Below are 52,758 nucleotides of genomic sequence, written 5' to 3'. Positions count from 1 at the left end.
GTACGACTGACGTGACCGGTTCGATCGAACTGCCAGCGGACAAAGAAATGGTTATGCCAGGCGATAACGTGTCGATCACCGTCAAGCTGATCAACCCGATCGCGATGGAAGAAGGTCTGCGCTTCGCAATCCGCGAAGGTGGCCGTACCGTTGGTGCAGGTGTTGTAGCGAAGATCATCGCTTAAGGAATACTGGTCGTACCACCAGGGGCGTCTCTGGTGGTATAATCGATATCCTTTGTAGTTTTACGTAGGGACGTAGCTCAATTGGCAGAGCGTCGGTCTCCAAAACCGAAGGTTGGGGGTTCGATGCCCTCCGTCCCTGCCACCGTTTTCAGGTGCAGGGCACCGAAAGTAAATATAAATGTCAAATCAATCCGTGCAGACCGTCAGCACGTCGAATGACAAGATTAAGGTTGCTCTGGCAATAGCCGTGGCAATCGCAGGTGTGGTCGGGTTTTATTACCTGTCAGACAAACCAGCTCTCGTACGCGCAGGCGCACTTGTAGCTGGTTTGGCTTTTGCCGTTCTGCTCTTGTGGACCTCGACGACTGGCCGTGAATTCCTGAATTTCGCCAAAGAAGCCGTACGCGAAACGAAAAAGGTCGTCTGGCCTACTCGTCGCGAAGCTACCCAGATCACGGGCATCGTGTTTGCCTTCGTGCTGGTGATGGCGCTGTTCCTGTGGGGCACGGATAAGACACTTGAGTTCCTGTTGTACGACGTCATTCTGGGTATACGAAAATAATGAGCGAAAATGTGCAAGATGAAGCGGCGGGCGTCCCCGTGCCGGGTGATGCCCAGCCGCAAGATGCTGGCGCAGCGCCTATCAGCGTCCCAGTCAGCAACAAGCGCTGGTACGTTGTGCACGCATATTCCGGCATGGAAAAAAGCGTCCAGCGTGCACTGACGGAACGCGTCGAACGCGCCGGCATGCAGGACCAGTTCGGCCAGATCCTGGTGCCGACCGAAGAAGTTGTCGAAGTCAAGAACGGTCAAAAGTCCGTCACCGAGCGTCGTTTCTTCCCAGGCTACGTCCTGGTTGAGATGGAAATGACCGACGAAACCTGGCACCTGGTGAAAAACACCAACAAGGTGACCGGCTTCATCGGCGGCAAATCGAACAAGCCGACCCCGATTCCAGCGCGCGAGATCGACAAGATCATGCAGCAGATGCAAGAGGGTGTCGAGAAGCCACGGCCGAAAGTGCTGTACGAAGTGGGCGAGCAAGTCCGCATCAAGGATGGCCCGTTCACCGATTTCAACGGCAATGTCGAAGAAGTCAATTACGAGAAATCCAAAGTACGCGTGTCGGTCACCATCTTCGGCCGCGCTACTCCGGTGGAACTTGAGTTCGGCCAGGTCGAAAAAGTATAAGCAGCACCGTTCGCCAGAACGGGCGACGGTGTAAAAACCCGACAAATCTGGCAAAGAGGAGCCCCGCCCTGCAAATGCGCATGGTGGGGCGCTACTACTCATATCCAAGATAGGAGCCATCATGGCAAAGAAAATCATTGGTTTTATCAAGCTGCAAGTACCAGCTGGTAAAGCAAACCCATCCCCACCGATCGGTCCAGCTCTGGGTCAACGCGGTCTGAACATCATGGAATTCTGCAAAGCGTTCAACGCGCAGACCCAAGGTATGGAACCAGGCATGCCTATCCCAGTCGTGATCACCGCGTTCGCTGACAAGTCCTTCACCTTCGTGATGAAGACGCCTCCAGCAACCTTCCTGATCAAGAAGCACTCGGGCGTTGTCAAAGGTTCGCCGAAGCCACATACCGACAAAGTCGGTAAGCTGACCCGCGCTCAAGCTGAAGAAATCGCTAAATTGAAAACCCCTGATCTGACCGCTGCCGACCTGGATGCTGCTGTACGCACCATCGCTGGTTCCGCACGTTCGATGGGCATCACGGTGGAAGGTCTGTAATCATGGCAAAACTGTCCAAACGCGCTAAAGCTATCAAAGCCAAAGTTGATAGCACCAAGTCCTACGCATTCGACAACGCAGTCGCTCTGATCAAAGAACTGGCTACCGCCAAGTTCAATGAATCGATCGACGTGTCGGTACAACTGGGCGTGGATCCTAAGAAGTCGGATCAGGTCGTTCGCGGTTCCGTCGTGCTGCCAGCTGGCACCGGCAAGACCGTTCGCGTTGCTGTGTTCGCTTCGGGCGAAAAAGCTGAGCAGGCTAAAGCCGCCGGCGCTGACGTCGTTGGTATGGAAGACCTGGCCGAGCGCGTCAAAGCCGGCGACATGCCTTTCGATATCGTCATCGCTTCGCCAGACACCATGCGTATCGTTGGTACCCTGGGTCAGATCCTGGGCCCACGTGGCCTGATGCCTAACCCGAAAGTCGGCACCGTAACCCCTGACGTCGCTACCGCCGTGAAAAACGCGAAAGCCGGTCAAGTTCAGTACCGTACCGACAAAGCCGGTATCATCCACGCGACCATCGGCCGCAAATCGTTCGCTGATGCAGATCTGAAGAGCAACCTGGTTGCCCTGATCGACGCACTGAACAAAGCTAAGCCAGCTACCAGCAAGGGTGTATACCTGCGCAAGGTATCGCTGTCGTCGACCATGGGCGCTGGCGTCCGTGTTGACCAGGCTACCCTGGCTGCCTAAGTTTTAAAAGTTTAAGTCCCCGCGCTGAAAAGCGCAGGGCAGTTCTTTGGGCTGGTCGTTTCTTCGGGAACGGCCAGGCAATCAAAGACCGTTGGGCCGGATGCATCAGGCAGGCAACTGGTTAATTGAATTTTTCACCCAACGCAGATGGTGTACCCGATCAAGTTTCGTAGTCCATTGGACTCCTAAACCTCGGACGCCGTTGTTCGAACCGATGGCAGGCAGTTTGCCCGTCATCATTTAAGGAGGTTGACCGTGGGTCTCAATCTGAATGACAAAAAGGCCGTCGTCGCCGAAGTTTCCGCAAAAGTAGCAACTGCGCAAACTATCGTCGTGGCCGAATATCGTGGCATCCAGGTTGCTCACTTGACGCAACTTCGTGCCAAAGCGCGCGCTCAAGGCGTGTACCTGCGAGTGTTGAAAAACACCCTCGCTCGTCGCTCCGTCGAAGGCACGCAGTTCGCCAGCCTGGCAGACAGCATGACCGGTCCGTTGATCTACTCGATCTCGGACGATGCCGTTGCAGCAGCTAAAGTCATCGCTGACTTCGCTAAAACCAACGACAAACTGGTCATCACTGCAGGTAACTACGCAGGCAAGCAGCTGGATAAAGCAGCTGTTGCAGCGTTGGCGAGCATTCCTAGCCGTGAAGTTCTCATCTCGCAGTTGTTGGGCGTTATGCTGGCTCCGGTGTCGGGCTTTGCACGTGGTCTGGCTGCTCTGGCAGCGAAAAAATCCGAAGGTGCTCCAGCTGTTGCCGAAGTGGCCGCAGAAGAAGCCCCAGCAGCAGCCTAATAGCTGCTGCGTTCCGGCCTGAGGGCCGGGCGGATCTTTTCTCAAGTACCAATCTGATGTATTAACGAATCAAAAAATTATTGGAGTTTCAAATGGCAATTAGCAAAGACGACATCCTGAACGCAGTTAGCGAAATGTCCGTAATGGACCTGAACGACCTGGTTAAAGCATTCGAAGAAAAATTCGGCGTTTCGGCCGCTGCAATGGCTGCTCCAGCAGCTGGCGGCGCTGCTGCTGCGGTTGCTGAAGAGCAAACCGAATTCAACGTTGTTCTGACCGAAGTCGGCGCGAACAAAGTTGGCGTAATTAAAGCAGTTCGCGAAATCACCGGTCTGGGCCTGAAAGAAGCCAAAGACGTGGTTGATGGCGCTCCTAAGACCGTTAAAGAAGCCCTGTCGAAAGCTGACGCTGAAGCCGCTAAGAAGAAGCTGGAAGAAGCTGGCGCCAAGGCCGACCTGAAGTAATCAAGTTGTACGGCGGCTAGTTAGCGCCACGAGCCAAAGCTGCGGATTTCCCTTGTTAAAGGGGGAAATCCGGCTTTGGCTCCTTTGTCGTCCTCGTCGTATTTGTAGCGTTTGTCCGACGCCGCAGTTTTATCGAATCAGCTGGAAATGGTAGAAGTTTCAGGTTTCGTCTGTGTGACATGCAGCCGATCTTGTTGCTGAAGTGGCTCACATTGCACTGGCAAAACCTGAATTTTTTATCCTTTCTGTCACTCACGGAGTGTCCATGCACTACTCATTTACTGAGAAGAAACGCATTCGCAAATCATTCGCGAAGCGCGCCAACGTTCACCACGTTCCGTTCCTGCTGGCTACCCAGCTCGAGTCCTACCATAGTTTCTTGCAAGAAGACGTAGCACCGTCGACGCGCAAGAACGACGGCCTGCAGTCGGCCTTTACCTCGATATTCCCTATCGTTTCGCACAATGGCTTTGCGCGTCTCGAATTCCTGTCGTATGTCCTGGGCGACCCCGCCTTTGACGTCAAGGAATGCCAACTGCGCGGACTGACCTTCGCGTCGCCGCTGCGCGCCAAGGTGCGTCTGGTGATCCTGGACAAGGAATCGCCGACCAAGCCGGTCGTCAAAGAGATGAAGGAACAGGAAGTCTACATGGGCGAACTGCCCCTGATGACCACCACCGGTTCGTTCGTCATCAATGGTACCGAGCGCGTTATCGTTTCGCAGCTGCATCGCTCCCCTGGCGTGTTCTTCGAGCACGACCGCGGCAAGACCCACTCGTCCGGCAAACTGCTGTTCTCCGCGCGTATCATTCCTTACCGCGGTTCGTGGCTGGACTTCGAGTTCGACCCGAAAGACATCCTGTTCTTCCGCGTCGACCGCCGCCGCAAGATGCCAGTGACGATCCTGCTGAAAGCTATCGGCATGTCGCACGAGCAGATCCTGGCGAACTTCTTCGTGTTCGACAATTTCAACCTGCGCTCCGAAGGCGCGGAAATGGAATTCGTCGCCGAACGCCTGCGTGGCGAAGTCGCGCGTTTCGACATCGTCAACAAGGAAGGCAAGACGCTGGTCCTGAAGGACAAGCGTATCAACGCCAAGCATGTGCGCGATATCGAATCGAACGGCATCAAGCACATCTCGGTACCGGAAGACTACCTGCTGGGCCGCGTGCTGGCCAAGAACATCGTCGATCCTGAGACCGGCGAAGTCGTCGCGTCCGCCAACGATGAGCTGACCGAAGACGTGTTGGGCCGCCTGCGCGAAGCCAACATCTCCGAAATCCAGACCTTGTACACCAACGACCTGGATCAGGGCGCGTACATTTCGCAAACCCTGCGCATCGACGACACCGCCGACCAGATGGCCGCCCGTGTCGCGATCTACCGCATGATGCGTCCTGGCGAACCGCCAACCGAAGACTCGGTGGAAGCGCTGTTCAACGGCCTGTTCTACAGCGCCGACCGTTACGACCTGTCCGCCGTGGGCCGCATGAAGTTCAACCGCCGCATCGGCCGCGATGAACTGACCGGCGCCATGACGCTGTCGAACGAAGACGTGCTGGCCGTGATCAAGATCCTGGTGGAACTGCGCAATGGCCGCGGCGAAGTCGACGATATCGATCACCTGGGTAACCGTCGCGTACGCTGCGTCGGCGAACTGGCCGAGAACCAGTTCCGCGCCGGCCTGGTGCGCGTTGAGCGCGCCGTCAAGGAACGCCTCGGCCAAGCCGAAGCGGACAACCTGATGCCGCACGACCTGATCAACTCGAAGCCGATCTCGGCAGCAATCCGCGAGTTCTTCGGTTCGTCCCAGCTGTCGCAGTTTATGGACCAGACCAACCCGCTGTCGGAAATCACGCACAAACGTCGTGTCTCCGCTCTGGGACCTGGCGGTCTGACCCGCGAACGCGCAGGCTTCGAAGTCCGCGACGTACACCCGACCCACTACGGCCGCGTGTGCCCGATCGAAACGCCTGAGGGCCCGAACATCGGTCTGATCAACTCGCTGGCGCTGTACGCCCGCCTGAATGAATACGGCTTCCTGGAAACCCCATACCGCAAGGTAGAGGGCTCCAAGATCACCGACCAGATCGACTACCTGTCCGCCATCGAAGAAGGCCGCTACATCATCGCCCAGGCGAATGCGACCATCGACAAGAGCGGCATGCTGAGCGACGAGCTGGTCTCGGCCCGTGAAGCCGGCGAAACCATCCTGGTATCCCCAGAGCGCATCCAGTACATGGACGTGGCGCCGGGCCAGATCGTTTCCGTCGCAGCGTCGCTGATTCCGTTCCTCGAACACGATGATGCGAACCGCGCATTGATGGGTGCCAACATGCAGCGTCAGGCAGTTCCTTGCCTGCGCCCAGAAAAAGCACTGGTCGGTACCGGTATCGAACGCACCGTGGCAGTCGACTCGGGTACTACCGTGCAAGCTCTGCGCGGCGGTATCGTCGACTACATCGATGCGGGCCGTGTCGTGATTCGCGTGAACGATGACGAAGCAACCGCCGGCGAAGTCGGTGTCGACATCTACAACCTGATCAAGTACACCCGTTCGAACCAGAACACCAACATCAACCAGCGTCCTATCGTCAAGGTAGGCGACCGTGTGGCCAAGCGCGACGTGATCGCCGACGGCGCATCGACCGACCTGGGTGAATTGGCTCTGGGCCAGAACATGACCGTGGCCTTCATGCCATGGAATGGTCTGAACTTCGAAGATTCGATCCTGATCTCGGAAAACGTCGTCAAAGACGACCGCTACACCTCGATTCACATCGAAGAGCTGTCCGTCGTTGCACGCGATACCAAGCTGGGCGCGGAAGAAATCACCCGCGACATCTCGAACCTGGCTGAGAACCAGCTGGCTCGTCTGGATGAGTCCGGTATCGTCTACATCGGCGCGGAAGTGCAAGCAGGCGACACCCTGGTCGGCAAGGTAACGCCTAAAGGCGAAACCCAGCTGACTCCGGAAGAGAAGCTGCTGCGCGCGATCTTCGGCGAAAAAGCATCGGACGTCAAAGACACCTCGCTGCGCGTGCCATCGGGCATGATCGGCACCGTGATCGACGTCCAGGTCTTCACCCGTGAAGGCATCGTTCGCGACAAGCGCGCGCAACAGATCATCGACGATGAACTGAAGCGTTTCCGCCTGGACCTGAACGACCAGATGCGTATCGTTGAAGGCGATGCCTTCCAGCGTCTGGAAAAAATGCTGATCGGCCAAGTCGTCAACGGCGGTCCGAAGAAGCTGGCCAAAGGCGCCAAGATCACCAAGGAATACCTGGCGGATCTGGACAAGTACCACTGGTTCGACATCCGTCCATCGGAAGACGCATCGGCTACCGCGCTGGAAGCGATCAAGGAATCGATCAACGAGAAGCGCCACCAGTTCGATCTGGCCTTCGAAGAGAAGCGCAAGAAGCTGACCCAGGGCGATGAACTGCAACCTGGCGTGCAGAAGATGGTCAAAGTGTATCTGGCCGTTAAACGCCGCCTGCAGTCGGGCGACAAGATGGCGGGTCGCCACGGTAACAAGGGTGTGGTTTCCCGTATCGTGCCGGTGGAAGACATGCCATACATGGCCGACGGTACGCCGGCCGACGTGGTGCTGAACCCGCTGGGTGTTCCTTCCCGTATGAACGTGGGTCAGATTCTTGAGACCCACCTGGGTTGGGCAGCCAAGGGCCTGGGTATCCGTATCGGCGAAATGCTGGCCGTGCACACCAAAGCCGAAGAGATGCGCAAGTATCTGACCGTGATCTACAACGAAAACGGCCGTCCGGAAGACCTGGACCAGTTCGACGACGAAGAGATCATGAAGCTGGCGAACAACCTGAAGAAGGGTGTTCCGTTCGCTACTCCGGTGTTCGACGGCGCGCACGAATCGGAAATCCGCCGCATGCTGGACCTGGCTTACCCGGACGACATCGCTCACAAGCTGGGCATGACGCCGTCGAAGAATCAGGTCACGATGTACGACGGCCGCACCGGCGAAGCGTTCGAGCGCAAGGTCACCGTTGGCGTGATGCACATGCTGAAGCTGCACCACTTGGTCGACGACAAGATGCACGCGCGTTCGACCGGTCCGTACTCGCTGGTTACGCAGCAGCCACTGGGCGGTAAAGCCCAGTTCGGCGGCCAGCGCTTCGGTGAGATGGAGGTGTGGGCACTGGAAGCATACGGCGCATCGTATGTGCTGCAAGAGATGTTGACCGTTAAGTCGGATGACGTGAACGGCCGTACCAAAGTGTACGAAAACCTGGTCAAAGGTGACCACGTGATCGACGCCGGTATGCCTGAATCGTTCAACGTGCTGGTGAAAGAGATCCGTTCCCTGGGTATCGATATCGACCTGGAACGCAACTAACACTCGCACGGGCCCCGCCGGTCGTTGCCGGCGGGGCAGTTTAAAGAATTCATCACTACCTGGAGTGATACATGAAAGCACTGCTCGATCTATTCAAGCAAGTACAGACGAACGAGACTTTTGACGCGATCAAAATCGGTCTCGCTTCGCCTGAAAAAATCCGTTCGTGGTCCTACGGCGAAGTTAAAAAGCCGGAAACCATCAACTATCGTACCTTCAAGCCTGAGCGCGATGGTCTGTTCTGCGCCAAGATCTTTGGCCCGATCAAGGACTACGAATGCCTGTGCGGTAAGTACAAGCGCCTGAAACACCGCGGCGTGATCTGCGAAAAGTGCGGCGTCGAAGTCACGCTGGCCAAGGTGCGCCGTGAGCGCATGGGCCACATCGAGCTGGCTTCGCCTACCGCCCACATCTGGTTCCTGAAGTCGCTGCCATCCCGTCTGGGTATGGTGCTGGACATGACCCTGCGGGACATCGAACGCGTGCTGTACTTCGAAGCATACGTGGTGACCGATCCAGGCATGACCCCGCTGAAAAAATGCCAGATCATGTCGGAAGACGACTACGCCGCCAAGTACGAAGAGTACGGCGACGACTTCACCGCCTTCATGGGCGCTGAAGGTATCCGCGAACTGCTGCGCTCGATCGACATCCACCGCGATGCCGAGACCCTGCGCGTGGAACTGAAGGAATCGAAGTCCGAAGCCAAGATCAAGAAATACGCCAAGCGCCTGAAAGTGCTGGAAGCGTTCCAGCGTTCGGGCATCAAGCCTGAGTGGATGATCATGGAAGTGCTGCCGGTGCTGCCGCCGGAACTGCGTCCGCTGGTACCGCTGGACGGTGGCCGCTTCGCGACCTCGGATCTGAACGATCTGTATCGCCGCGTCATCAACCGTAACAACCGTCTGAAACGCCTGATGGAGCTGCGCGCTCCAGAGATCATCACGCGCAACGAAAAGCGCATGCTGCAAGAAGCAGTCGATTCGCTGCTGGACAACGGCCGTCGCGGCAAAGCGATGACCGGCGCCAACAAGCGTCCGCTGAAATCGCTGGCTGAGATGATCAAGGGTAAGGGCGGCCGCTTCCGTCAGAACTTGCTGGGTAAGCGCGTCGACTACTCGGGCCGTTCGGTCATCGTGGTGGGTCCGCAGCTGAAACTGCACCAGTGCGGTCTGCCGAAGCTGATGGCTCTGGAACTGTTCAAGCCGTTCATCTTCAACAAGCTGGAACTGATGGGCTTGGCTACCACGATCAAGGCCGCTAAAAAGCTGGTCGAGATCCAGGAACCGGTCGTCTGGGACATCCTGGAAGACGTGATCCGCGAACACCCGATCATGCTGAACCGTGCGCCTACGCTGCACCGTCTGGGTATCCAGGCTTTCGAGCCGGTCCTGATTGAAGGCAAGGCCATCCAACTGCACCCACTCGTCTGCGCGGCATTCAACGCCGACTTCGACGGTGACCAGATGGCAGTTCACGTTCCGCTGTCGATCGAAGCACAGATGGAAGCCCGCACGCTGATGCTGGCTTCGAACAACATCCTGTTCCCATCGAACGGCGAACCGTCGATCGTTCCTTCGCAGGATATCGTGCTGGGTCTGTACTACGCGACCCGCGAAGCGATCAACGCCAAGAACGAAGGTATGCTGTTCCAGGACGTGTCGGAAGTCATCCGTGCCTACGACAACAAGGAAGTGGAACTGACCACCCGTATCACCGTGCGTATCGTCGAGAATCCTAAGGATCCAGTGACGGGCGAATTCGTCCGCACAGTGACCCGTTACGAGACCACGATCGGCCGCGCGATCCTGTCGGAAATCCTGCCGAAAGGCCTGCCATTCTCCGTGCTGAACCGCGCGCTGAAGAAGAAAGAGATTTCCAAGCTGATCAACACGTCCTTCCGTAAGTGCGGCCTGCGCGCGACGGTGGTGTTTGCTGACCAACTGATGCAGTCGGGCTTCCGCCTGGCGACCCGCGCCGGTATTTCGATCTGCGTGGACGACATGCTGGTACCGCCTCAAAAAGTGACCCTGATTTCGGCTGCAGAATCCGAAGTCAAACAGATCGAGCAGCAGTACGCTTCGGGTCTGGTCACCGCCGGCGAACGTTACAACAAGGTAGTCGACATCTGGGGCAAGACCTCGGATGAAGTCGGCAAGGCCATGATGGACCAACTGAAAGTGGAAGACGTCATCAAGCGTGACGGCACCAAGTCCACCCAGGAATCCTTCAACGCGATTTACATGATGGCCGACTCGGGCGCCCGCGGTTCCGCAGCGCAGATTCGCCAGCTGGCAGGTATGCGTGGTCTGATGGCGAAACCGGACGGTTCGATTATCGAAACGCCGATTACCGCGAACTTCCGCGAAGGCCTGAACGTGTTGCAGTACTTCATCTCGACCCACGGCGCTCGTAAAGGTCTGGCGGATACGGCACTGAAGACCGCGAACTCGGGTTACCTGACCCGTCGTCTGGTCGACGTGACCCAGGATCTGGTTGTGATCGAAGATGATTGCGGCACGACCAACGGCACGCTGATGAAGGCGATGGTCGAAGGTGGTGAAGTGATCGAAGCGCTGCGCGACCGTATCCTCGGCCGCGTGGTGGTCAACGACGTCATCAACCCAGAGACCCAGGCTACGCTGTACGAAGCCGGCACGCTGATGGACGAAGACATGGTCGAAGAGATCGAGCGTCTGTCGATCGACGAAGTCAAGGTTCGCACTCCGCTGACTTGCGACACGCGCTTCGGCCTGTGCGCCAAGTGCTACGGTCGCGATCTGGGCCGCGGCATGCTGGTCAACGCCGGCGAAGCCGTCGGTGTGGTCGCAGCGCAGTCGATCGGTGAACCAGGTACCCAGCTGACCATGCGTACCTTCCACATCGGTGGTGCGGCGTCGCGTGCGGCAGTGGCATCGTCGGTGGAAGCGAAGTCGAACGGTACCATCCGCTTCACCTCGACCATGCGTTACGTCACCAATGGCAAGGGCGCGCAAATCGTCATTTCCCGTTCGGGCGAAGTGCTGATTACCGACGACCACGGCCGTGAGCGTGAGCGTCACAAGGTGCCGTACGGCGCGACCCTGATCGTCAAAGACGGTCTGGTGATCAAGGCCGGTACGGCCCTGGCAACCTGGGATCCGCTGACCCGTCCGATCATTACCGAGTACGCCGGTGTGGTGCGTTTCGAGAACGTCGAAGAAGGCGTGACCGTTGCCCGTCAGGTGGACGAAGTGACCGGTCTGTCGACCCTGGTGGTAATCGATGCCAAGCGTCGCGGTTCGCTGACCAAGACCCTGCGTCCACAGGTCAAGCTGCTGAACGAAGAAGGCCACGAAGTCAAGATCGCCGGCACCGAACACGCCGTGGCGATCGGCTTCCAGGTTGGCGCGCTGATCATGGTGAAAGACGGCCAGGCAGTGACCGTTGGTGAAGTGCTGGCACGTATCCCGACCGAATCGCAGAAGACTCGCGATATTACCGGTGGTCTGCCGCGCGTTGCCGAGCTGTTCGAAGCACGTTCGCCTAAAGACGCAGGTATGCTGGCGGAAGTGACCGGTACTGTTGCCTTCGGTAAAGAAACCAAGGGTAAGCAGCGTCTGGAAATCACGGACATGGACGGCAACAAGCACGAGTTCCTGATCACCAAGGACAAGCAAGTGCTGGTACACGACGGCCAGGTAGTGAACAAAGGCGAGATGATTGTCGACGGCCCGGCCGATCCACAAGACATTCTGCGTCTGCTGGGTATCGAAGCGCTGGCGCGTTACATCGTTGACGAAGTGCAGGACGTGTACCGTCTGCAGGGCGTGAAGATTAACGACAAGCACATTGAAGTGATTGTGCGTCAGATGCTGCGTCGCGTTCAGATCGTTAATGCCGGCGACACCAACTACATCGTTGGCGAGCAGGTTGAGCGTTCGGAACTGCTGGATGAAAACGACAAAGTAAATGCAGAGAATAAGATCCCTGCAACTTACGAAAACGTTCTGCTGGGTATTACCAAGGCATCGCTGTCGACCGATTCGTTTATCTCGGCCGCATCGTTCCAGGAAACTACCCGCGTTCTGACCGAAGCCGCAATCATGGGCAAGCGCGATGGTCTGCGCGGTCTGAAAGAAAACGTCATCGTTGGTCGTCTGATTCCAGGCGGCACCGGTCTGGCATTCCACCGCGCTCGCAAAGAGAAAGAAGCTTGGGAAGTGGAAGAGCGTCAAGCTCTGCTGCTGGCCGAGAAAGCCTCGATGTCCAGCGGCGATGTGGAAATTACCGAAACGGTTACTCCACACGACGGCGAAGCGTAATTCAGCTTTTAGCCCCGTAAATAAAAACGGCACCTTCGGGTGCCGTTTTTTTATTGGTGGCGCAATTAATGAATCTCAATAATCGGTTGGCCAGCTGCGATCGCCTGATAGATGTTCGGCATCGCCGATTTGAGTTTGGTGAAGAGGATGGATTTGCTGCAGTTGCCACACCGCACCCATATTATTTGCGGCGGTATAAATCCCTGCACCTTGGAGCGATTTGAAAAATCGGCATCCCTTGTAACGATAACCAAGTTATTTTTAATTGCGTATCGCCAGATGGTTAAATCATCCGCCGCATCCAAGCCAACATCCGCGACGTGAATACTTTTCCATGATAACCCCGTAAGATATCGAGCCAACGCAACCGGCAGCTGGTTATCAATAAGAAGATTCAATTTAAGCGACCGTAGTTTTTTCCATTAAGTCCGCCGCATAGGCAAGTGCGGCATAGATGTCGTTTTTTTCCAGAAAAGGGTAGTCGATTAGTATCTGTTCGTGGCTTTCGCCGGCCGCGAGCAGGCTTAATATGTCGCATACCCGAATTCTCAGATGGCGTATGCACGCTCTGCCGCCGCACTGAGCCTTGTCCACCGTAATCCGTTCGTGTAGATCTAAAGTCATGGCAAGCTCCCGGTGTCTATGCATGTATTCAATATAGGCGAATTTCGGTAGGCCGGTATTGATAGTTGGCAACACGCCAGGCTGATCCTTTGCCTGGTTTGACGCAAGTTAGCCCGGAAACGCTACGTTAAACATGCCAGAGAGTAGTTCGTTCATGCTAAGATTTGGCTCATGATCGCTCAAGCACTCTTCACTCCTGCCCAGCAAAAGCTGCTGGGCTTGCTATTTGTACGTGTCAATCAAGGTTTCCACTTGAACGAGATCATGCGCCTGACGGGTTTGGGCAGCGCCTCGGCCCAGCGGGAGCTCAAACGGCTGCATGAGTCGGGCGTTATCGTGTCCGAGCGCATCGGCAATGTGCGACGCTTTAAGCCCAACAAGGAATGCATCGTATTCGGGGAATTGAGCAACCTGGTCAAGAAAACCTTCGGCCTGGTGAGCGTGCTGAATTCGGCGCTGGCGCCGTTGCAACACGTGCTGAATGTGGCTTTTGTTTATGGCGCCACGGCCAAGGAGCACGAGGGCATGGATACGCCGGTGGAATTAATGCTGATCGGCGATAACACCAGCTACGGCGAACTATTATCACGCCTGCCGGTCGCCGAACGTTTATTGCGCCGTAAAATCAATCCCAACCTGTATTCGATACCCGACTTTAAGCGTCGCCTGCGCGAACAGCAGCCATTTATTCTCCAGGTATTGCGGGAGCAAAAGATATATGTATTGGGCGATGAAACTGACTTGGAAAAAGTCAGCGGCGAAGAAGTCGCGGTGAATTAATCCATTACCCGCTCGGCATTCCATATCTGCTTTTGCGGGAATAAGACGGAAAATCGGGTATAACGTCCCGCCTGCGATTCGCAATGTATCTTGCCGCCGAATGCGGTAATAACGCGCTGGCAAAATGCCAATCCCATTCCCGTGCCGCCGCCATTATGCCGGGTGCTGTAAAACGGTTCAAATACATGCGGCAATACATCATCCGGGATTCCCGCGCCGGTATCCGTCACCAGTAATTGCTTGCTATTCCCTTGGGTAAAGAAAGCAATCTCCACTTCCCCCCGTCCCGCCGATTTAATCGCATGCAGTGCGTTTTTAAACAGGTTATATAAAACGTAGACCAGCAATACGTCCGAACCAAAGAAGGTGAAATCCTCGGCCGCCTTAACCACCACCTTGTCGCGCATCGAGCTTTCAAAGGGATAGCAGGCCAGGGCTTCGTCGACACATTTCTTGATTGAATGATTGGCGAAGTCGTTGCGATTCAAGGTGCCGGCGCGGGCCGAGGCCAGCATCATGTCCACGATGAAATTGGAGCGGCTGATTTCCGCCTCTATGTGCTGGGTAAGCTTGCTCAGGTAATTCAGTTGCGCGGGTTGCAACATCGGCTCGATCAGCCGGTTTTCCACCGCGCACTGGTAGCCGGCCAGCAAGTCCGGCAGGCATTTGGCCAGCACCCGCGACTGGTTACGGATGGTCGCCAGCGGCGTGCGCATTTCGTGGGCGATGGTGGCGGCCACCTCCATCGGGTCGGCCAGCAGGTTGTGCCGCACCATCGCCTGGGCAATCAGGCCCAGGCTGGTCGCCACGAACAGCACACCCGGCGGGTAGAACTGCACGCCGTAATTGCACAGATAATCGACCGAGGCGAAGAAATAGATCAGCAGACTGACCAGGCAATAGCGCAGCCGGCTTTTCTCGGTCGACACGGCCAGTTGCTGGCGCCGGTAGAGCAGCCACAGCCCACGCCCCACCACCACGCCGGTCTGCAGCAGGTGCAGCGGGTGCAAAGGCCCAGCCTTGGGGTAATAACCGAAGAAGTAGGGGTAGAGACCGGCAATCAGCCAGTCCGTGCTCAACATGACCACCCCCAGCAAGCCGGCGATCACATAGGACAGGTCTACCCAGCGGCGCTCGCTGCGCTGCGCCGTCAGTTCGGCGACGAAATGGTACAGCGTGGTCGGCAGGAAGAGGATGAGCAGGTAGCCCAGCTTGGCCAGCGCCAACGCCTCATGCTCGTCATGGATCTGGAACAGCACGGCCCAGGTGAATTGCCAGCAGAAGGTGGTCGCGCACAGCAGGAAGAACGTCAGGCTGATACGGCTTACCCCGCGCGAATGCAGCACGTAGGCGCCATAGCACAGGAATAACAGGGAGACCACGGCGGGCAATAGGGAGTGCATGCGCTCTTTCCAACGGACTTTGGATGGGTAGCCCGCAGTATTGCGCGTGTTGATCTAGCTCGCTTGATTATCGAATAACTATTTGCGCCAAATCAAACAAGCACAGCAGAAATCCGTTTTAAGTGTTTCTGTCCGCATTGCGGGCAGCGTCGCCGCCTGCGGGCAGGGACGCTCCAACTCATCTCACAGGGGAACCTCATGCTGCTGCACGCCACCGAAGTTGAAAAATCAAAAATCTCCGCTGCGACCGCCGTCAACGCCAAGCAGACTTTTACGCACGCCCTGACGATTTATCTGAAGGACTCCAACGCCTATGGCAACACCTATTTCGCGCGTTACTTCGAATGGCAGGGTATTTGCCGTGAAAAGTGGTTCTTCGACTGCATTTCGCGCGATATGCTGCAAAACGAGGGGGTATTCATCACCAAGCACGCGGAGCAGGACTACTTGCAGGAAACTGTCCCATTTCAGGAGGTGCATTGCGAGTTGAATGCATATGACGTAAAGAAGTGTTCATTTTGGCTGGAGTTCCGATTCTACGCCGAAGGCAAACAGGTCTCCATCGGGCGCCAGCAGATCGTCTTTGCCAACCACGCCAAGCAGATTACGGCTTTGCCCGAGCTGGTGATCGCCCGTATCAAGCGCTACGCCAAGTAAAGCAAGCAAGGCGGGCCATTGCGGCCCGCCCCGGAGGTTTATTGCTGCGAGGCGATCCAGCGATCGACTTTTTCCTCCAGCAGCGCCAGCGGCAGGGTGCCATCGCCCAGCACCACGGCGTGGAACTTCGGCAGGCTGAACTTGTCGCCCAGTGCCTTGGCCGCACGCTGGCGCAGTTCGACGATCTTCAGCGAACCGATCTTGTAGCCCAGCGCCTGGCCCGGCCAAGCCATGTAGCGCTCGGTCTCGGTCTTGGCGGAGTTGTCGTAGCCCAGCGTGTCGTGCATGTACTGGATGCTTTGCTCGCGGGTCCAGCCTTGCGCGTGCATGCCGGTGTCGACCACCAGGCGGGTGGCGCGCAGCAGTTCGTCGTTCAGGTGGCCGAAGTACTGGGCCGGATCGTCGAACAGGCCCATCTCCTTGCCCAGCGTTTCCGCATACAGCGCCCAGCCTTCGGTATAGGCGTTGTTGCCGCCATATTTGCGGAAGTTAGGCAGGTTCAGTTCCTGCATCAGCGCGATGTGGAAGTGGTGGCCGGGCTTGCCTTCATGCAGGAACAGCGTGGTCATGCCGGTGCTGCCGTACTTGGCGGGATCGTTGACCACCGACCAGAACACGCCGGGACGCGAACCGTCGCCGGCCGGCGCGGTGTAGTGGTCGGAGGCAGTGGCGCGGCTCAGCTCAGGCTCGAGGCGCAAGTCCAGCTTGGCCTTCGGCAGCAGCGTGAACATCAGCGGCAGCTTGGTGTCCAGCACGTCGTTGAGCTGGTGATACACGGCCTGGACTTCCTGCTCGGTCTTGAATGGATAGAACTTCGGCTGCGCCGCCACCCATACCGGCAGGCCCGACGCCGGACCGGTGTAGCCCAGCTTGGGTCCCAGCACTTCAAACTGGGCCTGGATGCGCGCGACTTCTTTCAAGCCGATGGCATGGATTTCGTCGGGTTTAAGCGACGTTGTGGTGGCGCCGGCGACACGCGCCTGGTACCAGGCGGCGCCGTCCGGCAGCGCGCCCAGGCCGGTCGTGGTGCGGCAGGCCGGCACGTATTCTTTTTCCAGGAAGGTCGCCAGGCGGGCCAGCGCCGGCATCACTTTGTCGCCGACAGTCTTGCGGTAGGCGGCGCTCAGGCGCGCCTTGTCGGCGGCGGAAAAGGCGGCCGGCAGCTTGGTGATCGGCGTGTAGAAGATATTGCTTTCCGGCGTGGCGCTGACCAGTTTCTGGAACTGCGGCAAGCCCGATTCCATGATCGCCTTCGGCTCGGTGATGCCTTGCTTCATGCCGACGCGCATATTGGCGATGGCCTGGTCTATCCAGGCTGGCAATTGGCTGATGCGGTGCAGGTAGGCGTCGTATTCCTTGACGGTGCCGATCGGCTGCGAAGCTTCGCCGCCGGCGTAGTTGGCCAGGGTGACGGGCACGCTGTCCATCTGGTTGATCGGCAGCAGATGCTCGGGGAAGCGCTCCATCGTCAGCAGCTGGTCCAGCTCGTAGACCAGGATGTCGTAGTTGATGCGGTCCTTGTCATTCAGTTGTGCGCGCTGGATCGCCTTCAGGCGGGTGGCGAACTGGCGATACAGCTTGAACTGCTGGGCGCGCTTGGCCGGGGCGATGCTCAGGCCGAGTTGGTCGTCGAAACGGTTGTCGCCGTTTTCCGTGGCGCCCAGCGGCTCGAAGCGGGCGGTGGCGTCGTAGTACTGGTCGGCGATCGCCAGTAGTGCCTTGTGTGCGGGCGCGGCGCTGACTTGGGGCGCGGCGGGTGCCGGCGCGGCGGCGTTGGCCGCCAGCGGCGCGAACGCCAGCATCACGGCGGCGGCGAGAGGGGCCAAAGCGGCATAGGTGTTGCGGCGACGCGTCATAGTTTCTTCCTCAAGATGTCACAAAATTGGCGCCTAGCATAAGCCATTGCGAGGCGGCGCTGGGACAATTTTTGTATCGGCGATACATTGTTCTTTTTGGGAAATTTTAGATCCGGATTTGCAAATATAATTGTGCAAGGCACATTTAAACCGGAGTATGCTGGAGACCAGCAAGAACTCAAGAATAACAAAGCAGTACAGCCTGGCCGCTACCTTCGGGTGGCGGTTTTTTTTAGGCCGCCGCTTCGGCGAAGCGGCTCTCGTACAGCGCCGCCACCAGGTCCGACTGGGTGATGATGCCGGCGAAACGCTGCTCCTCGTCGACGATGGGAATGTGGTGGAAACCGGAATCGGCCATCAGCGGCACCAGGTCGACGATCGGCGTGTCCAGCCGCGCGGTGGTCGGGTGCTGGCTCATGATCTGGCCGACCACTTCAGCCTTTTCGGTGTGGGTTACGCCGCTTTTGCGCAGAAATCGCTGAAGTTGCTGACGGATGCCGCGATAGTCGTCCAGCCCGCCGTGTTCCAGGAAGTCCGTCTGCGTGACGATGCCGATCACCCGCCGCGCGCGGTTGAGCACCGGCAGCGCCGCCACGCGGTGGGTGCGCATCTGCTGCCAGGCTTCCTCCAGGCTGGTGCCGAATTCGGCGCTGACGATATCGCGCGACATGATGTCGGCGCAGCCGATGATGCCGAAGCGGCGCTGGTAGGCGCGCTGCTCGGTTTGCATGAACAGCGATTCCAGGTCGTCGCGGCTGATGTCCAGCACCTGGTTGTACTGCTTCAGCACGGCGTCCAGGTCTTCCGGCTTGAAGCCCAGCCGCACGGTCGGCACCGCGTCCTTGGTGGCGTGCGGATTCGGATGCGCGCCTTGCTGCGCATGGGGGTAGCGCCGTCCCGTCAGGTTGTTGTACAGCATCGCCATCAGCGCCAGCAGCGTAGTGTCGGCCAGCACCGTCACCAGCGGGAAGGCGAAGCCGGCCGCGTGGATGGCCGGGCCGCCGATCACCGCCGTCAGCGCCACCGCGCCGCCGGGCGGGTGCAGGCAGCGCAGCGCGAACATCGCGGCGATCGCGGTGCTGGCGGCCAGCGCGCACAGCAGCGGCATGGGCAGGATGTCGCCGAACAGGCGCACGCAGATCACGCCCATCAATCCGCTGACGACATTGCCGCCGATGGCGGCCCACGGCTGCGCCAGCGGACTGGCCGGCAGTGCGAACAGCAGCACCGAGGAGGCGCCGATCGGCGCGACCAGGAAAATCGCGCCAGGCGACAGGGTGAGGCCGAGCAGGGCGGTCAGCAGCAAGCCGAACAGGGCGCCGCCGGCGGCGCGCAACTGCTCGCGGGGGCTGGCGGTGGTGGGGCTGGGCAGCCAGCGGTCGAGGAATGCACGCATGGGCTTAATCAGGTATTTGAAATGGGACTAAGATTATCCCATGCTCAGCCCGCCGCTGCACATTATTGGTGCGAAACCAGCTCCAGCGGCAAGGCCGTGGTGATCTTGATCTGTTCCATCGAAAACGCTGACGACACCCCGCTCAGCTGCGCGGCCTTGATTAACTTCTTGTAAAACCGGTCATATCCTTCGATATCGCTCGTCACCACCTTCAGCAGGTAATCGATGTCGCCGCTCATGCGGTGGAATTCCTGCACTTCCGGCAAGGCGACCACGGCGGCGGCAAAGCGCGCCAGCCATTTGTCGTCGTGCTGGCTGGTGCGCACGCTGACGAACACCGTCACCGGCAAGCCTACCTTGCGGCGGTTGACGATGGCCACCCGGCTCTCGATATAGCCTTCCTCTTCCAGCCGCCGCACCCGCTTCCAGCACGGCGTGGAGGACAGGCCGATCCGCTCGCTGAGCTGGGCGATCGACAGCGTGCCGTCGCCCTGCAAGGCCGACAAAATTGCATAGTCATAGCGATCAAGATCGTTCATTCTATTTATCCTAAAAAAACAGTATGAAAATGCTATATGGAGTGCGTAACAGGAGTATTTTAGTACATATATTTCGCCGTCACTGAGTAAGCTATAGGTATCGATACATAGGTACTAAAAACAGGCACTATCATGACGACCGAAATCTACCTCGATGGCAACGCCACCACCGCCGTGCTGCCGGCAGCCATCGCCGCCGCGGCCGACGCCATGGGCCAGCGCTACGGCAATCCCAGCAGCAGCCACGGCACCGGCCTGAAAGCCAAAGTCTTGCTGGACCAGACCCGCGCCTGCGCGGTGCGCCTGCTGGGCGTGGGCGACGGCCGCCTGATGTTCAACAGCGGCGCCACCGAAGGCATCCAGACCGCCGTACTGTCGGCGCTGGTGGCGCTGCGCGAACGCCGCGAGCGCGGCGAGGCCATCGGCAGCCTGCTGGTCTACGGCGCGACCGAACACAAGGCCGTGCCGGAAAGCCTGGCGCACTGGAACCGCCTGTTGGGCCTGAACCTGACCTTGCAAAAACTGCCGGTCGACCAGGACGGCGCGCACGACCTGGCTCAACTGCGCGCGCTGGCGCCACAGGCCGCGCTGGTATGCACCATGGCCGCCAACAACGAAACCGGCATCGTCACCAACCTGGCCGCGATCGAAGTGCTGCTGGCCGAGACCGGCAGCGCCGCCTACTGGCTGGTCGACTGCGTGCAGGCGCTGGGCAAGCTGGACCTGGACCTGGCAAGCACCCGCATCGACTACGCGCCGTTCTCCGGCCACAAGCTGTACGCGCCCAAGGGCATAGGCATGCTGTACGTGCGCGCCGGTGCGCCGTTCACGCCGCTGATCATGGGCGGCGGCCAGGAAAGCGGCCAGCGCTCCGGCACCGAGAACATGGCCGGCATCGCCGCGCTGGGCGCCGTGCTGTCCGCGCTGGAACGCGGCGACACCTTCCGCAGCCATCACCAGCTGGCCAGCTTCCGCGCCCGCCTGGCCGACAGCCTGCGCGCCGCCTTGCCTGGCGTGGTGTTCAACAATCCCTTCGACAAATCGCTGCCGACCACGCTGAACTTTTCCGTGCCTGGCCTGTCAAGCCGCGAACTGATGGACGTGTTCGACGCCGCCCAGGTGCGCGTCAGCTCCGGCAGCGCCTGCTCGGCCGCCAAGGCCGCGCCCAGCTACGTGCTGGACGCCATGCACGCGCCGCTGTGGCGCAGCGCCGGCGCGATCCGCATGTCCTTCGGTCCGCTGGCCGACGAGGCCACCATCGCCGACGCCTGTCGCCGCATCGAGCGCTGCGGCGCCGCGCTGCGCGCCAGCTGCCTGATCCCGTCCGAACGCACCGCCGTGCCGCACGATGGCTTGCTGCAACTGGGCGTCGAAGGCGCGTGCAGCTGGATGGTGCTGGACGCCGCCAGCCGCAGCTGCATCGTCATCGATCCCTTGCCGGACATGATCGCCCGTATCGAATCCTATGTGCGCTGCCAGAACTACCAGGTGCAAGCCATCGTCAGTACCTCGCCCGACGTCGATCGCAGCATGCTGATCAGTGCGCTGGGCCGGCATGTCGACTGTCACGCCGCCACCGACGCCTATGGCTGGCCGTCCGCCGTCCACGCCATCCAGCTCGGCACGCAGACCTTGCTCAGCGTGGCCGATGGCGCAGCCCGCCATTATCTGCTGGGCGACGCCGCCGATGCCACGCTGCCGCCGCAGGCGGTGCGCTTCGTCTTCAGCGCGCGGCCCACCGTGGAAGCATTGCGTCCGCTGACCTGCGCGCAAACGCTGCTGTGCCCAACGCGCGACGAGCACAACCAGTTCTGCGTCGGCATGGCCGCACCGGCAGCGGCCGAAGCGCAAGCCGCGCTGCAACTCGACAGCGCCGCGCTCGACGTCTTCCTGCAGGCCCATCCCAATGCCGAGCTGATTGACGTGCGCGAGCCTTATGAGTTCGCCGCCACCATTACGCCCGGCACCGCCGGCCGCAGCGCCCGCAGCGTGCCCTTGAGCCGCCTGGCCGAGCACGCCAGCAGCTGGTTGCATGGTGAACAGACCCCGCTGGTGTTCTTCTGTCGCAGCGGCAACCGCAGCCTGAAGGCCGCGCAGTTGCTGCGCCGCCTGGGCCACGGCCAAGCCTACAGCCTCAACGGCGGACTGGCGCTGGCGCCGCTGGCGCACGCCGCCTAGGGCTACACAGCTGTTCAAGTTTTCTTCCTTTACAAGGCCGCGCAAGCGGCCTTTTTTTTCGTGGAAATTCCATATGTACGTCAGCGAACAGTCGCATGGCGTGCGCCCCCGTACGATGCCTTAGCAGATAATTTCCTATTCGCAGAATCAAAGCGAGGTACACCGTTGAACAAGTCCGCCCCCCTCATGCCCGATATCACCCTGGGCTTCCGCGAATCTCCCTCCGGCTCCCTGTTGGCCGACGCCGACGACGAAGACCTGCCGCTGCGCGCCGAACTGTTCAGCGCGGCCCAGATGGCCGCGCACGGCAAGACGCTGGCCACGCATCACGAACTGAGCAAGCGCGGCGGCCGCGACCGCCTGTTGGCGCGGCTGACCGAAAACGCCGCCGTCATCGACGCCACCTGCGACGAGCTGACCGCCGCCGCCAAGGCCGGCCGCCAGATCACGCCCGCCTCCGAGTGGCTGCTGGATAACTTCTACCTGATCGAAGACCAGATCCGCATCGCCCGCCGCCACCTGCCCAAGGACTACAGCAAGCAGCTGCCGCGCCTGGGCAAGGGCGCGCCGGAAGGCACGCCGCGCGTCTACAAGATCGCACTGGAAATCATCTCGCACGGCGACGGCCGCGTCGATCCCGAATCGCTGTGCCGCTTCGTCGACGCCTACCAGGAAGTGGCCAGCCTCAAACTGGGCGAGCTGTGGGCCATCCCCATCATGCTGCGCCTGGCGCTGATCGAGAACCTGCGGCGCGTAGCCGCGCGCGTGGCCGACAACCGCATTCACCGCGACCTGGCCAACAGCTGGGCCGACCAGATGACCGACGTCGCCGAAAAAAATCCCAGCGGCCTGATATTGATGGTGGCCGACATGGCCCGCTCCAATCCGCCCATCAGCAGCGCCTTCGTGGCCGAACTGGCGCGCCGCCTGCAGGGACAAAGCCCGGCGCTGACGCTGGCGCTGTCGTGGATCACGCACCGCCTGGCCGAGTCGGACCAGACCATCGAGCAGCAGATCCAGGCCGAGATCCAGCAGCAGGCGGCCGAGCAGGTCTCCATCGCCAACAGCATCGGCAGCCTGCGCTTCCTCGGCACCATGGACTGGCAGGAGTTCGTCGAGACCATGAGCGTGGTCGAACAGACCTTGCGCCAGGACCCGGCCGCCGTCTACGGCCGCATGGAATTCGCCACCCGCGACCAGTACCGCCACGCCATCGAAAAAATCGCCAAGCGCTCGCGCTACTCCGAGCTCGAAGTGGCGCAGCAAGCCTTGCAGCTGGCGCAGGCCCACTACGCAGGCGGCGACGCCCGCCACGGCCACGTGGGTTTCTACCTGATCGGCGGCGGCCTGGCAGCGCTGGAAAAGCAGACCGGCATGCGCCGGCCGTGGCTGGAGGCCTTGCAGCAAACCTCGCGCGCCTCGCCGCTGACATCCTACCTGGGCGCCATCGCCGCCATCGCGCTGGTGTCGACCGCGCTGCTGCTGGAGCGCGCGTCGCACAACGGCGTGCACGGCGTGGTGATCGTGCTGCTCGGCTTGCTGGCGCTGCTGGGCAGCAGCCAGCTGGCACTGAGCCTGGTGAACTGGGTCGCCACGCTGGTGACCCGTCCCAACCCGCTGCCGCGCATGGACTTCCGCGACGGCGTGCCGCCCGACGCGCGCGCCATCGTGGTGGTGCCGACGCTGGTCTACAGCCAGGAGAACATCGCCGGCCTGTGCGAGCAGCTGGAAGTGCGCTTCCTCGCCAACCGCGATCCCAACCTGATGTTCTGCCTGTTGACCGACTTCGCCGACGCCGCCACCGAAACCCTGCCGGCCGACGCCGCGCTGGTGGAGCAGATGCACCGCTGCATCGGACAGTTGAACCGCAAGTACGCCACCCATCCGAACGGCGATCCGTCCTCGCCGTTCCTGCTGCTGCACCGGCCGCGCCGCTGGAATCCGCAGGAAGGTGTGTGGATGGGTGACGAGCGCAAACGCGGCAAGCTGCAGGAGCTGAACCGCTTCCTGCGCGGCGGCGCGCGCGACAAATTCAGCGTGGTGGTGGGCGACACCGGCCAGCTGGAAGGCATCAAGTACGTCATCACGCTCGACACCGACACCCAGCTGCCGCGCGACGCCGCGGCGCAGTTCATCGCCACCATGCAGCACCCGTTGAACCAGCCGCGCATCGACAGCGCGCGCGGCCGCGTGGTGGAAGGCTACGGCATCCTGCAACCGCGCGTGACGGTCAGCCTGCCGAGCGAGAACGCCTCGCTGTACGAAAAACTGTGCGGCGGCGAGCCGGGCATCGATCCCTACACCCGCACCGTCTCCGACGTCTACCAGGACGTGTTCTTCGAAGGCTCCTTCATCGGCAAGGGCATCTACGATGTCGACGTGTTCGAGCAGGTGCTGGGGGACCGCCTGCCGGACAACCGCATCCTCAGCCACGACCTGCTGGAAGGCTGCTACCTGCGCGCCGGCCTGCTGAGCGACGCCCAGTTGTACGAAGCCTATCCGGCCCGCTACAGCGACGACGTCAGCCGCCGCCAGCGCTGGATACGCGGCGACTGGCAACTGGCGTCGTGGGTGTTCGGCCGCGTGCCGGCCCCGAACCGCAAGCGCGAACGCAATCCGCTGTCGCTGCTGTCGCGCTGGAAGCTGTTCGACAACCTGCGCCGCAGCCTGACCGCGCCGGCGCTGGTGCTGTCGCTGATCACCGCCTGGCGCTGGCTGCCCGACCCTTGGCTGTGGACCGCCGCCGTGCTGGCCGTGATCTTCGTGCCGCCTGTCGTCAGCACCCTGCACGACTTGCTGCGCCGCCCGGAAGACACCTTGTGGAGCCAGCACATACGGGCCGCGCTGCGGCGCGGCGGCATGCAGTTCGCGCACGCCATCCTGATGCTGGTGTTCCTGCCTTACGAAGCTTATTTCAGCCTCGACGCCATCCTGCGCAGCGCCTGGCGCATGCTGGTCTCGCACAAGCACCTGCTGGAGTGGCGCGCCTCGGCGCTGTCGCGCGCGGCGGAAGGCGCGGCCGGCGTCTGGCGCACCATGTGGGTGTCGCCGGTGCTGGCGCTGTTCGTCGGCGGTGCGCTGTGGGGCTGGCGTCCCGTCAGCCTGGCGCCGGCCGCGCTGTTCCTGCTGGCGTGGCTGGTGGCGCCGGCCGTGGCGGAGCGGATCAGCCGTCCGATCGCGCGCCGCCACGCCCAGCTGACGCCGGAGCAGCACCGTTTCCTGCACCAGCTGGCGCGCCGCACCTGGGCCTATTTCGACCGCTACGTCGGCCCGGACGACAACTGGCTGCCGCCCGATAACATGCAGGAGCACCCGGCGCATGTGGTGGCGCACCGCACCTCGCCCACCAACATCGGCATGGCGCTGCTGGCCAACCTGAGCGCCAGCGATTTCGGCTACATCACCGTCGGCCAGATGATGGCGCGCACCGCCAGCACGCTGTCCACGATGGACCAGCTGGAACGCCACCAGGGCCACTTCTACAACTGGTACGACACGCAGACGCTCAAGCCGCTGCACCCGATCTACATCTCCACCGTCGACAGCGGCAACCTGGCCGGCCACCTGCTCACTTTGCAGGCCGGCCTGACCGGCCTGTACGACCAGCCGATACTGGGACCGCAAACGGTGGGCGGCATCGTCGCCACCTGCCGCGTGCTGCAGGAGTCGCTGGAGGGCGCCGCCGACACGGAGCAGCTGGACGCCTTGCTGGCGGCGCTGGGTCCGGCGCCGGACGCCGGCAACCTGCAACAACTGCACGCCTGGCTGAACCGCGTGAGCGCCGCCGCCGCCGGATTCCAGGCGCCGGCCGAAACGCACGGCGAAGCGGCCATGTGGTTCGCCTCGCTGACGCAGCAATGCCAGGCCGCGCTGGCGGAACTGGCGCTGCTGGCGCCGTGGGTCAGCCTGCCGGCGGACGCCGTGTTCGACACCAGCCTGGCCCGCGTGCCGACGCTGCGCGAACTGGCCGCCATGATCAACCAGACCGACGCCGTGCTGGCCAATGACCTGGCGCCGGCCGAGCGCGATCGCCAGTTGCTGCTGGCCGGCCTGTGCGCGCAGGGCGCCGCCGCCGCGCACGAGCGCATGCGCGAACTGGCCGACCTGGCGCAGCGCTGTGGCGCTTACGCCCTGATGGAATATGGCTTCCTGTACAACGCTACCACCAGCCTGCTGGCCATCGGCTACAACGTCACCGAGCGCCGTCTCGACGCCAGCTACTACGACCTGCTGGCGTCCGAAGTTCGGCTGGCCAGCTTCGTCGCCATCGCGCAAGGACAGCTGCCGCAGGAGCACTGGTTCGCGCTGGGCCGCCAGCTATGCATCGTCGCCGGCAAGCCGGTGCTGCTGTCGTGGAGCGGCTCGATGTTCGAGTACCTGATGCCGCTGCTGGTGATGCCCAACTATCCGAGCACCTTGCTCGACCACACCTACAACGCGGTGATCGACGCCCAGATCGACTACGGCAAGCGCCGCAACGTGCCGTGGGGGATCTCCGAATCCGGCTACAACACCGTCGACGCCAGCCTCAATTACCAGTACCGCGCCTTTGGCGTGCCGGGCCTGGGCCTGAAGCGCGGCCTGGCCGACGACCTGGTGATCGCGCCTTACGCCACCATGCTTGGCCTGATGGTGCAGCCGGAAGCGGCCTGTCTCAACCTGCAGAAGATGGCGGGGCTGGGTTATATGGGCCGCTACGGTTTCTTCGAAGCGGTCGACTACACCAGCTCGCGCCTGCCGCGCGGCCAGACGGCGGCGGTGATCCGTTCCTTCATGGTCCACCACCAGGGCATGGGCCTGCTGGCGCTGAGCTACCTGCTGCACGACCGGCCGATGCAGCGCCGCTTCGAATCCGATCCGCTGCTGCAATCGACCTTGCTGGTGCTGCAGGAGCGCAGCCCGCAAGCGGGCGCTTTCTATTCCAACACCACCGAGCTGGCGGCGATCCGTTCCAACGCGCCGGAGCAGGCCATGCCGATGCGCGTGCTGGCCCAGCACAGCACACCGGTGCCGGAAACCCAGCTGCTGTCCAACGGCCGCTATCACGTCATGGTTACCAACGCCGGCGGCAGCTACAGCCGCTGGAAGGACCTGGCCGTGACGCGCTGGCGCGAAGACAGCACCCGCGACAACTGGGGCAACTTCTGCTACGTGCGCGACATGGACGACGGCCGCTTCTGGTCCACCACCTATCAACCGACGTTGGTCGAGCCGCGCAAGCACGAGGTGATCTTCTCCGAAGGCCGCGCCGAGTTCCGTCGCTCCGACCGCAACATCGATCTGTACACGGAAATCGTGGTCTCGCCGGAAGACGACATCGAACTGCGCCGCACCCGCATCACCAACAAGTCCGACCGCGAGCGCACCATCGAAGTGACTAGCTTTGCCGAAGTGGTGATGACGCCGGCCGCCGCCGACGCCGCCCATCCGGCCTTCAGCAAACTGTTTGTGCAGACCGAGATCCTGCGTGACGAAAACGCCATCCTGTGCACGCGCCGTCCACGCGGCCCGGCCGACGCCACGCCGTGGCTGATGCACTCGATGATGGTGCACGACGCCGCCGTGACCGGCGTCTCGTTCGAGACCGACCGCTCGCGCTTCATCGGCCGCGGCAACACCGCCGCGGCGCCGCAGGCGATGCTGAACGAAGAGGCGTTGAGCGGCAGCGAAGGCTCGGTGCTCGACCCGGTGGTGGCGATCCGCTACACCATCACGCTCAAGCCGGACCAGACGGCCATCGTCGACATCGTCACCGGCATGACCGAACAGCGCGACGCCGCGCTGCACCTGATCGACAAATACCAGGACCGCCACCTGGCCGACCGCGTGTTCGAACTGGCGTGGACCCACAGCCAGGTGGTGCTGCGCCAGCTCAACGCCAGCGAAGCGGACGCCCAGCTGTACGGCCGTCTGGCCAACTCGGTCATCTACCCGAACGCCGCGCTGCGCGCCGACGCCGGCACGCTGATCAAAAACCAGCGCGGCCAGTCCGGCCTGTGGGCGTATGCGATTTCCGGCGACCTGCCGATCGTGCTGCTGCAGATCAAAGACCCGGCCAATATCGAACTGGCGCGCCAGATGGTGCAGGCGCACGCCTACTGGCGCCTGAAAGGGCTGGTGGTCGACCTGGTGATCTGGTATGAAGACCAGTCGGGCTACCGCCAACTGCTGCATGACCAGATCATGGGGCTGATCGCCTCCGGCATCGACGCCCAGGCCATCGACCGGCCGGGCGGCATCTTCGTGCGCCTGGCCGACCAGATCGCCAACGAAGATCGCGTGCTGCTGCAATCGGTGGCGCGCGCGATACTCAGCGACAGCCGCGGCACGCTGGCCGAGCAGATCAAGCGTCCCGGCCCGCCGGCCATGCGCATGCCGCCGCTGATGGTGGACAACCGCGGCGAGTATGCGGACGCCGGCCCGGCCACGCCGGTGGTGCGCCAGCTGATGCTGGAAAACGGCATCGGCGGCTTCACGCCGGACGGCCGCGAATACGTCATCACCACCAGCGACGCCCAGCGCACGCCGGCGCCGTGGTCCAACGTGCTGGCCAATCCGCAGTTCGGCAGCGTGATCTCGGAAAGCGGCCAGGCCTACACCTGGCACGAGAACGCCCACGAATTCCGCCTGACGCCGTGGCACAACGACCCGGTCAGCGACGGCAGCGGCGAGGCCTTCTACCTGCGCGATGAACAGAGCGGCCAGTTCTGGTCGCCGACCGCCTTGCCGGCGCGCGGCAACGGCAACTACGTCACGCGCCACGGCTTCGGCTACAGCGTGTTCGAGCACATCGAGTCCGGCATCGCCACCGAGATGACCACCTTCGTCGCCACCGATGCGCCGATCAAGTACACGGTGCTCAAGGTGCGCAACGACTCGCTGGTGGCGCGCCGCCTGTCGGCCACCGGCTATGTCGAATGGGTGCTGGGCGACATGCGCTCCAAGTCCGGCATGCACATCGTCACCGAGGCCGATCCGGTCAGCGGCGCGCTGTTCGCCAAGAACGCCTACAACACCGAGTTCACCGGTCGCGTCGCCTTCTTCAACTGCGACGCCACGCTGCGCACCCACACCGGCGACCGCGGCGAATTCCTCGGCCGTAACGGCACGCTGGCGGCGCCGGTGGCGATGCGTCGTTCCCGCCTGTCCGGCAAGATCGGCGCGGGGCTCGATGCCTGCGCCGCGATCCAGGTGCCGTTCGACCTGCTGCCCGGCCAGGAGCGCGAGATCGTCTTCGTGCTGGGCGTGGCCGGCCGCCGCAACGCCGACGCCAGCAGCCTGGCACAGAAGCACCGCAGCGCCGGCGCCGCGCACGAGGCGCTGGCCGCCGTGCACGCGCACTGGGACCAGACCCTGGGCGCGGTGCGCATCGATACGCCGGAGCCGGAGCTGGACCTGCTGGCCAACGGCTGGCTGATGTACCAGACCATCGCCTGCCGCATGTGGGCGCGCAGCGGCTACTACCAGTCCGGCGGCGCCTTCGGCTTCCGCGACCAGCTGCAGGACGCGATGGCGACCATCCACACGCAACCGCAACTGCTGCGCGACCAGCTGCTGCTGTGCGCCGCCCACCAGTTCCTGGAAGGCGACGTGCAGCACTGGTGGCATCCGCCGTCCGATCGCGGCGTGCGCACCCACTGCTCGGACGATTATCTGTGGCTGCCGCTGGGCGCCTGGCGCTACGTCATCGCCACCGGCGACGTCGGCGTGCTGGGCGAAAGCGCGCCTTACCTGGAGGGGCGCGCCGTCAAGCCGGAAGAGGATTCCTACTACGACCTGCCGAGCCGTTCCAGCCAGAGCGGAACGCTGTACGAGCACTGCGTGCGCGCCATCCGCAACGGCCTGCGCTTCGGCGCGCACGGCCTGCCGCTGATCGGCTCCTGCGACTGGAACGACGGCATGGACAAGGTGGGCGAGCATGGCAAAGGGGAGAGCGTCTGGCTGGCCTTCTTCCTGTGCGAGGTGCTGCAGCGCTTTGCCGAAGTGGCGGAGCTGATGCAGGACAAGGACTTCGCCACCGAATGCCGCGGCGAGGCCAAGAAGCTGGCCGCCAACGTCGAGCACAACGCCTGGGACGGCGAGTGGTATCGCCGCGCCTATTTCGACGACGGCACGCCGCTCGGTTCGCACGCCAACGAGGAATGCCAGATCGATTCGATTTCGCAAAGCTGGGGCGTGCTGTCCGGCGCCGCCGATCCGGTGCGGGTGCGCGGCGCGATGGAGCAGGTCAACCAGCGCCTGGTGCGGCGCGATTCCGGGATTATCCAGCTGCTCGATCCGCCGTTCGACAAGTCCGGTCCGAACCCGGGCTACATCCGTGGCTACGTGCCCGGCGTGCGCGAGAACGGCGGCCAGTACACGCACGCCGCCATCTGGACCGCGATGGCCTTCGCCCGCTTGGGCGAGACCGAGCGCGCCTGGGAGCTGGCGCGCATGATCAACCCGGTGCAGCACGGCGGCACGCCGGAAGGCATGGCGCGCTACAAGGTCGAGCCTTATGTGGTGACGGCAGACGTCTACGCCGTGGCGCCGCACGTCGGCCGTGGCGGTTGGAGCTGGTACACCGGTTCGTCGGGATGGATGTACCGGTTGATACTGGAGTCGTTGCTCGGCCTGACCCGCACCGCGACCCAGCTGACGATGGCGCCGCGCATGCCGTCGGCGTGGGATCACTTCACGCTGACCTATCGCTACGGCGCCGCTTCGTACGTGATCCGCGTGATGAAGTCGGCGGAAGCCGGCGCGCCGATCATGACGATAGACGGCGTGCGCCAGCTGGGAATGGCGATCGACTTGAGCGATACCGCCAGCATCCATAAGGTCGAACTGTTCGTTCCGGGCGCGTTCAATTCTTAACAGAGTGTCCCATTCTGGACATTTTCATCATCGTTACAACGGCGCGAAAATTTAACTTCGCGCCGTTATCGCGTGCGCCCCCAAGCGCTACCGCATTTATTCAAAAGACCTCTGAATAGCCAAGTAAATTCGAATTGGTTCGTCATCTTCCTGTCATGCATAGTTGCCAGAATTTTGGATCCCCAACCGCAGAGAGAAAGAAGTGATGAACAAATCTAAGATGCTGTCCCGGCTCGCGATGATGTTGATTTTGTCTTCCGGCGTCATTGGCGCGGTCCACGCGTCCAAGGCCGACCACCATGAGTTCGAGGCCACGCTGCACGCGCCGTTCGCCGCCGACGGCGCCGACCAGGAACGGCCGGAAGCCCGTACCTTCAAGCTCGCCTTCGACTTCCCCCTGCTGGAGCGCGAGCAGGACGTGCAGTGGCGCCTGGAGCTGGTCAGCCCCGACGGCGTGGTGGTGCAGCAGTGGCAGGGCGTGCAGCGCATCGGCGGCAAGCCGGTCGACGTCAGCATCGCATGGGACGGCCGCGCCGACGGTTTGATCCTGACCGATGGCGTCTACCTGGCGCGCATGCAGGCCGTCACCGGCGGCGAGACGGTAGAACAAAGCTGGGACATCTCGGTGGGCCACAATCCGGCGCAGGTCATGCCGGCCTTCAAGGCGCTGCCGACATCGGCCACGCCGGTGCGTGCTGCCGCGCGCGCGAATGGCCGCGTGGTGCAGGGCGCCGTCGCCGCGACCGCGTCGCTGCCTTACACCGTCTACCTCGGCAACCTGCATAGCCAGACCAACCACAGCGACGGCGGCGGCCCGCTGGGCAGCTGCACCGGCGCGCAGGCGCCGCAAAGCGCTGCGCTGGGACCGGCCGACGCCTACCAGTACGCGATGAACAAGGGCCTCGATTTCCTGATGGCCTCCGAACACAATCACATGTACGACGGTTCCGACAGCACCAATGCCTCGGCCGATCCGGCCGTGGCCAAGGCGCTGTTCCAGTCCGGCCTGACCGCCGCCGCCAACTTCAACAGCGCGCACGCCAGCTTCCTCGGCATGTATGGGCTGGAGTGGGGCGTCATCAACAACGGCGGCCATATGAACATCTTCAACACCACCGAGCTGCTGGGGTGGGAGAGCAATGGCAGCGGCCAGCTGATCGCCGACACGCTGACGCCGAAGAACGACTACGCCGCGCTGTACACGCTGATGCGCCAGCGCGGCTACGTGGGCCAGTTCAACCATCCGGAAGCGTCGGGCCAGTTCCTGGTCAACGGCACGGCGCTGGGCTACACCGCCGACGGCGATCAAGCGATGGCGCTGTGCGAAGTGCTCAACACCTCGGCCTTCTCGACCAACACCAGCGAGACCGAGACCGGCCGCAGCACCTATGAAGGCGCCTGCAACAAGGCGCTGGAGGCGGGCTACCACGTCGCCTTCTCCAGCGACCAGGATAACCACTGCGCCAACTGGGGTGCGTCCTACACCAACCGCACCGGCGTGCTGCTGCCGAACGGCACCCCGCTGACCACCGCCAGCATGATCGCCGCCATCAAGGCGCGCCGCGTGTTCGCCACCATGGACAAGACCTCGCAGCTGATCCTGACCGCCAACGGCCACATGATGGGCGAGCGCTTCACCAACAGCGGTGCGCTGAACCTGGTCGCCAACTTCGCCAGCAGCAGCGGCAAGACGGTATCGTCGGTGAAGATGTATGAGGGTGTTCCTGGCCGCAACGGCACGGTGACGCAGCTGTCGGCCACCGCCAGCACCACCATCACACCGGCCGTGGGCGAGCATTTCTACTACGCCAAGATCACCCAGAACGACGGCAACATCCTGTGGTCGGCGCCGGTGTGGGTCACGCAGGGCACCGGCGGCGGCACCACGCCGCCCGGCCCGACGGAGCTGATCGTCAACGGCGGCTTCGAGTCCGGCGCCGCCTCATGGACCGCCAGCGCCGCCGCCATCACGTCCGACACGGCGCAGGCCGCGCACGCCGGCAGCGGCAAGGCCAAGCTGGACGGCTACGGCAGCACCCATACCGACACGCTGTACCAGAGCGTGACGATACCGGCCAGCGCCACCAGCGCCAACCTGTCGTTCTGGCTGAAAGTGGTGTCCAGCGAGACCACCACCACCAGCGCCTACGATACGCTCAAGGTGCAGGTGCGCAGCAGTGCCAACGCCGTGCTGGCGACGCTGGCGACCTATTCGAATCTGAACAAGGGGAGCACGTACGTGCAGAAGAGTTTCGACCTGTCGGCCTACAAAGGGCAGACGGTGAGGATTTACTTCGAAGGCGTGGAAGGCACGATGGTGTCGACCGCCTTCCTGGTGGATGATGTCAGCCTGATCGCGCAGTAGGCGTTATTTGGTCCACGGCTGTTCGCGCTTCTTGCCGGTGCGCGCGAACAGCAGCAGCACTGCGATCCCGAGCAGCATCAGCTTGTAGCTCACCGGCTCAGGCACCGACACGATATTGGTTTTGCCTGCGGCCGGCTTGACCGCTTTGACGGTGCTGGTGGCCTGTGCGGCCACCGGCGCCGTCTCGGCGGCATAGGCCTGAACGCCCAACGCGGAGGCGCTCAATACCAGCGCCGCTATCGTACTCATCAATCGCATTCCTTGCCCCTGCCAGTAATGAAGTGACAAGTATAATAGATTGTTAATTCTTCTGCCTCCGTGCGGTAACACACGGAGTGGCGTAAAAAATCCTTGCCCTTACACGCCGAGGCTGGAACCTGCACCCAGCAGCGTAGCCACGCCCAACACGGCGAACACCAGCGCCGCGATGCCATGCACCAGTTTGAGCGAGACCCGGTTGGCGATCCTGTCGCCCAGGTAGACCGCCGGCACGTTGGCCAGCATCATGCCGAAGGTGGTGCCGCATACCACCGCCACCAGGCTGTCGTAGCGGGCCGCCAGCGCCACCGTGGCCACCTGCGTCTTGTCGCCCATCTCGGCGACGAAGAAGGCGATCAGCGTGGTCAGGAACACGCCGTACTTCGCCAGCGGCATGTCGTCCTCGTCGATCTTGTCCGGTACCAGCGTCCACGCGGCCATCGCCAGGAAGGATGCGCCCAGCACCCAGCGCAGGATGTCGGGGCCCAGCAGGCTGGTGATCCAGGTGCCGACGGCGGCGGCGAAGGCGTGGTTGGCGATGGTGGCGACGAAAATCGCGGCGACGATAGGCAGCGGACGGCGGAACTTGGCGGCCAGGCAGAAGGCGAGCAGTTGGGTTTTGTCGCCGATTTCAGCGAGGGCGACGATGCCGGTAGAGACGAGGAAGGCTTCCATGGGTTTGTATGTAGTACGCGGGCCGGAACGATTAACCAATGATCCAGGCGCGACTCCGGCCCATCATGGCCGCACCTCGATCATGGTCTCGTCAAGTTTTTCAACCACCTGCACCACGGTCTGCGGACCGATTATGTTGACACAGGTTCTTGCGCCGGGGAGGCGCAAGCCGACTACTCCCCACTTACGGCCCGAATGATAGCATAGGATCGCTGATGTACACATCGCCGATACATGGCTATGCTATTCTGCTTCGCGCTTCGGACCACATTGAAAAGACCACCATGCCTATCAAAAAACCACTGTCCGCGTTCGTCCTGTCGGCCCTGATGGCGCTGGGCGCCGCCCACGCCGATCCGCTGAGCTACGCGCGCTACGACCAGGTGCGCACCAGCGACCTGTATCTGGACCTGAAGGCCGACTTTGGCCACAAAACGCTGGCCGGCTACGCCGAACTGTCGCTGAACTGGATCGATCCGGCGGCCCGCACGCTGGTGCTGGACACGAACGAACTCAATATCGCCAAGGTGCAGGTGCTGAATCCGAACGGCCGCTGGAGCGCCGCCTCCTTCATGCTGGACAAGCCCGACGCCGAAAAGGGCAGGGCGCTGCGCATCGCGCTGTCGTTCCAGCCGCAGAAGGTGCGCGTGTACTACCGCACCGCGCCGTCGGCCGCCGCGCTGCAATGGATGTCGCCGCAGCAGACCATGTCCGGCAAGCGTCCGTTCATGTTCAGCCAGTCGGAGGAAATCAACGCCCGCTCGTGGGCGCCGGTGCAGGATACGCCGGCGGTGCGCTTCACCTACAGCGCCCGCATCGAAGCGCCAACCGGCATGCGGGTGGTGATGAGCGCCGAGAACGACCAGCAATCGACCGGCGCCGGCGGCTGGAAATTCAAGATGGCGCAGCCGATTCCGTCCTACCTGCTGGCGATCGCCATCGGCGAGATCGACGTGCGCAACCTCGGCCCGCGCTCCGCCGTCTACGCCGAACCGGCGCGCATCGAGGCCGCCGCCTACGAGCTGGCCGACACCGAGAAAATGATCAGCGCCGCCGAAGGCCTGTATGGCCCGTACCGGTGGGAGCGTTACGACATGATCGTGCTGCCGCCGTCGTTCCCGATCGGCGGCATGGAAAATCCGCGCCTGACCTTCCTCACGCCGACCATGATCGCCGGCGACCGCAGCCTGGTCGACCTGATCGCGCATGAACTGGCGCACTCGTGGTCCGGCAACCTGGTGACCAACGCCTCGTGGAAGCACTTCTGGCTCAACGAAGGCTTCACCACCTACGTCACCACCCGCATCGTCGAGAAGCTGTACGGCGAAGAAGTGGCGGAGATGAACCTGCAAGTGGAGCAGGAAGAGGCGCTGGCGTCGCTGCCTTCGATCCCTGCGGCCAAGCAGGCCTTGGTCACGCGCGACGCCGACACCAGCTCCGCCAGCTACACCGACAGCGGCCTGGTTTATCCGAAGGGCGCGTGGCTGCTGCGCACCCTGGAGCAGCGCGCCGGCCGCGAGGTGTTCGATCCCTTCCTGCGCGGCTGGTTCGACCAGCACGCGTTCAAGTCCGCCACCACCGACGAATTCGTGGTCTACCTGAAGAAGAACCTGCTGGACGCGCATCCTGAAGTGATGGCGCCGGCGGAGCTGGACGAGTGGCTGTACGGCGCCGGCATTCCGGCCAGCGCCAAGCACGCGGCCTCGCCGCGCCTGGCCGCGCTGGATGCGCAGAGCACGGCGTGGCTGAAGGGCGAGCTGCCGACCAAAGACTTGAACGGCAAGAACTGGATCGCGCTGGAATGGATGCACTTCCTGAACGATATCGACGGCAAGGCCAACGCCACGCAGCTGCGGGAGCTGGACCAGGCCTTCGCGCTGGGCAAGAGCGGCAACAACGAAATCGCCTACCGCTTCTACCTGGCCTCGATCAAGGCCGGCTACAACGTGCGCGAACCGCTCACCACCTTCCTGATGAGCGTGGGCCGCCAGAAGTTCGTGGTGCCGCTGTACACCGCGCTGCTGAAAAATCCGGGCGACCGGGAATGGGCCAAGTCGGTCTATGCCCAGGCGCGCGAGCACTATCATCCGGTCACCCAGGGCTCGGTCGATAAACAATTTAAAAAATAACGATGCTGAAAATCTCTCGTACTTTTTATCACGCTTCCACCGCCGCACTGCTGGTGCTGGCAGTGTCCGTCCCGGCGCTGGCCGCCGCGCCGGCCTACAACCTCGATGCCGACGTCAACCTGGCGCTGAAAACCTTCGACGTCCCCGGCATGGCGATCGCCATCGTCAAGGACGGCAAGGTCATCGCCGCCAACGGCTACGGCGTGCGCAAGCTGGGCGACCCGACGCCGGTGGACGGCAAGACGCTGTTCGAAGTAGCCTCCAACTCCAAGGCCTTCACCGCCGCCGCGCTGGCGATGCTGGTCGACGAGGGCAAGATCGCCTGGGACGATCCGGTCACCAAACACCTGCCGGACTTCCAGATGTTCGACTCCTACGTCACCGGCGCGATGACGGTGCGCGACCTGCTGACGCACCGCAGCGGCCTGGGTCTGGGCGCGGGCGACCTGCTGTGGTGGCCGACCACCAATTTCAGCACCGATGAAATCATCGCCAAGCTACGCTACGTGAAGCCGGCCACCAGCTTCCGCAACAGCTACGCCTACGACAACCTGCTCTACATCGTGGCCGGCAAGATCATCGCCGCCAAGGCGGGCAAGCCGTGGGGCGCGGCGATCCAGGAGCGCATCCTGGCGCCGCTGGCCATGAACGGCACCAAGACCAGCGTGGCCGACATGCTGGCCACGTCCGACTACTCGGCACCGCACAGCAAGATCAACGACAAGGCGGCGGTGGTCAAGCCGATGCCGGTGGAGAACGCGGTGGGCGCGGTCGGCATCAACACCAACGCCGAAGACATCGCGCGCTGGATGACGATGCTGCTGGGCGGCGGCAAGCTGGAAAACGGCACGCAGCTGATCAGCGCCAAGCAGCTGGCCGAGTTGTGGTCCGAGCAGACGCCGATGCGCATCCGCGAACCGAAACCGGCGCTGGCCGCGACCAAGCCTAACTTCTCGGCCTATGGCCTGGGCTTCAGCCTGCGCGACTACAAGGGCCGCAAGATCGCCATGCACGGCGGCGCGCTGCAGGGCTTTTATTCGACGGTGCTGATGGTGCCGGAAGAGAAGCTGGGCATCGCCATCCTGACCAACGCCGAGAACAGCCCGGCGATGGCGTCGCTGTACTGGCGCATCCTGGACCAGTACCTGAACGTGCCGGCCAGCGACTGGATCAAGCTGTACGCCGACCAGGAAGCGGCGGCCCACAAGGAGGAGCTGGAGCGCCAGGGCAAAGAGGTCGGCGCGCGCACCGCCAGGTCGACGCCGTCGCTGCCGCTGGCCTCCTACGACGGCGAGTATGAAGACCCGTGGTACGGCAAGGTGACGATACGCGCCGAGGGCAAGAAGCACCTCATGAGCTTCACCCGCACGCCGGACCTGACGGGGGAGCTGGAGCACTTCCAGCACGACACCTTCATCGTCCGCTGGAAGGAGCGCAACTTCAACGCCGATGCCTACGTGACGTTCGCGCTGAATCCGGACGCCAGCATCGAGCGCATGAAGATGGCGCCGGTGTCGATGGAGACCGATTTCAGCTACGACTTCCGCGACCTGAATTTCACGCCGGTGAAACCGTCCAAGTCCGACCAGGCCACGAAGTAAGTCAGGCCTAGAGCTGGCTCTCGACCCGGTTGCGGCCGTTGTGCTTGGCGCGGTAGAGCGCCAGGTCGGCGGCGTGGAACAGGTCGTCGAGCGCCGCGTGCGGGCCGTGCGCCACGGCCACGCCGAAGCTGGCCGTCACCCGCAGGATATGGCCGTCGGACAGCGTCAGCGGCTCGTGCGCGATCGCCTCCCGCAGCCGCTCGGCCAGCGCGCGCGCCGCCTCCAGCCCGCAGAAGGTGGGCATCACCACGAATTCCTCGCCGCCGTAGCGCGCCACGATCTCGCCGTCGCGCAGGCTGTCGCGCACCACGTCGGCGATGCGTATCAACACCTGGTCGCCGGCGTCGTGGCCGTAGGAGTCGTTGACCGACTTGAAGTGGTCGACGTCGAACAGGATCACCGCCAGCGATTCATTGCGCTCGCTGGCGCCGCGCAGGCGCAGGTTGCCGGCCGCCGTGAAGGCGCGCCGGTTCAGGATGCCCGTCAGGTAGTCGGTGTCGGCGCGCACCTTGAGTTCCTCGATCAGGCGCACCCGTTCCTGCTCCAGCCGCTGGCGGTCCATGCTGTTGGCGCGCAGTGTCGCCAGCGCGCGCAGCATGTCGCCGATTTCGTCGTCGCGCCGGGCGCCGCTGGGCGGCAGCGAGAAGTCGCCGTTGCCCAGCCGGACCACCGCGCGCGTGGCGCGCAGCAGCGGCACCACCACCCGCCGCCGCAGGATCAGCAACAGCAAGGTCAGGGCCAGCAGGATGGCGGCGCCCACCAGCAGGGCCAGCATCAGTTCATGCCGTGCGGCCTGGAAGTCGCGCAGCGCCTGCGCCTGTGCTTCCTGCAGCAGCACGTCGCGCAGCGCCAGGATGGGCGCCATGCAGGGCACGTAGCGTTGCGCGAACTGGCCGGTGTCCATGCCGTAGGCGCGGCCCGCGCGGCTGGCCTGCTCGACCTCGGCCACCAGCCGCTGGCCGGCGTCGAAATACACTTGGTCCATGCGCGCCACCGCCGCCAGCACGCGCGGCTCGGTGTCGATGTCGCCGCTGGGGATCTTGATCAGCTGGCGCAGCTGCTCGATGCGGCCGCGCAGGAACTGCAGGCGTTCGTGGTCGCTCTCGGTCAGTGGCCGGGCGGACGCCAGCGGCACCGTCAGCGCCGAGCCGAGGCGGCCGGCGAACTCGCGCAGTTCGACCGTCAGGCGGGCTTTGGTCAGGATGCGGCCGATGCGGGGATAGACTTGTTCGGAGGCGCGGGTGTAGCCGGTCACCGCGTCCAGCGCCAGCGGCACCAGCTGGAACATGCGTTCGACGGCGGCGGTCAGCCGTTCCGGCGTGCGCTGGGCCGGCGGCAGCGCGGCTAGCTGGTCCACCATCTGGCGGGCCGCGGCCAGCGCCTCATACAGCGATGCCAGCGGCAGGGCGCCGGTCAGCTCGGTTGGAATCGGCTCGGCGGCCAGTTCGCGCCGCAGCTGCGCCAGCGCCTGGTCGGTGTCGGCGCGCGCGCGCAGCAGCCGTGCGCGGTAGATCGGATCGGCCGGCACATGGTCGCCCAGCACGGCGTTGACCGGACCGCGTTCGAAGGAGAGTTTTTCTGCGGCGATCATGGCGCGCTGCATCAGCTGCAGCGTGTGGTGGCCGCTGCCTGCGGCGCGGTAGTGCTCCCACTCGCCCCACAGCAGCCGCCCCAGCATGCCGCACACCAGTATCGCCAGCACGGCGCCGGTGAGGGCGAATAATCGGGTTAATCTCATTGCTGCCAACCTGCATTCCTATTTGCTAGCTGGCAATATGCCATAAAGCGTGGCTGCTGTGGTTGTTGGGGCGGGGGCGGCGGCGCGAAATGAGACGCGGTCGGCCGCTAATGGTAGGATGGCGCCCTCGCGTCACGGCAGGGTTGTTTGTTTTGATGCAAAGCTTAAATTTTTAATAATTGAGGGATGAAGAAGATGTCTATGCAACGAGTTATGCTGCGTTCCAAGCTGCACCGTGTGACGGTCACGCAGGCGGATTTGAATTACGAGGGTTCCTGCGGTATCGACCAGGATTTGCTGGACGCGGCCGATATCTGGGTCAACGAGAAGATTGAGCTGTACAACGTGAACAATGGCGAGCGTTTCGCCACCTACGCGATTCCAGGCCTGCGCGGCACCGGCGAGATTTCGCTGAACGGCGCCGCCGCCCGCCGCGCCCAGCTGGGCGACCTGCTGATCATCTGCACCTACGCGCCGATGAGCGAAGACCAGGCCCGCGACTACAAGCCGAAGGTCGTGTTCGTCGACGACAAGAACAAGATCAAAGGCATGAAGTAAAACCACGGGGTCAAGTCTGACATTCGGACACGAGCTCTGCCGTAACGCATGATTACGGCAGAGCTCGTGTCCGAATGTCAGACTTGACCCCGATTTTACTTGGACATCGCGCCGTCGTTGCGCAGCAGCTGCGACATGTACTGCGGCGTGATGCCGAGGAACGATGCCACCACCTTCTGCGAGATGCGCTGCTCCAGCCCCGGATACTCGCGGCGGAAGGCGCTCAGCCGTCCCTGCGCCGGCGAGGCGCTCAGGTAGCGGCGCCGGCTCTGGTCGATGATGCCGCGCTCCGATACCCTCAGATAGTAATCGCGCAACAGGTTGTTGCTGACCGCCAGCTTGCTGATCTCCAGCCAGTCCAGCCGGTAACCGTGCACCGCCGTCTCCGCCACCACGAAATTGAGCGCCGGCTCGTCCTCGCGCGCGCGCAGCAGGTCGTCGTGCGCGGCCGCCGGTTCGCCGTCGGTCAGGAAGTGCAGCGTCACCTCGTTGCCGGTCTCGGTGATGAAGCCGGTGCGCGCCACGCCGCTGTGCAGCCACACCACGCTGCTGGCCAGCGTGCCGATGCGCTGCAAATACTCGCCCTTGCGCACGCTCACCGGCACCGCCAGCGGCGCCAGCATGCGACTCACTTCGTCGTACATTTCAGGGGTGACTTTGTAGCGGCGGGCAACAATATCCCGGTACTTCGCTCTGTGTTCTAAGAATGCCTGGTTCATTTTTCGTGGTCGTTTTCATCCCGGCATGTAAATGGCCGTACATATCAGCCGGAAGTGTAAACGTTTTCTCAGTCCTTAACGCAATTTTTGTTGTGATTTGGAACGGAAAACGAAAATATATTTTAAACTTCAACTAGATGAATGGCGCGCCGGATTGGCGTTACCATAGACTTGCAGCAAGCCTACAATGCAAGCCTCTGGGAGACTGTCATGAAGATCACCGACCTCAGCATAGGACGGCGTTTGTCGCTTGGTTTTGCTGTCATTCTTGCGATTCTGATATTGAACACCGGGCTGGGAATCTACCGCCTGCAGGGAGTCGCGGCCTCGACCCGCGCCATGATGGAGCTGCCGCTGGCCAAGGAGCGCCTGATCGCCGACTGGTACCGCGTGGTGTTCGCCGGCATCCGCCGCACCACCGCCGTGGCCAAGAGCGCCGACCCGTCGCTGGCCACCTTCTTTGCCGAGGAGGCCAAGAACTCCACCGCCTACGCCCAGGGCCTGGTCAAGAAGATCGAGGAACTGGCCACCGACGACGACAAGGCGCTGATGGCCGACCTGGTCAACACCCGCAAGGCCTACGTCGTCGGGCGCGACGGCGTGATGAAAGCCAAGGCCGCCGGCGATGCCGACGAGGCCACGCGCCTGCTCGACAACGTCTACATCCCGGCCGCCAAGGTCTATGAAACCATGTTGCAGAAAATGCTGGAGCACCAGCGCAAGGAAATCGACGCCGCAGCGGCCCGCATCGACCAGGTGGCCCAGGACAGCCGCAACCTGCTGCTGGCGATGGCGGCGCTGGTGGTGGCCTTCAGCGTGGCGTTCGCCTGGTGGCTGACGGCCGGCATCACCCGCCCCATCAATGAAGCGGTGGCGCTGGCCGAATGCGTGGCCGGCGGCGACCTGGTCGACCACAGCGATCACGCCCTCAGCGGCTACAGCCAGGATGAGCCGGGCAAGCTGCTGCAGGCGCTGCACCGCATGTCGGGCGGACTGGTGCGCATCGTCACCGATGTGCGCAACGGCACGGACGCCATCACCACCGCCTCGTCGCAGATCGCCGCCGGCAACCTCGACCTGTCCTCGCGCACCGAGCAGCAAGCCAGCTCGCTGGAGGAAACCGCCTCGTCGATGGAGGAGCTGACCTCCACCGTCAAGCAGAACGCCGAGAACGCCCGCCAGGCCAACCAGCTGGCGGCCTCGGCTTCTGATGTCGCGCAGCGCGGCGGCGCCGTGGTGTCGGACGTGGTGCAGACCATGGCCTCGATCGACGCCTCGTCCAAGAAGATCGTCGACATCATCGGCGTCATTGATGGGATCGCGTTCCAGACCAATATCCTGGCCCTCAACGCGGCGGTGGAAGCGGCGCGCGCCGGCGAGCAGGGCCGCGGCTTCGCGGTGGTCGCCAGCGAGGTGCGCAACCTGGCGCAGCGCTCGGCCAGCGCGGCCAAGGAAATCAAGGCGCTGATCGATGATTCGGTCGGCAAGGTGGCGGCCGGCACGCGCCTGGTGGGCCAGGCGGGCAGCACGATGGAGGAGGTGGTGAGCAGCATCGGCCGCGTGACCGCGATCATGGCCGAGATCAGCAACGCCAGCGGCGAGCAGACCCATGGCATCGAGCAGATCAACAATTCAATTACGCAGATGGATCATGTGACGCAGCAGAACGCTGCGCTGGTGGAGCAGGCCGCCGCGGCGGCCGATGCGATGCAGGAGCAGGCGGCCAAGCTGGCCGACGCCGTCAGCATCTTCAAGCTGGGCGACGCCGCGCCGAAGCGGGCGGCGCTACCGGGGCGCGCCGTTGCGCGCCCCATGCTGGCACGAAGCCGTTGAAACCGGCTAAACGGTTTACGCTTTTTCCGGCGAGCCGATGAAGCGGTAGATCGCCGCGCCCAGCAGCGCGCCGGCGATAGGCGCGACCCAGAACAGCCACAGCTGGCTGGTGGCCCAGTCGCCCACGTACAGCGCCACGCCGGTGCTGCGCGCCGGGTTGACCGAGGTGTTGGTGACCGGGATGCTGATCAGGTGGATCAGGGTCAGGCCCAGGCCGATCGGCAGCGGCGCGAAGCCTTTCGGTGCACGCTCGTCGGTGGCGCCCAGGATGATCAGCAGGAACATCATGGTCATCACCACTTCCGTCACCAGCGCGGCCAGCAGCGAGTAGCCGCCCGGCGAATGCGCGCCGTAGCCGTTGGAGGCGAAGCCGGCCATGACGTCGAAGCCGGGCTTGCCGCTGGCGATGGTGTACAGCACGCCGCCGGCGACGATCGCGCCCAGCACTTGCGCAACGATGTAAGGCAGCAGCTTATTGGCCGGGAAGCGGCCGCCGGCCCACAGGCCGATCGATACCGCAGGATTCAGGTGGCAGCCCGAGATGTGGCCGATGGCGTAGGCCATGGTCAGCACCGTCAGGCCGAAGGCCAGCGAGACACCCAGCAAGCCGATGCCGACACCGGGAAAAGCCGCCGCCAGCACCGCGCTGCCGCAGCCGCCGAGTACCAGCCAAAACGTTCCAAAAAATTCCGCGCTGTATTGTTTCATATTATTCCTCATAGCTTGATAGTCAGATTTGCATAATATCCATGCAACGTTGGCAATCTAACCGGGAAGCGCGCAAATGTCGAGTGCAGAGTTTTCAAGCGGATGGCAGGCGCAGCAGCAGGCGGGTGCGGGCGCTGTCGTCCTGGGCCGCCAAGGTGCCGCCCTGCGCCTGCGCCAGCAGGCGCGCCGCGTACATCGGCAGCGTCGCCTCGTCGGCCGGCCGTTCGGCCTGTCCTTGCAGGCAGGCGCGCTGCGCGGCCGGCAGCACGCCGGCGTATTCGACCGTCAGCGCCCATTGCCCGTTTTCCAGCGAGGTCCCCAGCACGATCGAGGTGCCGGCCGGCGTGTGCGCCGCCGCGTTCAGCAGCAGATGCTCGAACAGCATGTGGCACAGCGCCGGGTCGGCCAGCAGCGTAGCGGGTAGCGCAGGCAGCATCACCGGGTGGCTGGCGGCGATGGCGGCCGCCGCGCGTTCCAGCAGCGGGTTCAGCGCCACCGGCGCGGCCTGCGGCTGGCAGGCGCCCTGTTCGATACGGCACAGTTCCAGCGATAGCCCGGCCAGCCGCAGCGCGCGGCGCGCGGCCTGGTCCAGCGCGTCCAGCTGGGCGCGCAGCGCCGGCGTGGCCGCCAGCGCCGGCTCGGCCATCAGCTGCGCGCTGGCGGCCAGTACTTCGGCCAGCGGCGTGGCCAGGTCGTAGCGGCTCAGGCGTTCGACTTCCTCGCGCAGGTGGGCGTTGTCGGCCACGGCGGAATTCTGCCGCCGCAGCTCGGCCATGGTGCCGGCCAGGCGCAGGTGGGTGCGCAGGCGCGCCTTCAGGATGGCCGGATCGACCGGCTTGGTGACGTAGTCCACCGCGCCCAGTTCGAGGCCGCCGATGATGTCTTCCGCCTGGTCCTTGGCCGACAAGAAAATCACCGGGATGTCGGCGGTGGCGGGATCGGCCTTGAGCCGGCGGCACACTTCGAAGCCGTCCATGTCCGGCATCATCACGTCGAGCAGGATGATGTCGGGCCGGTGCACTGGGATGATCTCCAGCGCCTTCTTGCCGGAGATCGCCACCTTCACGCCGTAGCCGTCCTCGGCCAGCATGCCGGCGATCACCTTGATGTTGGTGGCGATGTCGTCCACCACCAGCACGGTGGCCTCGCGCAGCCGTTCCTCCAGCGGGCGCTCCATGCCGATCAGCGGCGCCGGCGCCGGCGCGGCGGCGGGCAGGGCGGCGCGGCGCACCGCTGCACGGCGGTCGGCGGCGTCGCCGCGCGACTGGAACATCGCCTGCAGCTTGCTGTGGAAGGTGGCCAGCGTGAACGGCTTGATCAGGCAATCGGTCACGCCGGCCTGGGCCGCCGCGCGCAAGCCGTCGCGGTTGGCCTCGCTCGGCAGCAGCATGAACGGCAGTTCGATGTCGGAAAGATTGCTGCGCACCCATTGCAGCAACTGCAGTCCGTTCATGCCCGGCATGTCGAGATCGGAAATGACGGCGGCGATCGGCCGCTCGGCCAGGATGCGGCAGGCCTCCTCGCCGCTGCCGGCCAGGTAGACGTTGACGAAGCCCAGGTCGGCCAGGATGCCTTTGACCACGGAGCGCATCTGCTGGTTGTCGTCCACCACCAGCAACGGCAGCGATCGGTCGATATTCAAGGCGGGCATAGGCAGGTTCCAGCATGATAGTAAATCGCCCGGCGGATGGTGCTGCGGCGGGCGGTTGCGCGGGTGCAACAGGTGCGCGGGTAGCGGGCGCATAGGCCCACATCTTAACGTTAAATTATTTCTCTTCGGAAGCAATTTAAAGCGCTGTCGTGTAAAACAACCGATACAATTGAATTGCCACCTACATTGTGGCGCAGGCTTAGTTTCTGAGATACAGTTGGACTCACGGCATCCACCGAATGAGGTGCCGAGAGACTACAGCGGGGTGGCGTCCAGTGAAGAACACTAGCGGCTTCGATAGTAAAATTCTGCTCCCCTTCGGCCTGGCCGGCGGGGGCGCCCTGGGGACGATGTTGGCGGGTTGGAGTGCCTGGGGTTGGTACACCGTTCTATGGTCGGCGCTGCTGCTGGCGGCCGCGGCATGGAGCGTGCGCGGCGCGGCCGCGTCGGCGCTCGGCGGCGGCGAGCGCGCCATGATCGAGGACTACCTCGACGCCCGCGAACGCTTCGGCGACGCCGTGCTGCCGATCTGGTGTCGCCACATCGAAAACTCCCGCACCCAAATGGAAGAGGCCGTGGCCGACCTGGCCGGGCGCTTCTCCAGCATCGTCGACAAGCTCGACGACGCGGTCCACGTCTCCAGCCACGACAGCGGCAAAGGCGGCAAGGGCGACGGCAGCTCGATGACCGAAATCTTCAGCCGCAGCGAAACCCAGCTCGGCTCGGTGGTGACGTCGATGAAATCGGCGATGTCGTCCAAGCACGCCATGCTGGCCAAGATCAAGGACCTGGAACGCTTCACCCGCGAACTGCGCGACATGGCCGAAGGCGTGGCCAGCATCGCCGCGCAAACCAATCTGCTGGCGCTGAACGCCGCCATCGAAGCGGCGCGCGCCGGCCCGGCCGGGCGCGGCTTCGCGGTGGTGGCGCAGGAAGTGCGCAACCTGTCGAGCCGTTCGGCCGAAACCGGCCGCAACATCTCCAACCGCGTCGGCCTGATCAGCAGCGCCATCCTGGCCGCCAGCCAGGCGGCCGAGCAGTCGAGCGAGCAGGAAGACAAGTCGATGCAGTCGGCCGAAGGCATGATCGAATCGGTGCTGGGCGACTTCCGCAAGATGACTGACGCGCTGGTGCAGTCGGCAGACAAGCTCAAGCAGGACAGCATCGGCATTCAGGGCGAAGTGGGTGAGGCCCTGGTGCAGCTGCAGTTCCAGGACCGGGTCAGCCAGGTGATGGCTCACGTGCGCGAGAACATGGAACTGCTGCCGGCGCTGCTGCGCGAGAACCGCGACCGTTACGTCGCCGACCAGGTGCTGGAAGCGCTGGACGGCCAGCGGCTGCTGCACGAGCTGCAAAAGACCTACGCCATGGCGGAAGAACACGCGGTGCACGGCGGTTCCAGCCACGCCGCGCCGGCCGCCGCGGCTGCCGACGAGATCACCTTTTTCTGACGTTTTTTCTGATGATTAACCGAGGTAGAGAACATGGCTAAAACCATCATGGTGGTCGACGATTCGGCCTCCCTGCGTCAAGTGGTCGGCATCGCGCTCAAGGGCGCGGGCTACGATGTCATCGAAGGACGCGACGGCGTCGATGCGCTGTCCAAATGCACCGGCCAGAAAATCCATCTGGTGGTGTGCGACGTCAACATGCCGAATATGGACGGCATCACCTTCGTGCGCGAGTTCAAGCAGCTGCCCCTGTACAAGTTCACGCCGGTGATCATGCTGACCACCGAGTCGCAGGAGAGCAAGAAGGAAGAGGGCAAGGCGGCCGGCGCCAAGGCCTGGGTGGTCAAGCCGTTCAAGCCGGAAGTGCTGCTCGGCGCCGTTGCCAAACTCGTCATGCCATAACCCACGGAGGACGCCATGTCCGATGAATCAGGAGTAGCCGTCGCCCGCATCGCCATCGAAGGCGAGATGACGATCTACCGCGCCGCCGACCTCAAGGCGACGGTGCTGGACGCCTTGCGCAAGACGCAGGTGCTGGAGATCGACCTGTCCGGCATCACCGAGCTCGACACGGCCGGCCTGCAAGTGCTGATGCTGGCCAAGCAGACCGCCAACGCCCACCAGCGCGAACTGCGCCTGGTCAAGCACAGCCCGGCGGTGGTGGAAATCCTGGAAATGCTGGACCTGGGCGCCTTCTTCGGCGACGCCCTGCTGATACATACCTGACCCGATCCCCGCTCTATCCATCTGCGTATTTTTGTTCCGAGGGCATGACCATGAACCTGGACGAAGCACTACAGACATTCATCACCGAAAGCCGCGAGCTGCTGGAAGACATGGAGAACGCGCTGCTCAACGTCGACATCGCCGGCGACCAGGGCGAGGCGATCAACGCCATCTTCCGAGCGGCGCACACCATCAAGGGTTCGGCCGGGCTGTTCAGCCTGGACCACATCGTCGCCTTCACCCACGTGGTCGAGAGCCTGCTGGACGAAGTGCGCGACGGCCGCGTGACGCTCAACGATGAAATGATCGTGCTGCTGCTGTCCTGTTGCGACTACCTGTCCGGCATGACCGACGCGCTGGCCGCCGGCCAGCTGGAAGCCGACCCCGACACCGCGCCGGAAGGCGAGATGCTGCTGCAACAGCTGCGCCGCCACATGGCCGGCGGCGCCGCCGAGGCCCACGCCGAGCAGGCGGAAGCGCCATTGGCGGTGCACGCCGAGCCGGGCGTCGAGCGCATCGACCAGCAGCGCGGCGACAGCGACTACTGGCACATCTCGCTGCGCTTCGGCCGCGGCGTGCTGCAGAACGGCATGGACCCGATCGCCTTCCTGCGCTACCTGGCCAAGCTGGGCAAGATCGTCGGCATCGCCACCGTGCCGGACGCGCTGCCGACCGCCGACGACATGGACGCCGAGTTGTGCTACCTGGGCTTCGAGATCGCCTTCGACAGCACGGCCGACCGCGAAGCCATCGCCGGCGTGTTCGAGTTCGTGCAGGACGACTGCGAGATCCGCATCATTCCGCCGCACAGCAAGGTGTCGCACTACGTCGACCTGATCCGCGCCTTGCCGGAGCAGGCCGCGCGGCTGGGCGAGATCCTGGTGCGCTGTGGCAGCGTCACCTCGCACGAGCTGGAGGGCGCGCTGCACCAGCAGTCCCATCCCGCCAATTCGTTGGACGAGGTCACGCCGCAGCAGCTGGGCAGCATCCTGGTCGGCGCCGGCAGTGTGCCGCCGGTGGTGGTGGAGGCCGCGCTGGCCAAGCAAAAGCAGGTCAGCGAGCAGAAGGCGCAGGAAAGCCGTTCGATCCGCGTCGATTCCGACAAGCTCGACCGCCTGATCGACCTGGTGGGCGAACTGATCATCGCCGGCGCGCGCGCCAACATGATAGGCCAGCACATCCAGAACACCGAGCTGCAGGAATGCACCTCGACCTTGTCCGGCCTGGTGGAGGAGGTGCGCGACGCCGCGCTGGAACTGCGCATGGTCAAGATCGGCGCCACCTTCAACCGCTTCCAGCGCGTGGTGCACGACGTCGCGCGCGAGCTGGGCAAGGACATCGGCCTGATCGTCGACGGCGAGGATTCGGAACTGGACAAGACCGTGGTGGAGAAGATCGGCGATCCGCTGATGCACCTGGTGCGCAACGCCATGGATCACGGCATCGAGCCGGGCGACGTGCGGGTGGCCAACGGCAAGCCGGCCAAGGGCATGATCAAGCTCAACGCCTTCCATGAATCGGGCAGCATCGTCATCGAGGTCAGCGACGACGGCGGCGGCCTGCGCAAGGAGAAGATCCTGGCCAAGGCCGTCGAGCGCGGCCTGGTGGACGCCGACCGCAAGCTGACCGACAGCGAAATCTACAACCTGATCTTCGAGGCCGGTTTCTCGACGGCGGAAAAAATCACCAACCTGTCCGGGCGCGGGGTCGGCATGGACGTGGTCAAGCGCAACATCACGGCGCTGCGCGGCAGCGTCGACGTCTCCAGCAAGGAGGGCGCCGGCACCACCGTCACGGTGCGCCTGCCGCTGACCCTGGCGATCATCGACGGCTTCCTGGTGCAGGTGGGCGGCTCGGTGTTCGTGATCCCGCTCGACATGATCGAGGAGTGCATCGAGTACGCCACCGAGCCGGGCCAGGACTACTGCAACCTGCGCGGCCAGGTGCTGCCGTTCGTGCGGCTGCGCGAGCTGTTCCGCATCGGCGGCGCCTCGACGCGGCGCGAGAGCATCGTCGTGCTCAAGCTGGGCAACCACCGCGCCGGGCTGGTGGTCGACACCCTGCTGGGCGAATTCCAGACCGTCATCAAGCCGCTCAGCCCGATGTTCAGCGAAGTCAAATGCATCAGCGGCTCCACCATCCTGGGCAGCGGCGAAGTGGCGCTGATCCTGGATGTGTCGGCGCTGATGCACACCGTCAGCGGCAAGGGCGCCGCCGTGGCGCTGGCGGCTTAGTCGAGCGCCCAATTGTGAAGAGGATGAAATGAATACAGCAGCGAACGAAGCAGTAGTCAACAAGGTGGTCACCTACGGCAGCAGTGCCATCGTCGCGCTGCAAAGCGGCGCCGCCCTGCCCAGCCAGTTCCTGACCTTCATGCTGGGCGAGGACCCGTACGCGGTCGGCATCCTGCACATCAAGGAGATCATCGAGTACGGCGCACTGGCAGCGGTGCCGATGATGCCGCCCTGTGTGCGCGGCGTGATCAACCTGCGCGGCGCGGTGGTGCCGGTGATGGACCTGTCGGCGCGCTTCGACCGCGGCCCCAGCGTGATCGGCAAGCGCAGCTGCATCGTCATCGTCGAAGTCGACGGCGGCGCCGGCGACAGCAAGCAGGTGCTGGGCATGCTGGTAGACGCCGTCAACGCGGTGGTGGAGATCGCCGCCGGCGACATCGAGCCGGCGCCGTCCTTCGGCACCCGCATCCGTCCCGACTTCATCGCCGGCATCGGCAAGTACAACGGCAAGTTCGTGATCCTGCTCGACATCGAGCATGTGCTGTCGAATGAGGAAATTGTCGAAATGGCGCGTGGCACCGTCGCCATGCATCACTGCTGAACCGGCGGACGCCATGCCAGCTGTCACCATCACCGAGCGCGAGTTTTCCCAGTTCCAGCGTTTCATCTACGAGGCGGCGGGGATCTGCATGGCCAACGGCAAGCAGGCGCTGGTCAGCGGGCGCCTGGCCAAGCGGCTGGCGCACTACCAGCTGGAGACTTACGGCGACTACCTGCGCCTGCTCGAGAGCCGCGCCCAGCCGGCCGAGCTGCAGGTGGCGGTCGACCTGCTGACCACCAACGAGACCTATTTCTTCCGCGAGCCCAAGCACTTCGCGCTGCTGCGCGAGCTGGCGCTGGAGGCGCGCGACAAGCGCCAGACGCCGCGCATCTGGAGCGCCGCCAGCTCCAGCGGCGAGGAAGCCTACAGCATCGCCATGGTGCTGGCCGACGTGCTCGACGAGGGACCGTGGGAAGTGCTGGGCACCGACATCAGCACCCGCGTGCTGGAGCGCGCGCGCTGCGGCCACTACCCGATGGAGCGCGCCAGCCAGATGCCGCCGGCCTACCTGAAGCGCTTCTGCCTCAAGGGCCAGGGCAGCGAGACCGGCACCCTGCTGGTTGAACGCGCGCTGCGCCAGCGGGTGCAGTTCCGCCACCTGAACCTGAACGAGCCGCTGCCCAAGCTGGGCAGCTTCGACGTGATCTTCCTGCGCAACGTGATGATCTACTTCAACCTGGCCACCAAGCGCCAGGTGGTGTCACGCCTGCTGGCGCAGCTGCGGCCGGGCGGCTACTTCCTGATCGGCCACTCGGAAACGCTGAACGATATCAACGACACCCTGGTGGCGGTGGCGCCTTCGATCTACCGCAAGCCATGATCGTGACGTTGACCATGCCCGATTCCAAGCTCATCGATATCTTCCTGATGCCCGGCGATTACTTCGTCGGCGATGAGCGTTACCGGGTGCGCACGCTGCTGGGGTCCTGCGTGTCGGTCACGCTGTGGCATCCGGCGCTGCGCATCGGCGCCATGTCGCACTTCCTGTTGCCGGGCACCGGCCGCAAGAAAAGCCACGACAAGCCGGGAATCTACGGCGCCGACGCCATGGACCTGCTGTTGCGCGGCATGGCGCGCCACGGCGTGCCGCTGATCCAGTGCCAGGGCAAGATCTTCGGCGGCGCCGCCATGTTTCCGCGCAGCGTCAAGGTGCGCGACATCGGCATGCAGAACGGCGACTATGCCCGCACGCTGCTGCAGCAGCATGGCATACGCGTGGTGTCCGAAAGCCTGTTCGGCGAAGGACACCGTCAATTGATCTTCACCATCCGCAGCGGCGAGGTGTTGAGCCGCCAGGTGCCGCCGGAAGCGATAGCGGGCGGCACGGCGGGGCCGGACAAGGAGAAGGCATGAGCGCAATCAACGTCATGATCGTGGATGACTCGGCCGTGGTGCGGCAGGTGCTGAGCAGCCTGCTGAACGCGGCGCCCGGCATCATGGTCGGCCACGCGGTGGCCAATCCGCTGCTGGCGATGGAGCGCATGAAGGTGCAGTGGCCGGACGTGATCGTGCTCGACGTCGAGATGCCCAAGATGGACGGCATCACCTTCCTGCGCAAGATCATGAGCGAGCGGCCGACGCCGGTGGTGATCTGTTCGACGCTGACCGAGAAGGGCGCGCAGACCTCGGTCGAGGCGCTGTCGGCCGGCGCGGTGGCCATCATCACCAAGCCGCGGCTGGACCTCAAGCAGTTCCTGCACGATTCGGCCGACGAGCTGGTGTCGGCGGTGCGGGCGGCGGCCGGCGCCCGCGTCGGCAAGCTGGTCAACCGTCCGGCGCCGCCCCCGGTGACGGCCAAGCTGAACGCGGACGCGGTGCTGCCGCCGGCCGATCACCGGCCGATGACCACCACCACCGAGCGCGTGGTGGCGATCGGCACCTCGACCGGCGGCACCCAGGCGCTGGAGGAGGTGCTGACCTCGCTGCCACGGGTCTCGCCCGGCATCGTGGTGGTGCAGCACATGCCGGAGAAATTCACCGCCGCCTTTGCCGCCCGCCTCGACAGCGTGTGCCAGGTGCGCGTCAAGGAGGCGGCCAACAACGACCGCGTGCTGCAAGGCCTGGTGCTGATCGCGCCGGGCGGCAAGCACATGCTGCTGCGCCGCACCGGCGCCCAGTATTTCGTCGAGGTGGTGGACGGCCCGCTGGTCAACCGCCACCGGCCGTCGGTGGACGTGCTGTTCCGTTCCGCCGCGCGCGCGGCCGGCGCCAACGCGCTGGGCGTGATCATGACCGGCATGGGCGACGACGGCGCCGCCGGCATGCTGGAGATGCACAAGGCCGGCGCCCGCACCGTGGCGCAGGACGAGGCCAGCTGCGTGGTGTATGGCATGCCCAAGGAAGCGGTCAAGCGCGGCGGGGTCGAGAAGTCGCTGCCGCTGAACGCGATCTACCGCGAAATCTTGCAACAGCTGTCCTACTGATGGCCGCCATCATGCCCACACTCTCCTTCGCCGACAGCCTGACCGCGACGCCCCGCGCCTGGACCGGCCAGCGGGTGCTGGTGGTGGAGGACAGCCTGGTGCAGCGCGGCTACCTGGCCGGCCTGCTGCGCCAGCTTCAATTCGGCGAAGTGCTGGAGGCGGCCGACGGCAACGAAGCCTTGCAGCTGCTGGAGCGCCAGGGCGGCGAGGCGATCTTCCTGGTGCTGACCGACCTGG

Annotated in this window: 38 protein-coding genes, 1 tRNA gene, 1 pseudogene and 1 riboswitch (1 of these 41 cut by a window edge); of the genes and pseudogenes, 28 read left to right on the top strand and 12 right to left on the bottom strand. The window is 63.4% G+C overall.

Features of this window, described 5'->3' with window-relative positions; all coding sequences use genetic code 11:
* From D0T21_RS30165 to rpoC, 10 genes and pseudogenes are all read left to right on the top strand, one after another.
* A pseudogene (locus D0T21_RS30165) lies at nt 1-185 on the top strand (elongation factor Tu); the annotation flags it as partial.
* 66 nt (nt 186-251) lie between these two features.
* Nucleotides 252-327 (top strand) — tRNA-Trp (locus D0T21_RS30160).
* A 36-nt stretch (nt 328-363) separates the two neighbouring features.
* The gene (gene secE, locus D0T21_RS30155; protein ID WP_008444107.1) at nt 364-747 is read left to right on the top strand and encodes a preprotein translocase subunit SecE; all 384 of its coding nucleotides are present in this window, start codon (nt 364-366) and stop codon (nt 745-747) included.
* Complete coding sequence (nusG, locus tag D0T21_RS30150; RefSeq protein WP_116993681.1) at nt 747-1,376, top strand: transcription termination/antitermination protein NusG; 630 nt, start codon at nt 747-749, stop codon at nt 1,374-1,376. The genes secE and nusG overlap by 1 nt, the downstream gene beginning before the upstream one ends.
* Before the next feature lie 121 nt (nt 1,377-1,497).
* Nucleotides 1,498-1,929 (top strand): 50S ribosomal protein L11, encoded by a 432-nt coding sequence (gene rplK, locus D0T21_RS30145; RefSeq protein ID WP_008444110.1) that lies wholly within the window; start codon nt 1,498-1,500, stop codon nt 1,927-1,929.
* A 2-nt stretch (nt 1,930-1,931) separates the two neighbouring features.
* Complete coding sequence (gene rplA / locus D0T21_RS30140) at nt 1,932-2,627, top strand: 50S ribosomal protein L1 (protein ID WP_020704298.1); 696 nt, start codon at nt 1,932-1,934, stop codon at nt 2,625-2,627.
* A 255-nt stretch (nt 2,628-2,882) separates the two neighbouring features.
* Entirely contained in the window at nt 2,883-3,422 is a 540-nt protein-coding gene (gene rplJ, locus D0T21_RS30135) for a 50S ribosomal protein L10 (RefSeq protein ID WP_026334850.1), read from the top strand.
* Nucleotides 3,423-3,514: 92 nt separating this feature from the next.
* Nucleotides 3,515-3,886 (top strand): 50S ribosomal protein L7/L12, encoded by a 372-nt coding sequence (gene rplL, locus D0T21_RS30130; RefSeq protein WP_116993689.1) that lies wholly within the window; start codon nt 3,515-3,517, stop codon nt 3,884-3,886.
* 265 nt (nt 3,887-4,151) lie between these two features.
* Nucleotides 4,152-8,258, top strand: a complete 4,107-nt coding sequence (gene rpoB / locus D0T21_RS30125) for a DNA-directed RNA polymerase subunit beta (RefSeq protein ID WP_116993680.1) — start codon at nt 4,152-4,154, stop codon at nt 8,256-8,258.
* A gap of 71 nt (nt 8,259-8,329) precedes the next feature.
* A complete protein-coding gene (gene rpoC / locus D0T21_RS30120) occupies nt 8,330-12,562 on the top strand; it encodes a DNA-directed RNA polymerase subunit beta' (protein ID WP_116993679.1) in 4,233 nt (1,410 codons plus the stop codon).
* Between the two features lie 65 nt (nt 12,563-12,627).
* On the opposite strand, the gene D0T21_RS30115 is transcribed toward rpoC, so the two are convergent.
* On the bottom strand, nt 12,628-12,960 hold the full coding sequence (locus D0T21_RS30115; protein WP_116993678.1) for a DUF5615 family PIN-like protein: 333 nt from the start codon (nt 12,958-12,960) through the stop codon (nt 12,628-12,630).
* A gap of 1 nt (nt 12,961) precedes the next feature.
* Nucleotides 12,962-13,186 carry a DUF433 domain-containing protein gene (locus D0T21_RS30110; protein ID WP_116993688.1) on the bottom strand — a complete coding sequence of 75 codons (225 nt, stop codon included), beginning with the start codon at nt 13,184-13,186 and terminating at the stop codon, nt 12,962-12,964.
* A 171-nt stretch (nt 13,187-13,357) separates the two neighbouring features.
* Here D0T21_RS30110 and D0T21_RS30105 point away from each other — a divergent pair, with 171 nt between their 5' ends.
* On the top strand, nt 13,358-13,966 hold the full coding sequence (locus D0T21_RS30105) for an ArsR family transcriptional regulator (protein ID WP_116993677.1): 609 nt from the start codon (nt 13,358-13,360) through the stop codon (nt 13,964-13,966).
* On the opposite strand, the gene D0T21_RS30100 is transcribed toward D0T21_RS30105, so the two are convergent.
* Nucleotides 13,963-15,369 (bottom strand): sensor histidine kinase, encoded by a 1,407-nt coding sequence (locus D0T21_RS30100; protein ID WP_116993676.1) that lies wholly within the window; start codon nt 15,367-15,369, stop codon nt 13,963-13,965. The genes D0T21_RS30105 and D0T21_RS30100 overlap by 4 nt on opposite strands.
* A gap of 198 nt (nt 15,370-15,567) precedes the next feature.
* On the opposite strand from D0T21_RS30100, the gene D0T21_RS30095 reads away from it, so the two are divergent.
* Nucleotides 15,568-16,026, top strand: a complete 459-nt coding sequence (locus D0T21_RS30095) for a thioesterase family protein (RefSeq protein WP_116993675.1) — start codon at nt 15,568-15,570, stop codon at nt 16,024-16,026.
* A gap of 38 nt (nt 16,027-16,064) precedes the next feature.
* On the opposite strand, the gene D0T21_RS30090 is transcribed toward D0T21_RS30095, so the two are convergent.
* From D0T21_RS30090 to D0T21_RS30080, 3 genes are all read right to left on the bottom strand, one after another.
* A complete protein-coding gene (locus tag D0T21_RS30090; protein ID WP_116993674.1) occupies nt 16,065-17,882 on the bottom strand; it encodes a DUF885 family protein in 1,818 nt (605 codons plus the stop codon).
* Nucleotides 17,883-18,114: 232 nt separating this feature from the next.
* On the bottom strand, nt 18,115-19,278 hold the full coding sequence (locus tag D0T21_RS30085; protein ID WP_116993673.1) for an HPP family protein: 1,164 nt from the start codon (nt 19,276-19,278) through the stop codon (nt 18,115-18,117).
* 62 nt (nt 19,279-19,340) lie between these two features.
* Nucleotides 19,341-19,817 (bottom strand): Lrp/AsnC family transcriptional regulator, encoded by a 477-nt coding sequence (locus tag D0T21_RS30080; RefSeq protein WP_116993672.1) that lies wholly within the window; start codon nt 19,815-19,817, stop codon nt 19,341-19,343.
* A 132-nt stretch (nt 19,818-19,949) separates the two neighbouring features.
* Here D0T21_RS30080 and D0T21_RS30075 point away from each other — a divergent pair, with 132 nt between their 5' ends.
* The 3 genes from D0T21_RS30075 to D0T21_RS30065 all read left to right on the top strand — a co-directional run bounded on the left by D0T21_RS30075 (nt 19,950) and on the right by D0T21_RS30065 (nt 33,216).
* Nucleotides 19,950-21,995, top strand: a complete 2,046-nt coding sequence (locus D0T21_RS30075) for an aminotransferase class V-fold PLP-dependent enzyme (RefSeq protein ID WP_116993671.1) — start codon at nt 19,950-19,952, stop codon at nt 21,993-21,995.
* Between the two features lie 186 nt (nt 21,996-22,181).
* The gene (locus D0T21_RS30070; RefSeq protein ID WP_116994601.1) at nt 22,182-30,851 is read left to right on the top strand and encodes a GH36-type glycosyl hydrolase domain-containing protein; all 8,670 of its coding nucleotides are present in this window, start codon (nt 22,182-22,184) and stop codon (nt 30,849-30,851) included.
* A 205-nt stretch (nt 30,852-31,056) separates the two neighbouring features.
* Complete coding sequence (locus D0T21_RS30065) at nt 31,057-33,216, top strand: CehA/McbA family metallohydrolase (RefSeq protein ID WP_116993669.1); 2,160 nt, start codon at nt 31,057-31,059, stop codon at nt 33,214-33,216.
* A 3-nt stretch (nt 33,217-33,219) separates the two neighbouring features.
* On the opposite strand, the gene D0T21_RS30060 is transcribed toward D0T21_RS30065, so the two are convergent.
* Nucleotides 33,220-33,465 (bottom strand): PEP-CTERM sorting domain-containing protein, encoded by a 246-nt coding sequence (locus tag D0T21_RS30060; protein ID WP_116993668.1) that lies wholly within the window; start codon nt 33,463-33,465, stop codon nt 33,220-33,222.
* 108 nt (nt 33,466-33,573) lie between these two features.
* Nucleotides 33,574-34,149, bottom strand: coding sequence for a TMEM165/GDT1 family protein (locus D0T21_RS30055; RefSeq protein WP_116993667.1), 576 nt, complete (start codon nt 34,147-34,149; stop codon nt 33,574-33,576).
* Nucleotides 34,150-34,159: 10 nt separating this feature from the next.
* Nucleotides 34,160-34,343, bottom strand: a riboswitch (yybP-ykoY riboswitch).
* Between the two features lie 90 nt (nt 34,344-34,433).
* Here D0T21_RS30055 and D0T21_RS30050 point away from each other — a divergent pair.
* Nucleotides 34,434-36,278, top strand: a complete 1,845-nt coding sequence (locus D0T21_RS30050) for a M1 family metallopeptidase (RefSeq protein ID WP_116993666.1) — start codon at nt 34,434-34,436, stop codon at nt 36,276-36,278.
* 2 nt (nt 36,279-36,280) lie between these two features.
* On the top strand, nt 36,281-37,879 hold the full coding sequence (locus tag D0T21_RS30045; protein ID WP_116993665.1) for a serine hydrolase: 1,599 nt from the start codon (nt 36,281-36,283) through the stop codon (nt 37,877-37,879).
* Nucleotides 37,880-37,886: 7 nt separating this feature from the next.
* Here D0T21_RS30045 and D0T21_RS30040 read toward each other — a convergent pair whose 3' ends face one another.
* Nucleotides 37,887-39,617: a diguanylate cyclase gene (locus D0T21_RS30040; RefSeq protein WP_116993664.1), complete on the bottom strand. Its 1,731-nt coding sequence runs from the start codon at nt 39,615-39,617 to the stop codon at nt 37,887-37,889.
* Between the two features lie 201 nt (nt 39,618-39,818).
* Between D0T21_RS30040 and panD the strand changes: the two genes are divergently transcribed.
* Nucleotides 39,819-40,175: an aspartate 1-decarboxylase gene (gene panD, locus D0T21_RS30035; protein ID WP_116993687.1), complete on the top strand. Its 357-nt coding sequence runs from the start codon at nt 39,819-39,821 to the stop codon at nt 40,173-40,175.
* A gap of 95 nt (nt 40,176-40,270) precedes the next feature.
* Here panD and D0T21_RS30030 read toward each other — a convergent pair whose 3' ends face one another.
* Nucleotides 40,271-40,894 (bottom strand): Crp/Fnr family transcriptional regulator, encoded by a 624-nt coding sequence (locus D0T21_RS30030; protein WP_229211700.1) that lies wholly within the window; start codon nt 40,892-40,894, stop codon nt 40,271-40,273.
* Between the two features lie 210 nt (nt 40,895-41,104).
* Here D0T21_RS30030 and D0T21_RS30025 point away from each other — a divergent pair, with 210 nt between their 5' ends.
* Nucleotides 41,105-42,727 (top strand): methyl-accepting chemotaxis protein, encoded by a 1,623-nt coding sequence (locus D0T21_RS30025; RefSeq protein WP_116993662.1) that lies wholly within the window; start codon nt 41,105-41,107, stop codon nt 42,725-42,727.
* Nucleotides 42,728-42,742: 15 nt separating this feature from the next.
* Here the strand turns inward: D0T21_RS30025 and aqpZ are convergent, their stop codons facing one another.
* Together aqpZ and D0T21_RS30015 are read right to left on the bottom strand one after the other, a co-directional pair.
* Complete coding sequence (gene aqpZ, locus D0T21_RS30020; RefSeq protein ID WP_116993661.1) at nt 42,743-43,435, bottom strand: aquaporin Z; 693 nt, start codon at nt 43,433-43,435, stop codon at nt 42,743-42,745.
* Between the two features lie 94 nt (nt 43,436-43,529).
* Nucleotides 43,530-45,086, bottom strand: coding sequence for a response regulator (locus D0T21_RS30015; protein ID WP_116993660.1), 1,557 nt, complete (start codon nt 45,084-45,086; stop codon nt 43,530-43,532).
* 275 nt (nt 45,087-45,361) lie between these two features.
* Between D0T21_RS30015 and D0T21_RS30010 the strand changes: the two genes are divergently transcribed.
* The 9 genes in view from D0T21_RS30010 to D0T21_RS29970 are tightly spaced (at most 50 nt apart) and all read left to right on the top strand, a layout consistent with a single transcriptional unit that may run on beyond the window.
* The gene (locus D0T21_RS30010; protein ID WP_116993659.1) at nt 45,362-46,537 is read left to right on the top strand and encodes a methyl-accepting chemotaxis protein; all 1,176 of its coding nucleotides are present in this window, start codon (nt 45,362-45,364) and stop codon (nt 46,535-46,537) included.
* A gap of 33 nt (nt 46,538-46,570) precedes the next feature.
* Nucleotides 46,571-46,939: a response regulator gene (locus D0T21_RS30005; RefSeq protein ID WP_116993658.1), complete on the top strand. Its 369-nt coding sequence runs from the start codon at nt 46,571-46,573 to the stop codon at nt 46,937-46,939.
* Between the two features lie 15 nt (nt 46,940-46,954).
* Entirely contained in the window at nt 46,955-47,263 is a 309-nt protein-coding gene (locus D0T21_RS30000) for a lipid asymmetry maintenance protein MlaB (protein ID WP_116993657.1), read from the top strand.
* A 50-nt stretch (nt 47,264-47,313) separates the two neighbouring features.
* Entirely contained in the window at nt 47,314-49,497 is a 2,184-nt protein-coding gene (locus D0T21_RS29995) for a chemotaxis protein CheA (RefSeq protein ID WP_116993686.1), read from the top strand.
* Between the two features lie 28 nt (nt 49,498-49,525).
* Nucleotides 49,526-50,098, top strand: a complete 573-nt coding sequence (locus tag D0T21_RS29990; protein WP_116993656.1) for a chemotaxis protein CheW — start codon at nt 49,526-49,528, stop codon at nt 50,096-50,098.
* Between the two features lie 13 nt (nt 50,099-50,111).
* The gene (locus D0T21_RS29985; RefSeq protein WP_116993655.1) at nt 50,112-50,918 is read left to right on the top strand and encodes a protein-glutamate O-methyltransferase CheR; all 807 of its coding nucleotides are present in this window, start codon (nt 50,112-50,114) and stop codon (nt 50,916-50,918) included.
* 14 nt (nt 50,919-50,932) lie between these two features.
* Nucleotides 50,933-51,451 (top strand): chemotaxis protein CheD, encoded by a 519-nt coding sequence (locus tag D0T21_RS29980; RefSeq protein WP_229211699.1) that lies wholly within the window; start codon nt 50,933-50,935, stop codon nt 51,449-51,451.
* Nucleotides 51,448-52,521 carry a chemotaxis response regulator protein-glutamate methylesterase gene (locus D0T21_RS29975; RefSeq protein WP_116993653.1) on the top strand — a complete coding sequence of 358 codons (1,074 nt, stop codon included), beginning with the start codon at nt 51,448-51,450 and terminating at the stop codon, nt 52,519-52,521. The genes D0T21_RS29980 and D0T21_RS29975 overlap by 4 nt, the downstream gene beginning before the upstream one ends.
* An 11-nt stretch (nt 52,522-52,532) precedes the next feature.
* Nucleotides 52,533-52,758: the beginning of an EAL domain-containing protein gene (locus D0T21_RS29970; RefSeq protein WP_229211698.1), read on the top strand. Its footprint extends 1,043 nt past the window's final position; 226 of the gene's 1,269 nt are visible here — the first part of the coding sequence; it begins with the start codon at nt 52,533-52,535; its stop codon lies off the right edge, out of view.

Origin of the sequence: Duganella sp. BJB476 (assembly GCF_003416895.1) — a bacterium.
GTDB lineage: Bacteria > Pseudomonadota > Gammaproteobacteria > Burkholderiales > Burkholderiaceae_D > Rugamonas.
The sequence above is the reverse complement of the archived record's forward strand: the minus strand, read 5'-3'. Positions and strand labels throughout refer to the sequence as shown.

Coding starts and splice junctions, on each gene's coding strand:
- secE (WP_008444107.1), top strand. CDS start 364: ATGTCAAATCAATCCGTGCAGACCGTCAGCACGTCGAATGACAAGATT.
- nusG (WP_116993681.1), top strand. CDS start 747: ATGAGCGAAAATGTGCAAGATGAAGCGGCGGGCGTCCCCGTGCCGGGT.
- rplK (WP_008444110.1), top strand. CDS start 1,498: ATGGCAAAGAAAATCATTGGTTTTATCAAGCTGCAAGTACCAGCTGGT.
- rplA (WP_020704298.1), top strand. CDS start 1,932: ATGGCAAAACTGTCCAAACGCGCTAAAGCTATCAAAGCCAAAGTTGAT.
- rplL (WP_116993689.1), top strand. CDS start 3,515: ATGGCAATTAGCAAAGACGACATCCTGAACGCAGTTAGCGAAATGTCC.
- rpoB (WP_116993680.1), top strand. CDS start 4,152: ATGCACTACTCATTTACTGAGAAGAAACGCATTCGCAAATCATTCGCG.
- rpoC (WP_116993679.1), top strand. CDS start 8,330: ATGAAAGCACTGCTCGATCTATTCAAGCAAGTACAGACGAACGAGACT.
- D0T21_RS30110 (WP_116993688.1), bottom strand. CDS start 13,186: ATGACTTTAGATCTACACGAACGGATTACGGTGGACAAGGCTCAGTGC.
- D0T21_RS30105 (WP_116993677.1), top strand. CDS start 13,358: ATGATCGCTCAAGCACTCTTCACTCCTGCCCAGCAAAAGCTGCTGGGC.
- D0T21_RS30100 (WP_116993676.1), bottom strand. CDS start 15,369: ATGCACTCCCTATTGCCCGCCGTGGTCTCCCTGTTATTCCTGTGCTAT.
- D0T21_RS30095 (WP_116993675.1), top strand. CDS start 15,568: ATGCTGCTGCACGCCACCGAAGTTGAAAAATCAAAAATCTCCGCTGCG.
- D0T21_RS30090 (WP_116993674.1), bottom strand. CDS start 17,882: ATGACGCGTCGCCGCAACACCTATGCCGCTTTGGCCCCTCTCGCCGCC.
- D0T21_RS30085 (WP_116993673.1), bottom strand. CDS start 19,278: ATGCGTGCATTCCTCGACCGCTGGCTGCCCAGCCCCACCACCGCCAGC.
- D0T21_RS30080 (WP_116993672.1), bottom strand. CDS start 19,817: ATGAACGATCTTGATCGCTATGACTATGCAATTTTGTCGGCCTTGCAG.
- D0T21_RS30075 (WP_116993671.1), top strand. CDS start 19,950: ATGACGACCGAAATCTACCTCGATGGCAACGCCACCACCGCCGTGCTG.
- D0T21_RS30070 (WP_116994601.1), top strand. CDS start 22,182: ATGCCCGATATCACCCTGGGCTTCCGCGAATCTCCCTCCGGCTCCCTG.
- D0T21_RS30065 (WP_116993669.1), top strand. CDS start 31,057: ATGAACAAATCTAAGATGCTGTCCCGGCTCGCGATGATGTTGATTTTG.
- D0T21_RS30060 (WP_116993668.1), bottom strand. CDS start 33,465: ATGAGTACGATAGCGGCGCTGGTATTGAGCGCCTCCGCGTTGGGCGTT.
- D0T21_RS30055 (WP_116993667.1), bottom strand. CDS start 34,149: ATGGAAGCCTTCCTCGTCTCTACCGGCATCGTCGCCCTCGCTGAAATC.
- D0T21_RS30050 (WP_116993666.1), top strand. CDS start 34,434: ATGCCTATCAAAAAACCACTGTCCGCGTTCGTCCTGTCGGCCCTGATG.
- D0T21_RS30045 (WP_116993665.1), top strand. CDS start 36,281: ATGCTGAAAATCTCTCGTACTTTTTATCACGCTTCCACCGCCGCACTG.
- D0T21_RS30040 (WP_116993664.1), bottom strand. CDS start 39,617: ATGAGATTAACCCGATTATTCGCCCTCACCGGCGCCGTGCTGGCGATA.
- panD (WP_116993687.1), top strand. CDS start 39,819: ATGCAACGAGTTATGCTGCGTTCCAAGCTGCACCGTGTGACGGTCACG.
- D0T21_RS30030 (WP_229211700.1), bottom strand. CDS start 40,894: ATGAACCAGGCATTCTTAGAACACAGAGCGAAGTACCGGGATATTGTT.
- D0T21_RS30025 (WP_116993662.1), top strand. CDS start 41,105: ATGAAGATCACCGACCTCAGCATAGGACGGCGTTTGTCGCTTGGTTTT.
- aqpZ (WP_116993661.1), bottom strand. CDS start 43,435: ATGAAACAATACAGCGCGGAATTTTTTGGAACGTTTTGGCTGGTACTC.
- D0T21_RS30015 (WP_116993660.1), bottom strand. CDS start 45,086: ATGCCCGCCTTGAATATCGACCGATCGCTGCCGTTGCTGGTGGTGGAC.
- D0T21_RS30005 (WP_116993658.1), top strand. CDS start 46,571: ATGGCTAAAACCATCATGGTGGTCGACGATTCGGCCTCCCTGCGTCAA.
- D0T21_RS30000 (WP_116993657.1), top strand. CDS start 46,955: ATGTCCGATGAATCAGGAGTAGCCGTCGCCCGCATCGCCATCGAAGGC.
- D0T21_RS29995 (WP_116993686.1), top strand. CDS start 47,314: ATGAACCTGGACGAAGCACTACAGACATTCATCACCGAAAGCCGCGAG.
- D0T21_RS29990 (WP_116993656.1), top strand. CDS start 49,526: ATGAATACAGCAGCGAACGAAGCAGTAGTCAACAAGGTGGTCACCTAC.
- D0T21_RS29985 (WP_116993655.1), top strand. CDS start 50,112: ATGCCAGCTGTCACCATCACCGAGCGCGAGTTTTCCCAGTTCCAGCGT.
- D0T21_RS29980 (WP_229211699.1), top strand. CDS start 50,933: ATGCCCGATTCCAAGCTCATCGATATCTTCCTGATGCCCGGCGATTAC.
- D0T21_RS29975 (WP_116993653.1), top strand. CDS start 51,448: ATGAGCGCAATCAACGTCATGATCGTGGATGACTCGGCCGTGGTGCGG.